Annotated in this window: 52 protein-coding genes and 1 tRNA gene (2 of these 53 cut by a window edge); 18 read left to right on the top strand and 35 right to left on the bottom strand. The window is 60.9% G+C overall.

Going from position 1 to position 57671, the window contains the following annotated elements:
• Window positions 1-1605, bottom strand: partial view of an MMPL family transporter gene (locus tag QEZ49_RS04210; protein ID WP_280384507.1) — the 5' portion only. Its footprint begins 789 nt before the window's first position; 1605 of the gene's 2394 nt are visible here — the first part of the coding sequence; it begins with the start codon at window positions 1603-1605; the stop codon falls past the left edge of the window.
• Between the two features lie 241 nt (window positions 1606-1846).
• Between QEZ49_RS04210 and QEZ49_RS04205 the strand changes: the two genes are divergently transcribed.
• A complete protein-coding gene (locus QEZ49_RS04205; protein WP_280384506.1) occupies window positions 1847-2854 on the top strand; it encodes a hypothetical protein in 1008 nt (335 codons plus the stop codon).
• A 164-nt stretch (window positions 2855-3018) separates the two neighbouring features.
• Window positions 3019-3093, top strand: a tRNA-Val gene (locus tag QEZ49_RS04200).
• A gap of 95 nt (window positions 3094-3188) precedes the next feature.
• Here the strand turns inward: QEZ49_RS04200 and QEZ49_RS04195 are convergent.
• The 18 genes from QEZ49_RS04195 to QEZ49_RS04110 all read right to left on the bottom strand — a co-directional run bounded on the left by QEZ49_RS04195 (window position 3189) and on the right by QEZ49_RS04110 (window position 20560).
• Window positions 3189-3629, bottom strand: a complete 441-nt coding sequence (locus tag QEZ49_RS04195) for a hypothetical protein (RefSeq protein WP_280384504.1) — start codon at window positions 3627-3629, stop codon at window positions 3189-3191.
• A gap of 82 nt (window positions 3630-3711) precedes the next feature.
• Window positions 3712-3915, bottom strand: a complete 204-nt coding sequence (locus QEZ49_RS04190) for a hypothetical protein (protein ID WP_280384503.1) — start codon at window positions 3913-3915, stop codon at window positions 3712-3714.
• Between the two features lie 244 nt (window positions 3916-4159).
• Entirely contained in the window at window positions 4160-5080 is a 921-nt protein-coding gene (locus QEZ49_RS04185; RefSeq protein ID WP_280384501.1) for a hypothetical protein, read from the bottom strand.
• Between the two features lie 225 nt (window positions 5081-5305).
• Complete coding sequence (locus QEZ49_RS04180; protein ID WP_280384499.1) at window positions 5306-6082, bottom strand: hypothetical protein; 777 nt, start codon at window positions 6080-6082, stop codon at window positions 5306-5308.
• 9 nt (window positions 6083-6091) lie between these two features.
• Window positions 6092-6313, bottom strand: coding sequence for a hypothetical protein (locus QEZ49_RS04175; RefSeq protein WP_280384497.1), 222 nt, complete (start codon window positions 6311-6313; stop codon window positions 6092-6094).
• Window positions 6314-6322: 9 nt separating this feature from the next.
• A complete protein-coding gene (locus QEZ49_RS04170; protein ID WP_280384495.1) occupies window positions 6323-8176 on the bottom strand; it encodes a hypothetical protein in 1854 nt (617 codons plus the stop codon).
• A 3-nt stretch (window positions 8177-8179) separates the two neighbouring features.
• Entirely contained in the window at window positions 8180-9274 is a 1095-nt protein-coding gene (locus QEZ49_RS04165) for a hypothetical protein (protein ID WP_280384493.1), read from the bottom strand.
• Between the two features lie 3 nt (window positions 9275-9277).
• Window positions 9278-10126 (bottom strand): hypothetical protein, encoded by an 849-nt coding sequence (locus tag QEZ49_RS04160; protein WP_280384491.1) that lies wholly within the window; start codon window positions 10124-10126, stop codon window positions 9278-9280.
• Window positions 10126-10392 carry a hypothetical protein gene (locus QEZ49_RS04155; RefSeq protein WP_280384489.1) on the bottom strand — a complete coding sequence of 89 codons (267 nt, stop codon included), beginning with the start codon at window positions 10390-10392 and terminating at the stop codon, window positions 10126-10128. Before QEZ49_RS04155 ends, QEZ49_RS04160 begins: the two co-directional genes overlap by 1 nt.
• Window positions 10393-10395: 3 nt before the next feature.
• A complete protein-coding gene (locus QEZ49_RS04150) occupies window positions 10396-10725 on the bottom strand; it encodes a hypothetical protein (protein ID WP_280384487.1) in 330 nt (109 codons plus the stop codon).
• A 10-nt stretch (window positions 10726-10735) separates the two neighbouring features.
• Complete coding sequence (locus QEZ49_RS04145; protein WP_280384485.1) at window positions 10736-10993, bottom strand: hypothetical protein; 258 nt, start codon at window positions 10991-10993, stop codon at window positions 10736-10738.
• A gap of 245 nt (window positions 10994-11238) precedes the next feature.
• Complete coding sequence (locus QEZ49_RS04140; protein ID WP_280384484.1) at window positions 11239-11718, bottom strand: terminase small subunit; 480 nt, start codon at window positions 11716-11718, stop codon at window positions 11239-11241.
• A 448-nt stretch (window positions 11719-12166) separates the two neighbouring features.
• A complete protein-coding gene (locus QEZ49_RS04135; RefSeq protein ID WP_280384482.1) occupies window positions 12167-12919 on the bottom strand; it encodes a hypothetical protein in 753 nt (250 codons plus the stop codon).
• Between the two features lie 230 nt (window positions 12920-13149).
• A complete protein-coding gene (locus tag QEZ49_RS04130) occupies window positions 13150-14160 on the bottom strand; it encodes a DUF3987 domain-containing protein (RefSeq protein WP_280384480.1) in 1011 nt (336 codons plus the stop codon).
• Complete coding sequence (locus QEZ49_RS04125) at window positions 14090-15118, bottom strand: DUF3987 domain-containing protein (protein ID WP_280384479.1); 1029 nt, start codon at window positions 15116-15118, stop codon at window positions 14090-14092. Before QEZ49_RS04125 ends, QEZ49_RS04130 begins: the two co-directional genes overlap by 71 nt.
• A 699-nt stretch (window positions 15119-15817) precedes the next feature.
• Entirely contained in the window at window positions 15818-17116 is a 1299-nt protein-coding gene (locus QEZ49_RS04120; RefSeq protein WP_280384476.1) for a site-specific integrase, read from the bottom strand.
• 437 nt (window positions 17117-17553) lie between these two features.
• Complete coding sequence (locus tag QEZ49_RS04115; protein ID WP_280384474.1) at window positions 17554-19050, bottom strand: globin-coupled sensor protein; 1497 nt, start codon at window positions 19048-19050, stop codon at window positions 17554-17556.
• A gap of 331 nt (window positions 19051-19381) precedes the next feature.
• Window positions 19382-20560, bottom strand: coding sequence for a type III PLP-dependent enzyme (locus tag QEZ49_RS04110; RefSeq protein ID WP_280384472.1), 1179 nt, complete (start codon window positions 20558-20560; stop codon window positions 19382-19384).
• Between the two features lie 462 nt (window positions 20561-21022).
• Between QEZ49_RS04110 and QEZ49_RS17245 the strand changes: the two genes are divergently transcribed.
• The 4 genes from QEZ49_RS17245 to QEZ49_RS04095 all read left to right on the top strand — a co-directional run bounded on the left by QEZ49_RS17245 (window position 21023) and on the right by QEZ49_RS04095 (window position 24059).
• On the top strand, window positions 21023-21760 hold the full coding sequence (locus QEZ49_RS17245; protein ID WP_348534789.1) for a thiamine pyrophosphate-binding protein: 738 nt from the start codon (window positions 21023-21025) through the stop codon (window positions 21758-21760).
• Window positions 21761-21782: 22 nt separating this feature from the next.
• Entirely contained in the window at window positions 21783-22676 is an 894-nt protein-coding gene (locus QEZ49_RS17240) for a thiamine pyrophosphate-dependent enzyme (RefSeq protein WP_348534788.1), read from the top strand.
• 163 nt (window positions 22677-22839) lie between these two features.
• Entirely contained in the window at window positions 22840-23037 is a 198-nt protein-coding gene (locus tag QEZ49_RS04100) for a hypothetical protein (protein ID WP_280384471.1), read from the top strand.
• Window positions 23038-23153: 116 nt separating this feature from the next.
• Window positions 23154-24059 carry an NAD(P)-dependent oxidoreductase gene (locus QEZ49_RS04095; protein WP_280384468.1) on the top strand — a complete coding sequence of 302 codons (906 nt, stop codon included), beginning with the start codon at window positions 23154-23156 and terminating at the stop codon, window positions 24057-24059.
• Between the two features lie 180 nt (window positions 24060-24239).
• Here QEZ49_RS04095 and QEZ49_RS04090 read toward each other — a convergent pair whose 3' ends face one another.
• Window positions 24240-24761: an Lrp/AsnC family transcriptional regulator gene (locus QEZ49_RS04090; RefSeq protein ID WP_280384466.1), complete on the bottom strand. Its 522-nt coding sequence runs from the start codon at window positions 24759-24761 to the stop codon at window positions 24240-24242.
• A gap of 356 nt (window positions 24762-25117) precedes the next feature.
• Here QEZ49_RS04090 and QEZ49_RS04085 point away from each other — a divergent pair, with 356 nt between their 5' ends.
• The 8 genes from QEZ49_RS04085 (at window position 25118) to QEZ49_RS04050 (ending at window position 35442) form a co-directional block, all read left to right on the top strand.
• Entirely contained in the window at window positions 25118-26728 is a 1611-nt protein-coding gene (locus tag QEZ49_RS04085; RefSeq protein ID WP_280384464.1) for a HAMP domain-containing sensor histidine kinase, read from the top strand.
• Between the two features lie 328 nt (window positions 26729-27056).
• Window positions 27057-28424 (top strand): hypothetical protein, encoded by a 1368-nt coding sequence (locus QEZ49_RS04080; protein ID WP_280384462.1) that lies wholly within the window; start codon window positions 27057-27059, stop codon window positions 28422-28424.
• Window positions 28425-29086: 662 nt separating this feature from the next.
• The gene (locus QEZ49_RS04075; RefSeq protein ID WP_280384460.1) at window positions 29087-30451 is read left to right on the top strand and encodes a porin; all 1365 of its coding nucleotides are present in this window, start codon (window positions 29087-29089) and stop codon (window positions 30449-30451) included.
• Between the two features lie 221 nt (window positions 30452-30672).
• Window positions 30673-31533 carry a hypothetical protein gene (locus QEZ49_RS04070; RefSeq protein ID WP_280384459.1) on the top strand — a complete coding sequence of 287 codons (861 nt, stop codon included), beginning with the start codon at window positions 30673-30675 and terminating at the stop codon, window positions 31531-31533.
• 234 nt (window positions 31534-31767) lie between these two features.
• Window positions 31768-32952, top strand: a complete 1185-nt coding sequence (locus QEZ49_RS04065) for a VWA domain-containing protein (RefSeq protein ID WP_280384457.1) — start codon at window positions 31768-31770, stop codon at window positions 32950-32952.
• Between the two features lie 216 nt (window positions 32953-33168).
• Window positions 33169-33672: a hypothetical protein gene (locus tag QEZ49_RS04060; protein ID WP_280384455.1), complete on the top strand. Its 504-nt coding sequence runs from the start codon at window positions 33169-33171 to the stop codon at window positions 33670-33672.
• Between the two features lie 57 nt (window positions 33673-33729).
• A complete protein-coding gene (locus QEZ49_RS04055) occupies window positions 33730-34089 on the top strand; it encodes an ABC transporter permease (protein WP_280384453.1) in 360 nt (119 codons plus the stop codon).
• Window positions 34090-34158: 69 nt separating this feature from the next.
• Window positions 34159-35442 carry a GNAT family N-acetyltransferase gene (locus QEZ49_RS04050; RefSeq protein WP_280384452.1) on the top strand — a complete coding sequence of 428 codons (1284 nt, stop codon included), beginning with the start codon at window positions 34159-34161 and terminating at the stop codon, window positions 35440-35442.
• A 104-nt stretch (window positions 35443-35546) separates the two neighbouring features.
• Here the strand turns inward: QEZ49_RS04050 and QEZ49_RS04045 are convergent, their stop codons facing one another.
• The 3 genes from QEZ49_RS04045 to QEZ49_RS04035 all read right to left on the bottom strand — a co-directional run bounded on the left by QEZ49_RS04045 (window position 35547) and on the right by QEZ49_RS04035 (window position 37523).
• The gene (locus QEZ49_RS04045) at window positions 35547-36596 is read right to left on the bottom strand and encodes an NAD(P)/FAD-dependent oxidoreductase (RefSeq protein ID WP_280384450.1); all 1050 of its coding nucleotides are present in this window, start codon (window positions 36594-36596) and stop codon (window positions 35547-35549) included.
• A gap of 30 nt (window positions 36597-36626) precedes the next feature.
• On the bottom strand, window positions 36627-36947 hold the full coding sequence (locus QEZ49_RS04040) for a 2Fe-2S iron-sulfur cluster-binding protein (RefSeq protein WP_068462575.1): 321 nt from the start codon (window positions 36945-36947) through the stop codon (window positions 36627-36629).
• A gap of 177 nt (window positions 36948-37124) precedes the next feature.
• Entirely contained in the window at window positions 37125-37523 is a 399-nt protein-coding gene (locus tag QEZ49_RS04035) for an Hpt domain-containing protein (RefSeq protein ID WP_280385067.1), read from the bottom strand.
• 417 nt (window positions 37524-37940) lie between these two features.
• Here QEZ49_RS04035 and QEZ49_RS04030 point away from each other — a divergent pair, with 417 nt between their 5' ends.
• The 3 genes from QEZ49_RS04030 (at window position 37941) to QEZ49_RS04020 (ending at window position 43123) form a co-directional block, all read left to right on the top strand.
• Complete coding sequence (locus QEZ49_RS04030; RefSeq protein WP_280384448.1) at window positions 37941-41189, top strand: hypothetical protein; 3249 nt, start codon at window positions 37941-37943, stop codon at window positions 41187-41189.
• A 294-nt stretch (window positions 41190-41483) separates the two neighbouring features.
• Window positions 41484-42470, top strand: a complete 987-nt coding sequence (dgcA, locus tag QEZ49_RS04025) for an N-acetyl-D-Glu racemase DgcA (RefSeq protein WP_280384446.1) — start codon at window positions 41484-41486, stop codon at window positions 42468-42470.
• A 203-nt stretch (window positions 42471-42673) separates the two neighbouring features.
• Window positions 42674-43123, top strand: coding sequence for an Imm42 family immunity protein (locus QEZ49_RS04020; RefSeq protein ID WP_280384445.1), 450 nt, complete (start codon window positions 42674-42676; stop codon window positions 43121-43123).
• A 59-nt stretch (window positions 43124-43182) separates the two neighbouring features.
• On the opposite strand, the gene QEZ49_RS04015 is transcribed toward QEZ49_RS04020, so the two are convergent.
• From QEZ49_RS04015 to QEZ49_RS03990, 6 genes are all read right to left on the bottom strand, one after another.
• Entirely contained in the window at window positions 43183-44622 is a 1440-nt protein-coding gene (locus QEZ49_RS04015) for an MFS transporter (protein WP_280384443.1), read from the bottom strand.
• A gap of 540 nt (window positions 44623-45162) precedes the next feature.
• Window positions 45163-46005, bottom strand: coding sequence for a bifunctional hydroxymethylpyrimidine kinase/phosphomethylpyrimidine kinase (thiD, locus tag QEZ49_RS04010; protein WP_280384441.1), 843 nt, complete (start codon window positions 46003-46005; stop codon window positions 45163-45165).
• A 34-nt stretch (window positions 46006-46039) separates the two neighbouring features.
• Window positions 46040-46846 (bottom strand): cytochrome c biogenesis protein CcdA, encoded by an 807-nt coding sequence (locus QEZ49_RS04005; RefSeq protein WP_280384439.1) that lies wholly within the window; start codon window positions 46844-46846, stop codon window positions 46040-46042.
• 111 nt (window positions 46847-46957) lie between these two features.
• Window positions 46958-48166: a phosphoglycerate kinase gene (locus tag QEZ49_RS04000; RefSeq protein ID WP_280384437.1), complete on the bottom strand. Its 1209-nt coding sequence runs from the start codon at window positions 48164-48166 to the stop codon at window positions 46958-46960.
• 9 nt (window positions 48167-48175) lie between these two features.
• Complete coding sequence (gene tkt, locus QEZ49_RS03995) at window positions 48176-50191, bottom strand: transketolase (protein ID WP_280384434.1); 2016 nt, start codon at window positions 50189-50191, stop codon at window positions 48176-48178.
• A 144-nt stretch (window positions 50192-50335) separates the two neighbouring features.
• A complete protein-coding gene (locus tag QEZ49_RS03990; RefSeq protein WP_280384432.1) occupies window positions 50336-51289 on the bottom strand; it encodes a PfkB family carbohydrate kinase in 954 nt (317 codons plus the stop codon).
• A 470-nt stretch (window positions 51290-51759) separates the two neighbouring features.
• Here QEZ49_RS03990 and QEZ49_RS03985 point away from each other — a divergent pair, with 470 nt between their 5' ends.
• Entirely contained in the window at window positions 51760-51999 is a 240-nt protein-coding gene (locus tag QEZ49_RS03985) for a hypothetical protein (RefSeq protein WP_280384430.1), read from the top strand.
• 127 nt (window positions 52000-52126) lie between these two features.
• On the opposite strand, the gene kdsA is transcribed toward QEZ49_RS03985, so the two are convergent.
• From kdsA to QEZ49_RS03955, 6 genes are all read right to left on the bottom strand, one after another.
• A complete protein-coding gene (gene kdsA, locus QEZ49_RS03980) occupies window positions 52127-52981 on the bottom strand; it encodes a 3-deoxy-8-phosphooctulonate synthase (RefSeq protein ID WP_280384428.1) in 855 nt (284 codons plus the stop codon).
• A gap of 130 nt (window positions 52982-53111) precedes the next feature.
• On the bottom strand, window positions 53112-53372 hold the full coding sequence (locus QEZ49_RS03975; RefSeq protein ID WP_280384427.1) for a GlsB/YeaQ/YmgE family stress response membrane protein: 261 nt from the start codon (window positions 53370-53372) through the stop codon (window positions 53112-53114).
• 415 nt (window positions 53373-53787) lie between these two features.
• Complete coding sequence (locus QEZ49_RS03970) at window positions 53788-55416, bottom strand: CTP synthase (protein ID WP_173953652.1); 1629 nt, start codon at window positions 55414-55416, stop codon at window positions 53788-53790.
• A 110-nt stretch (window positions 55417-55526) separates the two neighbouring features.
• The gene (locus tag QEZ49_RS03965; RefSeq protein ID WP_280384425.1) at window positions 55527-56060 is read right to left on the bottom strand and encodes a hypothetical protein; all 534 of its coding nucleotides are present in this window, start codon (window positions 56058-56060) and stop codon (window positions 55527-55529) included.
• Between the two features lie 159 nt (window positions 56061-56219).
• Window positions 56220-56603, bottom strand: a complete 384-nt coding sequence (gene secG / locus QEZ49_RS03960) for a preprotein translocase subunit SecG (RefSeq protein ID WP_280384423.1) — start codon at window positions 56601-56603, stop codon at window positions 56220-56222.
• Window positions 56604-56715: 112 nt separating this feature from the next.
• Window positions 56716-57671, bottom strand: the 3' portion of a protein-coding gene (locus QEZ49_RS03955) for a hypothetical protein (protein WP_280384421.1). It continues 277 nt past the right edge of the window; 956 of the gene's 1233 nt are visible here — the last part of the coding sequence; the start codon falls outside the window, past its right edge; it ends in the stop codon at window positions 56716-56718.

The raw sequence follows: 57671 nt of genomic DNA, 5'->3' as shown, positions 1-57671 counted from the left end.
CACGTTCTCGATGCTGGCATCACCCGCAGCCGCCAACCAGCGACGCAGACTTTCCAGCGACCACACGTTGCCAAGGCCGACGCGCTGCTCCACCGCGGTATGGGCCTGCGCAATCGCCTCCAGCGTCGAAGGATCGTACAGCGACTGATCCCCCGTCCAGCGGATCATGATGTGCACGGGATTGGCGCCGGTCAGCTTTTCGTCGATGCGGCCGGTCGCAGCCAGCGCCTGCTCCTTGTCGGGAACCTGATCGGCGAGGCGGTAATGCGGCTTGAGTTGTGTATAGGCGATGCCGCACAGGATCACCGTAATCACCGACGCGGCGAAGAACGCCGTGGCGTTGTTGGCCACAGTGCGCACGATGCCATCGGTGATGTGCTGCAGCTTGCCGACACCGCCGGTTTCGTCGCCGTGCGTATCGGCGACGGCGGCAACCGGCTGCTTTTCCTCGCGCACCAGCAGCGCCGCCAGCGTCGGCACCACCACCGCAACCGCCAGATAGGAAATGCACACCGCCATCAGCGCGGCGATGCCGAAGGTGCGGATCAGCGCGCTATCCGCAAACTGGAACGAAATGATCGCAAGACAGGCATTCATCGCCGTCAGCAAACACGCAGGCGCCACATCCAGCACCGCATTGCGCGCAGCCTGAAAGCGGTTCATCCCGGCCAGCACGTCACGCCGGATCGACATGACGAGGTGCATGGAGTCTGAAAAACCCGAGACCAGGATCAGCGGCGTGATGACGTTGATGAACAGGTTGAGGCGGAAGTCCATCGCCCCGATCATGCCCAGCGTCCACAGGATCGCGATGGCGGGCCCCGCTACCACAATCAACGTCAGCGACAGGCGGCGGAAGAACAGATACGCAATGCCGATGCCGACCAGAAAGCCCAGACCGTTATAGACAAAGCGGTCGCGCTCCACCGCGTTGCGGATTTCAAGTTGCATCACCGGCGCACCGGTGAGCTTGGCCGAAAGCCCCGTGCCCTCAAGCTCGCGCGAGGCGGCTTCATTGATTTCGCCAATCACGGCAGCGGAACCACGCTCCTCAACGATCTTGCGGTCGAGCGCGATGACGATCATCGCCAGCTCACCGTCGTCGGAGAGGAACTTGCCCTTCACGATGTCGTTCGATTTGAGCGCATTGACGATGCCGGCGAATGCCGCGTCATCCTCGGGCATCTCATCCGGCACCAGCGGCGGCGCATAGCCATTTGCATCCGGCTTGTCGCGCGCCGACATCATCGACACGAGACCGGAAACGCCGTCGACAAGCTGGAGCTCGGTGGTCAATCCACCAAAGGTCTCCAGCCGCTCGCGGGTCAGCAGATCCTTGCCCTCAACTACAACCAGCACGTCATATTCGCTGGAAGGGAAGCGCCGATCGATCTCCTCATAACGGCGGAATTCTTCGGTATTGGTGCGGAACAGCTCCGAAAGGGAATCATCCACCTTCAGATTCATCGCACTCCAGGCGGCCAGCGCCGTCAGCACCGCAATGAGAAACGCCGAAACATATGGCGCCTTAAGTGCGACCAGTCCGAGACGATCAATCCCGAACGAATACATAAACCGACGCGGCTCTTCCCTGTCGCTATCCATGGTTCCCCCGTCGGCGCTTGCTATCGCTCTTCTTTGGCTACGCTCAGCTGCGCCGGTGTGTTGTTCCGTCCAGGAAAGTCGGCTGGGCACCGTGCGGAATCAAGCGGCGCGGGCGGATGGTTGCATTTGCCGGATACCCTGTGAAGGCCCCAGTGCAGCCCGCACAATCCGCTTGCCGCGCCCCATTATGGCCGCAACAAACCGTTCCTTTCGCCCGAGAAATCGGGTCGGATACTCTTCCATGCTTCCAAAAGCACTGCCTTTTACGCAGCCTCTTTATCGTATTCGGCGTGCTTATCCGTGGCACGCGCGCAACGCTTTGATCGCGCTTGTGATAACGTCGAGCGCCTTTTTTGCTGCGGTTTCAGCAAACGCCACCCCGCAGCAGGCGCCAAACAGCCGTGTCGTTCTCGACCTGCCGGAAGAATATACGCCCTCGCCGCTGTTCGCTGGCTTCCAGAACGAGCGCTCCGGCGTGACCTACGTCATCCTTGAGGCGCCTGCGAAAGAGTATGACAAGATGGCGCAGGGCTTCACTGCGCAGGAGTTGCTCAAGCGCGGCATCACTGACGTCACCTCCGGCAATCTGGCTCGCAGCGGGCCTCATGTTTATATGCGCGCGCAGCAGAAGTCGGAGGCGGGCAACTATGCCAAGTTCTTCGTGCTATTCCGCACCGACGATCAGACCGTGCTCGTCTCGGTGAATGTCCCCCAGCGCTCGCTCGACAACGGCAGCATCAAGCCGAAAGAGATCGAACAGGTTCTCGCCACCGCCAAGACAACCGAAAAGCCAGCCGTCCGCGATCTTTACGCGCTCTCCTATCTGGGGCCGTTCAAGGAGGCCGGGCGCGTGGTCGGCACCAGCAAGCTTTATACGCTCGACGGTCGGCTGGAACCGGAGCGGGTTGGCGAAACCCGCACGGCCTTCATGGTGGCGCCGTCGCTCGATAAACGCGTGCTGCAGGAGCCTGCAAAGCAGTCGGTAGCACTACTGGGCAGTTTGCCGGGCTTCGCCGACTTCAAACCCGGCAAGCCCACCCCGGTTACCATCGGCGGTCTCAGCGGATTCGAACTGACCGCCTCGGCGACAGACGCTGACAACGGGCGCCCAATTCAGCTTTACCAAGCGCTGCTGCTCGGCCCCGATGGCGGCTATTATCGCCTGATTGGCATCGCCACGCCGAAGGATGCCGCTGTTGTGGATGGCGAGTTCCCCAAGATCGCGCGCTCGTTCGAGCTGCTGCCCTAACTAGGGTCACTAACCCGCGGGCGTCGTCAAATGGCGCCTAACGCGCCGGGCAACAGCCTCTTTTTTACAGAGGCTTGACAGTCGAGCCCCGTGGCTCGCATAAGAGCCGCCCGGCCGACGTTGAGTGCTTCGCGCACCGGCATCGCGATTTATCCAGCCGGGATGGGCGGTTAGCTCAGCGGTAGAGCACACGCTTCACACGCGTGGGGTCACAAGTTCAATCCTTGTACCGCCCACCATTGTTTTCAATGACTTACGGCGTTTTTCTCAAGCTTCCTGGCAGCGTTTTGTTACCTGGAAACTGATACAGGTAACAGCTGATCCTTCTGGAATGCTACCGCCGCGGCAACCGTGGCCGGTTCTCTATCCGCAGAAAATTGCAAAGGGCGATACGGGTGTTCGGGCCCAGTCCGGGGAACCTCCGAATAGTCTTTTCGAGGGCGAACCAGGTAAAACCCTTATGCCCCTCCCGCTCGGCTTCCAGAATGTCAGCCAGCTTGTAGCGAATGGAGCCACTGGGCAGCTTCGTGTAGGGGATGCCTTCTCCGGCGGCTCGCTGGTTTGCCAGCGTCTGTTCTTTGAGGCGCCACCGTGCCGACAACTCTTCGCCGGTCAAAAACACTTCATAGAGCGGATTGGCGGCAGGCCGGTCTTTCAGAAGCTGGGCCAACTTCTCCAAGGTGACCGCGGCTCCTCGCAGGGCGGCAACGACACCTTCGACTTCCGCAACCAAATCCGCCGTACTTGAAGCGGAATCCAATTCGTGATCGCGCATGGGACTCTCCCCCTGAAGCGTCCACCCCAGCCGGATGCTGAGGTAGGTTGGCGCGATGCCGTAAGGGTGAGATACCGAAAAGTCAGAGTGAAGCCAAGGCGTCAGCTTCGGCCCGCGAGAAGTAGATCGACACAGGACCAATCTGGAGACCCGTTTCGTTGTCGAGACCCGCAAACAAGCGGATAGCAAACACAGTACCCGGCAGATCACGGAGCGGTGTATCGAGGATCGAAGTGAAAGACAGGATCTCAACGTCTACAAGGCGGCACTGGAAGATTGAAGCCATGGCTCATGCTCTCTCTTGTCTGATTTAACATAACGCCATAATGCACTGTTTTTATTGATTTTTCTACAATCATGCGGTTGCGTTATTGCCCGCAATTCGTTGCGATTTCAGCAACAGCAGCCCCATCGCTCTTGCGTTGTTGACGCCGCAGCAACGCCGCTTCGATCCGTTGTTCAAATCACAACCGCAACCCGATTCGAAAATGGCGTATCGGGAGCTGAACCGCTTGCGACGTCCCAAAACGTCATGCGGTTCTCAGTTGCTGTGTCTCAAGCATACGCTGGGCTCGCAATACCGTTGACTTCGAGGTTCCCAGCGCTCGGGCAATGGTCCGCTGTGAACCTTGATGCACACCAGTCTGAAGAGCAGCCAGCACCTCAGTAAGCCCGCGCCGGGCAGCTGGTCCGCCAGGGCCGTCATTACCCGGTTCACGGGCTGTTTCGGCAGACCCCGCCGGCTGGTCCTGGACCGCAACATCCGGACTGCCGATAGTCTGTTGGCCCACCTGTTGCGTCACCGCTGGCCCAGCGCCTGATCCAGCCGGCGCCACTGATTGGACCAACACAACGGCAAATGCCGCGCCGATCTCAAGAGCCAGCACACCGACAAGCGGCAACCATTTTCCCAGCTGCTGAGCATCCCACTGGAAGCCCAGCGCAGCCGAGTAAGTTGCCAATGCATCTGCCCCTGGGTCCGCCACGATCTCTGCCGGCGCCGCCCTGCGGTCCACTTCAGCATTTCTCACTTCAGTGACCAGTGCTTCCCGGCGCGCCAGATACGCCGCCGTGGCGCTCTTGGAAGTGCCGGCCGGCTTCAGTTCGGCCAACGCGTCGACAGCCGCCATGTAACGCGCCTCGGCACGGGATACGGCTGCCGCGTCCGTGGCCCGCGCTGCAGCCAGATCTCCGCGGGCCGCCGACATATATGTCAACTCGGCTTGCAGCGAATAACCCACAGCCAACAGCCCGACCGATAACAGCGCGATGCCTGTTATGATGCGGAACCTTCGAAACGAGCCCAATGCTCCGCTCACCGCAAACGGCTTGGCCATTTCGAGGCCTAGAGCCATCGCAACCGAGAGCACACCGAGCGCGATGCCATTTCGGCTACCGGTCTGCCACGCAAACAGCGCTCCGAAACCCGCGCTGGCGACAACCAGAAGCACGGCAGCAGAGACAACGAGAAGTCGGGAAGCTGTGTCGCCGTATGAACTACGGCTGCCTAAACACTTGGATTGGTTGTGTCGGCAATTTTTATCTTGGCGTGTGTCGCTAAATGAACGAAAATTCTTCACCGGGTTAGCTCCTACCATCATAGGTGCTGATCAAGGGGCGCCGGGCGGCTGCAACCGCTTTGCGCCCCGTTTGGTCTGCAGATGCGCGGCCTTCGGTCAGAAGTGCGGCGTGTAGCCGTGCTTGTCGCGCATGTGCTTTTTCAAATCATCGTCAGATAGCTTTCCGACTCTTACGGGCTTATCCAACGGAGGCCCACTTTCGCCGCCACGGACAACCGACGCCGTGACAACCGCGCGATCTTCTGTGTCTTGCAATCCAGCGATACGCTCCCCTTCCCGCTTCGCGGCCAGATGCAGTTTCTTGAGAGCGCGGTCTACAGCTGAACGCGCGTGCCGCATTGCTTCATTACTCTCATGTCTGCCTTCCCACGCCCGAGCTAATTCTGCGTTCAGATCCAACTCGTTCTTCAGCCACGCTCGAACGTCCATGTTGACGTGTGGGAAGTCCGCCATAATCGTCTCAGCTTCCGAGAAAACGGCCTCCGCGTCGGCCTTGTCCCGAGCGCGCAACGCCGCTTCGACCTGTGCTTGATGCTGCGTCTGCATGAAAGCCGCGGCTTCGTGTGCAAATCCTTCAAGCTGACTGATACGGGCGTTTCGTTCATCGAACTCACCTCGCTCGATCATGTCTCGGAACTGTTGCTGAACTGGGTCGGCGGCACCACCACTTGCCTTGCCGGTGACTTGGCTAGCGTCAGCAGCTGATTCCGTTGACTGAGTAGGCATCGGCGCCGATGCAGCAGCACCCGCCGTTGAGCTTTCAACGGAACGATCATATTCGTTGAGCAGCGCAGCAAAGTCGTCGACGGGATTAATGGATGCTCCCGGCGCTTCAGCCGCGACGTCGCTCGACTGAGTGTTCTGATCTGTCATGCGCAATCCTCAGAATGAAGGCGTGTAACCAAAGCGCCGTCTGATCGTCTCACGCGCTTCGTTGTCACTGCCGTGTGAGACCGTTTCGCGGTCGCGCACGTCCTGATGGCGGCGCGCCTGATCTTCGGCAACCAGCTTTGCAACCTCGGCCGCATGTTCGTCGCTCATCTGTTCGATGGCCGAAGAAACGGCGTTCTTGGCAGTTGCGGATTCAGAATTATCGTCGGACATCCGTTTTCCTCATTGTGTTTCGTCTGCGTCGTCCGTCGCAGTGACCCGATCAGTCAGAAGAGCATTCACACCCGGATAGACTGGGATGCGTTCACGCTCCAAAGCGTCTCGCAGACGTCGCGATGCAGCGCCCAGCGCAAGATAGGTTTCTTCCGTTGGCGTCTTTTCAGCAGCGGCCCAACTTCTGGCGTAAGCTGCCGTCGACTTTGCCGTTGCTGGGCGGGCAAGAACGGTCGCGAGTGCACGCCCGCCAAGCATGCTGGCCAGCACCTGCATCGGGCTGGTGATAGCGGCATACCCAGCGCCGAAAATCGAACCGCTTACCGCTGTGCGGGAATGGTTGGCCAGACGGTCGAGCTGTTCGAAGCTCTTGCTGACAGTCGCAATATCGTCGAGCGCTTGCCGGTGTTCCGGGGTGAACAACAGCGCCTTGCCGTCACCACTGAGCTTCGCGTAGTCGGTGCGGAAGCGTGCCAGCGAGAAACCGTCTTTGGATCGGCCCATGTTGGCTACAACCGCACTGCCCAGTTCGCCCCAGGCGTCATCGCCCATCGTTTCGCGTGCAGCACGTAACCGCTCGATGTCAGCGCCACGCTTTGCGGCTGCCATCTGCGTCAGACGCTGAGCAACCGTTTCAGCGTTTGCCTCGCCGTCGACGTCCACGATTTTGACGAGCTTCTTGCGTTTGTCGGCAATCTGCCGGCGAAACACGTCATTGGCCTGGCTCCAAGCCGCTTTCGCTTTGTCGCCGGCTTTCGCAGCCAGGCCATCAAGATCTTCGCTAAGCGCACCGTACAGCGCCTTGAGCGCCTTTTCGTTCTGCCCAGGCTCCGGAACAATGGCGCCGGACATCCGGTCGCCAATCTCAGTTCGCAGCCGCTGGATCTGATCGAAGCTGCGTTCCCCCATAGCGGCAGCGCGTTCGATCTCTTGCACAACAGACGGTGCCTTGAGCCCTATCTCTTCAGCGTGAGAGCGGATCTGTTGCGCAACAAACGATGCACTCGTCAGCGGCCCTTTCGTGTCGCTAATCAGCGCCCGAACAGGTGCGTAAATTTCCGCTGCATCCGCTTTACTACCGGCTTCGATCCATCCCGTGATGGCGTCTTTCGCAGCATAGCCTGCCGACAACGTGCTGCTACCGCCAAGATCGTCAGCGACCTTGTTTGCCACGCCTTCGATCTGGACGAGCGCACGTTCGCTTGCCTTAACAAGCGGATCTCCGACAACCGGCACATCGCGTAGCGCGGCACCTGTCGAACGCGCAACGTAACCGCCAGCAGCAGCCCGTGGCACGTCGACACCAATTCGCTCGGCTGCCTGTAAGGCAGCTTCACGGCTTCCAACACCCGCAGCAACAGGGACGGCGCCGTGCGTCGCCGGTCCACCTGCTACCGCGGGAATCTCTTTCACAGCTGCCGGTATTACTTTTGCGGCTGCCGATGCGCCGGGCGGCAAACCGATCATCGAACCGGCAACCGTCAACGCATCCTGCGCGCGCTGACGGTTGCCGTCTTCACCGGTTGCATAGCCGCCGGCGATGCCGCGGTCATTTGCTTCCAGTGTGTCGGTAATAAACTTCGGAACTGCCAGCGAAAGCCCGCGCGCAGCAAGGTAGGCAGGTAAACGCCCCGCAGTTGGACCAGCCATTCCCGATGCTTTCACGGCTTCGTCGTGACCCCTGTCCTTCGCCGGATCGAAGCTGAAAGGCAGGAACGTTGCAGTGAAGGCTTCCGGCTCATCGCCTGTTGTTGTTGGCGGTGGCGGTAGCTCGCCGTTCAACTGTGCCAACAGTTTGGGATCTGTGACTTCAACCGGGCTGTTGAGCTGTTCCAGAAGTTCGGGATCAGTGATTTCCGCCATCGGTCACTGGCTCCCCGGAGGCGCATCAAACCATTTGCCATCGTGTTGCCAGTAGGTCTTTCCGTTGATCACCTTGGTAACAGGCGGCTTGGCCGGCTCAGGAGGCTCTGCGACGCGCAAGTCGAAAGGCACGATGTTGGTGTCAACTCGCGACGCGTCCGCATTGTATGACGTCAGCACGTTGCGAGCCGCGCGACTGTTGATATCGAGAATGCGTCGGATTGATTGCTCGTTGAGCGTGATCTTGCCGGCCGCAGCCTGCAGCGCATATTCTCGGTCAGCATCTGACAGACCTGTGCCTGCACCGAACAATTTGATGACGCGCCCAACCTCTTGGGCACGCTGCGCTGCGAACGCTTCGGTATTTGCTATGGCATCAGGAGCAAGATTGATCCCGACTTGCTGCAGCGTCTTTCCAGCCTTCAACAGCCAATCAGCGCCAGTGCCCGTAATCACACCGCTATCGAGCAGCAAAGTCGCTTGATATGTGCTTTCAAGCGACTTCGCTGCATCCTGCGCACCTTCTCGGCGCGCCATCAGATCCTTTGCAGCGCCTTCACCTAGCGTCTTCGCAAATGCAGCTTCGCCGCCAACAGTGACGTTTGTTGACGACGCGCCTGCTTTCTTCTGTTGCGTAGTGAACTCGTTGAACGACATCGCCGGACGGCCGGCTGCCTGTTCCTGCTGCTGGTAAAACAGATAGTCTTTCTGGTCGCCGGTCCCGGGCTGCACTGGCATTCCGACAATCGCCTGTATCTGTGACAGCGCGGGCGCCGGGTCCATGCCGGCGCTGGCATAGATCCCCTTCAGTTGTTCAACCATCGGTGCAACGGCCGCCGTGGTCTTGTCCGTGCCATGGCCTGCGTTCCTGAACGCTGTGGCAGTGTCGCCAATCGTTTTGAGCAAACCATCGACAACGCCTGCGGCCTGTTTCAACAGTGCGCCCCGCTGAGATGCGCCCAGCTTGCGTTCTTCAAGCGCCAGCGTTGCATTCTGATGCGCGGTCTGTTGTGCCTGTTCGTCTCGCTTTAACTTCAGGACGTTATCCGCCTGGATCGCCTGTGCGGCTCCACCGAGAGCATGCCCGTTCATAGCCATGTCTTACTTCCTGTCGAACAGATTGGTGATCTCACCGCCAACCGCGCCGGCAACGGGCTGGGCAAGTGTGCTCCAAAAGGTTCCGGTGCCTGTCGCTGATTGAGCAGCAAGGTCCGCGTTCTTGACCGATGCTGTCGTGCTCGCCGTTGTGTACTGACCTGCAAGAGACGCCACGAGCTGGGCCTGAATCTGCGCGGCCTGGTTCATGACATTGGACGCTTCAGTCGCTAATTGACCGGCGATGCCTGCTTCCAGATTGGCTTCGGTCAGATGCGTCTGGAACTGGTTCACACCGGCTTGCGTCTGTTCGGTGATCAGCGCGTGCGTTGTTTCCAGTTCCTTCATGAACAGATCCGCCGACGCCTGCGAACGCTGATTGGCGAACGTCGCGTTAGCCCGAGTGAGCGCGTCTTGAGCAAAGCTCGATCCCAGCACTCGCCGGTTCGCAAGGTTCTGGCGCAGATCGCCTATCGCGCTCTTTTGCTGGTTCTCAAGATCGCCCAGAACCTGCGTCCGCATATTGCTATAGCCAGGAGCGATCTGTGTGGCCAGCGCATTGAGGCGTTCGAGCTGAAGCCCGAACTGCCCCGCAATGTTGTTCACGATGCCGCTTCGGGTCGGGTCAGCCGTCACGCTGGCCTGCCCGTTTGCAAACGAGCCAGTGAGCCCACCACCTGAGAATCCGGCGACAGTCGGGTTCGACAGTCGATTCAACGTCGACTGCACTTCCGGCAATGCGAATGGATTCGTCGCAACTACGTTGGGTTCCGCTTTCTTCCCACCGAGTAGTTTCTGCGCCGCAGCGCTTACGCCAGCGGATGCAATCGCGCCGGCAATTGTTCCAAGGGCCATCAGTGCGGCCTCCCGTCTGGAGCCCAGTAATCAAGCGCCGCATCACAAGCGCCCTGGGCTTCGATCTTGCAGAATTGAAAATCAATTTTCGCCGCGTAAACAGAAGTGTCGCCCCGCTGTTCCAGCAAAGCAACCGACCGTTTCAGTCGATGCAAATCGCGGTACACGGCGGCGCAGAACTCGGCTGCGGACGAGCGATCAAACTTGCTAACGCGGTCGAGCAGATCTGCTTCGAATAGCGCTGCTTGCAACGTTGTGGGCGCCATCGGTCATCCCTTCGGCGCTTTCTTCCGGGGCGTCCGCTTGGACAGCCCCTGGGCTGCAAGGTCGACCAGAAACCGGGTCCATGCCTGCAGATTGGCCGTTCGGCTCGCATCCGAGGTAACACCATCAACGCCCTGATCGGCCCCCAGCGCGATCAATTCGCTGTTGCTGCACTCGCCCAGCGTTTTGCCGTTCGGCAGCACGATGCCCGCCAGATCGCCACCGATCTGATCAGCTTCACGGCGACCGCGAATATCGGCTGCCGTTGAAACCCTGGGATCACCACCTGAGAAAACGGCCGTTTCCGTCAGCCGGCTTTTGTACTTCACTGCCATCGCTTGCGCCTCATACCGTCTTGATCAGTTCGGCCACCGCGCGGCGGCCTGCTTCATCAGCTACTGCGCCAAGATGCGCGGCTACCTTTTCAGCGTTGCCGAGCCGTCCCAGCTCGTGACTTACGCCTGCGACTTTCAGCTTCTGGCCCAGTTCCACAATTTCCGGGCCGGTCAGCTCGCCCAGCACTCGGCCGCGGCCGGCAGGAACAAAGTTCAGATGCGGCGCCAGCGGCTTTGGGAAGCGGATGCCCTGAGGTGCAGTTCCCATCTCAGTTTTCTCCAAAAACGCTTTGCATCCGACGCGATCCGTCGGGGTCCACAATGTTGGGCTCGAAATAGTCTGTTGCAGGTTCAGGTCGGGCTTCGCGGCGTTCCGACAGGTCGGGCGGCTGTGCCGCTGTTTGCTGGTCTGCCGGCTTCGGATAGCCACGGCTGATGCGCGTCGCGTCTGGCGTGCGCATCGGGTGCAGGGCTAGCCGGCTTTCGATCTTCGACCAGTTGATCGAGCACATCTCAGCCAACACACGGGCGACTGTTTCGCCCTAATCCACCCGGGGGGCCGACGTTCGCCATCCGCGCGATCAAGTTCACAGGGTCGACGGGCTTCGCGGCTTCCTCCGTCTGTACCTGCCGTTTCAGTCGCACCAACGCTTCAGCAGCTTTAATGGCCGTGTTGGCGTCGCCGTTGCGGGCTTTCCTGGAAAGAAGCCTCAGAAGTTCGTCGTCAGAGCAGACTTCATCCGGAACGCCCGCGCCGCTTGCGCGGGCCCAGGCAAGATATGATCTGACCCGTTCTGAGTTGGCCGCCTTCGACGCGGTTGCAGTTGTGTGCTCGCCCGAATAACCGGCGACTATCGCCGCTTTCGTTTGGCTCATGCCAGACAGTATCGCGTCAGCAAGTTTACGCTGCTTTGCGGTCAAGCCAAGTGTTCTTGCCGCTTCATCAGGATTAAACGCCTCACCTTCATGTCTATTATCGCCAGCATCAAACATATCAACCAACACCGAATGCAACTATACTTGACTATTAACCCTTTTATGGCACGCGCTAGACGATGTTGTCAATGCAATTATTCTCTTACTATAGTATTTTCAATGATTTACCGGATTGGTTCACAGCAACACAGGCCAGTAGTCTTCGGGTTGCCCAGTGGAGTTGTGCTGAAAACTGCCAAGAAAAGGACAGTGCAGCCCCCGCGCGAGCCGCGACTCAGATGGGGCCTAGCGGCGCCAATAGTTGCTGGGGAGGGGTGCCCACCCCTTCAGGGATGGCCGCATAAAACATCGGAAAATGCTGGGTTTTTCAGGCCATTAGGCCATTCGCATAATCTATCTTATGGAAAATACAGACCCGTCAGCCGCATTCTCCATGCGATTGCGCCGGAACGACCGGGGCTGCTTTAAGATAGACTGGCGCCGATTAGAAACACACACACGGCTACTAGAGATCGAACAACGGTCTTGCAAAACCAAGCCACATAAGCAGCTCTTCTATTTGTCGCCTCAACTGCCTCAGCTTAATGAATTCAACGCGCATCTCGATGTCCGGAAACTTGGACTTGCCGTCGTTAGAGGGTTCGTCGACGAACTCAACCAGCACCGCGTCGATTGCGCTGAGAATCTTCCTCAACGCTGGTTGGATAAGCGCGCTATTCTCAAGCGAGTCATTTGCTTTTAAAGGCATAGCGTAAGCCAGAGCATCCACCGCTCTGCGAATCACCTCGTTAGCCTCCGCAGATCCATATCCAAGCAAATATAGTTCCTGGTCGCCTCTCTGAAGTAATGCCTCCAACCGAATTGCTACAATCCACTCACCAATTGAATCGATCAGTCGCGCAAGTTGCTGCTCCTTCCATTGCTGCTGGTTTTCAAACAATGTCGACTTCGCGACGTCCACGGCAGCCATGTTCTGCCTGACAAGATTTTCCGTTTCTCGAGCCTGCTTTTGTTGGGCCTCCCGACTCTCCCTCAACTCGTTGCGCTGAAGGCTAAGTTCTTCCTTTTGTAAGAACGTTGCCACCACGAGCCAAAGAAATGCGAGCGGCGCGCTTATGCCCGCGGCAAGATCTCCGGCTTCATTGGGCTGAAGGCTCCAAACATTCTTCTGAGACAGGTAGGCCACTGAAATAACCAGCCATAGTGCGGTGAGGATAATACCGAACCATAACGGCACCGGCCAAGATTTGGGGTTCATGCGAAAAATCCAAATTGATAAAAAACTAGGCGGCAAGTCCGGCTTGGAGCGGGGATCGCCGCTGGATCTCAGCCGCTCTCCTATAACCCAGTATGACCGGGTGTGGGCGACGGACGATCAAACTGTCAAAACTGTCACTTGCGTGCATGAGAGAGAATAACGCCATTTTCTCTCTCTTGCTCTTTTTCTCTCTTCCTTTCGCGCGCGCAAGTGACAGTTACGACACTGCTCTAGTTCAGCGCTTGTTTGATGACTTCCCGGCTCTCCAGAATTTTCCGCTTTACTGCCTCGCGGCGATGCCCCTCAACTCTCGCTCGCTCAGCAAAAATGGCATGCACGCCTGGGTTTACTGCCCAGCGCACCGAGCCCCGATGCGAGTAGTCCGGCTCTCCGAGCCAATTTGCTGCTTGGAGATCCGCCATAGTCAATTTTAGCGCCTTCTCATCTTTCGATAGCTTGCCATAGGCCCGGCAAACATCCCGCGCCGTAATACTCGCGAGCCCGTGCGCAAGGATATGGTCACCTACCCAACGCGCGTGATCGGCACGGGGGTTTGAGCCTCCAAAGAACTGCTGATAGATCGTTAGTGCATTGGGCAGAAAAAAGCAGAGCATCAGATCGGCCGCCCGCTTCGCAGTACCTTCGGAAACCACTGCCCCGACTCCACCGACCGCGTCGACCGTTTCGACAGCATGCAGTGTAAGCACCAATCTAGCAAAGAGACCCGGCCACTTCGAAAAATGCTGCTTCAGAGCCGCTGGCGTCGTCGGCATGCTCTTAAACGCTTCGACCAGCATGTCGACGCGCTCGCGGTGCTGATGGGCGTCCTCGTGCATTACCACGCATCCCGGCGACGACATTTCGTTGATCGCTGCCAACCTGCCAATGAGCACCCGATAAGCTTCAAGGGCGGCAGCATCCGGCAGCCGGTCTAACCGTTTTCCGGTCTGCCGGCCCTCATAGAGCAGCGCACGCTGAAGGAAGCCGTCGTCGACAAGGCCGCTAGCCATCGCTTGCAGCTTGTCCGGCTGAATGCCTCCCATGAGAGAGACACCCCAGTTTGGAACAAGCGTGTTGCCGGACGACTTTCGATCCACTCGCCTCGGGCCACCGTTATGAAGCTCTAGCATCGCAGCCCGATCCTTCTTCACGCCCTGCGCCTTGTACGCATCAAACGATCCCACGAGTCCCGACAACTCGTCGCAGAAAACGAGAAGGCCACGAGAGTTCTCGCTGAGCACGGGCACCAACGCTTCGATTGTAAACTCGTTGGCGATTGCGCGCCCGCTCGACAGGTTTAATTGGGTCGCCCCCCTTGTCTTTGTCGGCTCGATAGCGCGCCCACTCGTTAGCGAAAGATTTGCTCCATGTGGCCTGCAACTCTTCCAGAGGCTTGATCGTAGACTTCATGGCTGGCGTCTTTGTGCTGCCTGGCTCAGCGATCATGACGCTCCACAGCCTCGCGCTTTCCAGCCATGTGTGATCATGGCGAAGATGCTGGATCTGGAGATCGTCGGTTATTGCTGCAGCCGCCACAGTGAGTGCAGGAATTGCAATGGCGGCCAGCTCAAGGCCCATTCGTTCGCTTTGGTCGACGGCATACCCTCGGATAGCGAAAGGGAGCATATCAGGCGTCAGTGTAGCCGGCTTGCTCGCGGTAGCGGTTCCGAACAAATCAATCGGCTCTGACCAGTCGCCAACAACCTCGTCCGGACGACTGACCGAGTTCTGTTTGATCGAGTAGCCCAGGCGCCATGCGTTGCAGGCCATCGTGAGCAACGTCTCAAGCTCCCAGTACATCCGTTCATCGGTGCTGTGCGTTTCAAATTGTTCCCACTGTGCGCGCAGCCCTACCTCTCCTCCTGCGTCCAAGAAGAGGACACGGTCTTGCGCCGTGTATTTAGTCCACGCGCTTAACGCGTCAGCGCATGCATGGCCCCACCAGTGGAGCACTCTCCCGACCAGCAAGTAGGTGCGCTCTGCGACGCCAAAACAGCCGTAAGGATCTCCGAAACTAGGTGGCAGCTCAGTCAGCGCAGCAGCGATAGAATCCCACGACAGCGGCATCCCCGGCCACCCGTCCTCGGAATAAGCGTCGAGAAATTCGCTAATACCCTCAATCGTAGTCGGCGCAGCACTGTAGTCGAGCGCAACGGAGCCGGCATCAAAGCGCGCTCGGGCTTGATGCACGCCCGTCATGCCGCCACCTCTGAGGTGACCATTTCAGGCGTGAAAGCAGTCAACAAAACAAAAACAAGTGCCGTACAAAACCGACAACAAAAGGAACCGTTCTGCATAAACGAAAAGCCTCATAATTCGTGCACATAAGCCAACATTGGCCTTTGCTGCTCGAACCTGAGGCGTTGAGATCATCGCAAATAGGGCTTGCGGAACAGAAAGCGAGCCTTTATACAATGCGACACCGGACCTACGGTAATCCAACTGCATTTCTCATTTCGACATCGAACAGTTCAGCAGCCAACAGTTCGAGCAAACAAAGGCCTGCCGTCGACGAAACGGCAGGCCTTTTGCATTTACGGCATTCACTCAATGTTCGCAAGATGATTCACAAGCACTAATCATTTCGGACGTTTTCTTTATTATTATAACTCTGCCGAACAGACACCCTTAGAACAATAAATGAAATTCGTTTTTGGCCGGTTTTACAGGTGAAACAGATGAGCGACCACAGCATTGGCGATCCGAGAAAAACCTTCCGACCAGCTCCCTCGGGATCACTTGAGCCGAAGGCAACACGCCGCGCCCGTCTTCGAGCAGAAAGGGATGCGATTGTGAGCCAAGCGCCAGCGAAGGACAGCTCGACGGCCGAAGATCAGAGACGGATCGGGGCGATTGATGCCGAGCTGAAGCAGTTAGGCGACTGACGATAGCCGCCGGTCACACAAACGGGAGGTACGCAATGTGCGCATCCCAAGCCACCAACGCAGCGCGCTTCTCCGGCAAATAGGAATGACGGTTGTATACACGCGCAACACCTTTGAGCGCGCCGCGGTGCCCCAGCACAAGCTCGGCAATGTGCGGATCGACACCGATTGCCGCCATGCCTGACGTCGCGGTGCGCCGCAAGTCATGTAACGTCCAACCTGGCATTGTGATGTCGGGACGCTCCTTCGCTGTGATTGCTGCAATGGCAGCATCCAGGGCGGCCTTCGCTTTACTGTAGCCCTTGATTGGGCCGCTCCCCGTCGTGGTCAGCAACCAATCTGCGTCAGCCGATGCACTGAGCCGTTGGATAATCTCCGCTGCGGAACCAACCAGCGGAACTGCATGCTCCTGTTTGGTTTTCGAGCGCTCTGCGGGGATCACCCACGTGTTGCCGTGTATCTCGGACTTACGAATGCCGGCGACTTCATCCCGGCGCTGCGCTGTCAGCAGCAACAGCCTGAAAAAGGACTGCCACGGGTCATCCATGGCGTCCGTCGCCGACCAAACCCAGCGCATTTCCTCAGCAGACAGAACCCGGTCACGGGAGCTTTCCGGAGCCGGCGGCTTGATCCCAGCCGCAGGGCTGAACGGTAAGATGTCTCGACTTACAGCCCAGTTGAAAAATGTCTTGAGCAACGTCAGTCGTCTGTTGGCGGCAATGGGCGATATGTCGTCGCTCAGCGCGTCTAGCGCGTCGATTACGTCCTTTTTGGTTATGTCGCGCGCTGGCTTGGTTGCCCAGCGCTGAGCAAAACCATCAGCAACCAGAAGCCGAACAGCCGGGTCTATGTCATCGGGCTTTTCGGGGTTGAGCCGCAGCCCCAACAGACGCAGTTGATCGTCCCACGATCTGTTGCGGCCTTCGGCGTAACGGATGATGAACTGCCGGGCTGCATCAGGGAACAAGTCAGTGCGCGCCTGCCGGCGTGCCTCCAGCTTTTCAGCTTGCGGGTCACGCCCCTCGGCCACTGCACGCAAGGCGCGGGTCGCAAGATCACGCGCAGTAGCAAGATCAATGGCAGGCCATGAGCCGAGCGTCAGTTTGCGGGTCTTACCGTTGTGGCGATAGCGAACAGCCCATGACTTATGACCGCTGGACTGGACGATCAGGTAGAGACTCTTGCGGAGGGGGTCTGCAATTTCGACCGCTGAAGGGTTTCCCTCAGCATCAATAGGCGGAAGTGGCAGGGACTCGATGGCGGCCTTGGTGAGACGCTCAATCCGGTGCGATTTTCGACTTCTCAGATCCACGTGTGCTCTATTTCCCAAAATCCCAGGTAACGCCTAGGTAACATTCTCAGCCTGCTTTGGGAACAACAGCTACTTCTAGCGTTTTGAGCACTCTCGGCGTTATTTTCTTTTATTTTCGTCGCTTATGCCTGTTGTTTGTGATTTTACGTGATGTCAAATTTAGCGGAGCACAAAATTCACACGCGTGGGGTCACAAGTTCAATCCTTGTACCGCCCACCATGTTTCTCTTTGCGCGCCGATGGCGCTCTGCAAGAACGCGGCACTGGCCGCGGGTCGCCTTGCTCCCGGCCCTCCGGGCATCTCGCTCACCCGCAGCCGACGGCACGCTCAGGCTTTCTCCATAACGTCATCCCATCCCGACAGCGGTGGGGATCCACGCCAGCTTCCCTATGCTCTTTGGCCAGAAGAGTACGGGCGAGGCCGGTCTGCCCGTCAATCAAGCGCGGCGACGCGTGTTAGCCCGCGCTTCCTCAAGTCGGAAGCCGTCGAGCAGCATGTTCAGCTCCATCGCCTTCTCCGCCAGCGAATGACTGGCCGCCGTCGCCTCTTCCGCCATTGACGCATTCTGCTGCGTCACCCGGTCGATGTCGCCCACCGCGCCGTTCACTTCCTGCAACGCCTGCACCTGCTGGGCCGCGCCGTTGGCGATGTCCGCCACCACGCCGTTGATGTCAGCCACCTGCGCCACGATGCGCTCGAACGACTGCCCCGTCTGCGCAACCAGATCGACGCCGTCCTTCACCTGCGTGGTAGAAGTGGAGATGAGAGACTTGATCTCCTTCGCGGCATCCGCCGACCGCTGCGCAAGCGCGCGCACTTCGGAAGCCACAACGGCAAAGCCACGCCCGGCCTCGCCCGCACGCGCGGCTTCAACGCCCGCGTTCAGAGCCAGCAGGTTGGTCTGGAATGCAATCTCGTCAATGACGCCGATGATGCGCGAAATCTGCTCCGACGATTTGTCGATCGAGCCCATGGCATCGATGGCTGCGCGCGCGACCGTGCCGCCCTGCTCCGCATCGCGCTTGGCCGTCGCCACGACATCGCGCGCATGCGAGGCGCCCTCGGCGGCGCTTTTCACCGTCGTGGTGATCTGCTCCAGCGCCGCTGCCGTTTCCTCAAGGCTCGCCGCCTGCCGCTCGGTACGCTGCGAAAGATCCTCAGCCGCTTCCGAAATCTCGCGCGTACCCGATGAGATCACCTCGGCGTTCTGACGAACAGTCGTCATCGCGTTGCGCAGCTTGGTGACGGTCGCGCCGAAGTCGGCTTTCAGCTTGTCGAATTCCGGCGCCAGTTGCTGATCGATCGAAGCGCACAGATCGCCACCGGCAAGCCGCTCCAGCGCGCTGGTCAGTGCGTTCAGTGCTGCGGTCTGGTTGCGATCGGCTTCCTGCTTGGCTGCTTCCGCCTGGCGGCGCTGCTCATCAAGGGCGTCCAGATACGTCGAGATGGCGAGATCCATATCGAGCATCACAGCCTTCATCAGCGCCGAAACAGCCGAAGCCATCCCCTCCGATTTCTGCCCGCGCGCAAGTTGCATCAGCGTCGGCCAGCGTTCGGCGATCACGGAATGAATCAGCTTCTCGGTGATGAGCGCATAGCCGCCAATATACCAGCGCGGCTCAAGCCCGAGCCGCGCATGCGTACGCCCGATGGTGCGCACCCGCTCGGCATACTCGGCACCGAATTCAGCCGACGCCACTTCTTCCCAATGCGCAATCTGTCGGTTCTTCGCCGATTCCATCTGCCGGGGATCGCGGAACATCCGGCCCGTTTCAGGCGCAGCAGCAGCCTTCGCATAAAATGCATCGAGCGCGGGGCCAATGAACGACGCAATGGAAGGCTTCAGCGCACGCAATGCGGCCTGAGCCTCGCCATCAAAGCCCATGAAGTCCAGCCGGTCCTGCAGCCCGCCACTCGTCCCTGCATTCGCCATGGATATTGCCCCTGTCCGGCCCATTCGGCCTGTTGTCGCGTCGCTCGCGTGCCCTTGCGGGGCAAAAAATCAGCACGCGCCGTGCGCTGACGCATTCCTTGTCGCGCACGGGAGCCTAAGCTTAAGTAAAGTTACCAGGACAGCGGATGCATGACTTTGCCACGCCACCAAAGTCTCAACCGACCGACGTCAGACAATGCAAATCTGAGTTGCAGCGCATGACTATAGCGTTCGCATTGGACGCGCTTGCTGATTTACATCGGATGCCGATACAGCAACGGCGCGAGTTGCCTCGCGCCGTTGCTTCGATATCGATGGCTTGTATCAGCGGTTACCGGCTGCGGGCCGCCGGCATCTCGGCGGCATCCGCGCCATACATGCTGAGCATCGGCGGATCGAGCAGGATCACCTCGTCGTATTCGCCATAGCCGTTGAAGCGGCCGGCGATTGCGCGCGCATAGGCACCCATGTTGCCGATCTCGAAATAATCACCTTCGGCAATCGCGGCCGGCAGCAAGAACGGCCCCTTCATGTGATCGATGGAATCACACGTCGGCCCCCACAGCTCAAACGGCACCAGCGGCTCAGACGGATCAACGGTGCGCCCCAGCAGCTTCGTCGGGAAGATGAAGCCAAGGTGCGCCGCGTCGAACAGCATCCCGTAGGAGCCGTCGTTGATGTAGAGGTTGTTGCCGCGCCGTGCGTCGACGCGCACGATCAGGCTCTCGGCCTCGGCCACCAGCGCCCGGCCCGGCTCACACGCCAGCTTGATGTTGTCCTTCACCGGCAGTTGCTCAATGCCGGCGATGATCACCTTCATGAAATCCTGCAAGGGTGCCGGATCGCTGTCGGGATAGCGGGACGGAAAGCCGCCGCCGATATCCAGACGATCGATCATCACGCCGGACTGCACGATCAGGCGATGCACGTCGCCCAGCGCCGTCGAATAGGCATCGGGTGTCCCTGTCTGCGAACCGACGTGGAATGTCACGCCCAGTTCCAGCGCCACCTGACGCGCCTTCACCAGCAGGTCGGCGGCCGGCTGACCGTAGATGCCGAACTTGTGCTCAAGCGGAATGCGGCTGTTGATGGCGGACACAGCAAGGCGCACCCACAGGATCAGGTCCTTGGCGTTCCCGGTGCAATCCATGATCTTGCGTAGCTCATCTTCGCTATCGAGCGAGAACGAGCGCACGCCCATGTCATAGGCGCGGCGGATCGCGTGACGCGATTTCACCGGATGCATGAAGTGCAGATGCGCGTCGGGGATCGTCGCCGCGTCTTCGATCTCGGGCAGCGAAGCTACGTCGAAATGGCGGATGCCAGCCCCATAAAGCGCGCCGATGAGAAACACTGAGCTGTTCGCCTTGTAGGCGTAGGCAACGTCGCCGGGAAAATTCTCAAGAAACCAACGCGCAGCACGCCCAGCGGCATGGGGCCGCAGGCCACGCACCGGCCGCTCGGGCCGGCACTTCTCAATCAGCGCAGATGCCGAAGAGAGTTTCTCCATCGCATAGGACCTCCACCGCCCGCGGCACACGCGGGTCTGAGCCAAAAGCAGAAGACCGCACAACCGTAAAAGAGCGCTGCATTTAGGGTCGGTCCACCCCCCTGTAAAGATGTTTCTTGTGACAAACACGCGAAACAACGGCGCGTTTCAGGGCTCGCCCGCTGCATTTTGCTCCTCAACCATCAATTTTGCATGTGGGGCCCGGCGTTGGCGCGCGGCAGGTGCTCTCCGCCAAATGACGGTCCAGATGCGCCATCATGGGCGTGTGGCCAGCAACCGGATGGCAATATACGGTGCGGTACGCTCTCATCTGCAACCGTCGTTCCTCAAGCCCTCGCAATAGGATGGCTTCCGGGGCTACAATCGTAACCGAACCATAGCTTAAGGCTGTCCGCAAAGCCCCGACCTGCCTACAACGGCCTTGAACATGAAGGGCGGCAAGGCCGCAAAGATGCGAGCGTAATGCGTACCGGGGGCAAGATCCTAGTCGACCAGTTGGTGCTTGAAGGCTGCCGCGCGGTTTATACCGTGCCCGGCGAAAGCTTTCTTGCGGCCCTCGACGCCATGTTCGATGTCGGCACCATCCGCGCTATCGTCTGCCGTCACGAAGGCGGCGCGGCGATGATGGCGGAAGCGGCTGGCAAGCTCACCGGCAACCCCGGCGTCGCCTTCGTCACGCGCGCACCCGGCGCCACCAATGCTTCCAGCGGTGTTTATGTCGCCCACCATGACGCAACGCCGATGGTGTTGCTTGTCGGACTGATCGAGCGTGGACACGAGGGCCGTGGCGCGTTCCAGGAAATAGATCTGAAGGCGATGTTCGGTGGCATAGCGAACTGGGTCGGCATCGCCCGCGAACCCGAACGCATTGCCGAGATGCTGGCCACAGCGTTTAACGCCGCCCGCAGCGGCCGCCCCGGCCCCGCGGTGCTCGGTCTGCCCGAAGACATCCTCACCGCCGTGGTCGAAGCCGAGGACGCTGGACCGCCGCCATCGCGCCTTCCCGCTCCCTCCGCCGCCGACATGACCAAGCTCAAGGCCAAGCTTTCCGACGCCGAGCGTCCACTGGTGCTGCTCGGCGGAGCGGGCTGGAATGAAGCTGCGGCTGCCAATATCGAAAAGTTCGCCGAGACGTTCGAAATTCCCGTGGCCAGCGCATTCCGGCGTCAGGACCATATGGACAACCGCCACCCCTGCTGATGTCGGGCACGCGGGCATCGACATGGACCCCAAGCTGATGGCGGCGCTGCGCGGCAGCGACCTGCTGCTCGTGATCGGCGAAGGCCTGTCCGAAATCACCACCGGCGCATACACGCACGTGAAAACACCGCGCCCGAACCAATATCTCGTGCACGCCCATCCATCGCCGGAAGCCATCGGCCGCGTGTTCCGCGCCGACCTGCCCATCATCTCCGCCGCAGAACCGTTCACCCGCGCGCTGGCGCGCATGAAGCCGCCGCCCAAACGGCGCTGGAATCGGCTGCGGAAGGATCTGCGCGCTTCCTATGAGCGGTCGCTGAAGCCGCTGGCCACCACGGGCACCGTGCGCATGGAGGAGGTTGTCGCCTCCATGTCCCGCGAGCTGCCTGACAACGCTATCATCACCAACGGTGCGGGCAACTACGCCAGCTTCGTGCACCGCTACTTCCAATATAAGCAGTGGCCCTCCCAACTGGCGCCGACATCCGGCTCGATGGGCTACGGTCTGCCGGCCGCCATCGCCGCCAAGATTGAATTTCCGGACCGTCCCGTGATCGCGTTCGCGGGCGACGGCTGCCTGCTGATGACCGGTCAGGAACTGGCGACGGCGGTGCAGTACGGCCTACCCATCATTATTATCGTCGCCAACAACGGCATGTACGGCACCATCCGCATGCATCAGGAACGGCGCTATCCGGGCCGCGTGGTGGGCACCACCCTCGTCAATCCTGACTTTGTCGCCTTTGCGCGCAGCTTTGGCGCCCATGGCGAGCGGGTGGACGTCACCGAGGCATTCCTGCCCGCATTCCGCCGCGCCCTCGAAGCCTCAGGCCCGGTCCTCATTGAGCTACGGCTTGATCCCGAGGCGATCAGCGTGAAGCAGACGCTGTCGCAGATCCGCGGCGACAAAGATTAATAATCGCGCACGATCCGCGGCGAGAAAACGATAGTAAATCATTTATTAATGCTACCCGCAGACCGTTAGCCATTTGGCGACTATACGGTTCGACTAACGGATTATTATAGGTTACATAATCCTCAACCTGATTGAACACACACCTCTTCGGAGGATTTCGAAGATGGACTTACAAAACGCAAGATCAAGCTACGGCACCAAATGGGTTTGGGCACGCACCGGTGCACTCATTCTGTTTCTGGTCACCGCCATTCTGCTGATCGCATCTCTTTCCAACAGCCGCAGCTACGCTTCCGATGGCGTGCTGCTGAAGGCTGGTAACAGCTACAGCGTCTTCAAATCTCTGATCAAGACGAGCTGAGTTCGCGCAAGTTTCACTACACTCTACCCAGTAAAGACAGCACTCTTAGCCCCGGATCCACTTGGACCCGGGGCTTTTTTCTTCTCGCCGTCAGTGATAAGCGCTCGCGGTCCACAATGGAGAGTCACGCGATGGCAAAGGTTGCTTGGATCGGTTTGGGAGTCATGGGCTTCCCGATGGCGGGCTATCTGCTCACCAAAGGCGGACACGACGTCACCGTTTACAACCGCAACGGCGCGAAGGCTGAAGCGTGGACGGCAAAATACGGCGGGCGCAGTGCACCGACCCCAGCCGAGGCGGCGCTCGCCGCGGAGTATGTCTTCTGCTGCGTCGGCAATGACGACGATCTGCGCGCCGTCACCACCGGACCGGAGGGCGCGTTTCGCGGCATGGGTGCCGGCGCGGTCTTCATCGACCACACGACGGCATCGGCCCATGCCGCCCGTGAGTTGTTCGCAACCGCTTCCGATCGTGGCATCGCTTTCCTCGACGCCCCCGTATCCGGTGGCCAGTCGGGCGCTGAAAACGGTGCGCTGACGGTGATGGTCGGCGGTGAAGAAGAAGCATTCGCGCGCGCAAAGCCGCTGATCGACTGCTACGCCCGCGCCGTAAACCACATCGGCCCTTCCGGGTCGGGCCAGCTTGCCAAGATGGTTAATCAGATCGCCATTGCCGGCCTGTTGCAGGGCCTATCTGAGGCCATCGCCTTTGCCGAAACCGCCGGCCTCAACCTGGATGTCGTGATGGAAACGATCTCCAAGGGCGCCGCCCAGTCATGGCAGATGGATAATCGCTGGCGCACCATGCATGAAGGCAAGTTCGATTTCGGCTTTGCCGTCGACTGGATGCGCAAGGATCTTGGCATTTGCCCAGACGAAGCCAAGCGCAACGGCGCGCAGCTTCCCGTCACGACACTGGTTGATAGCTATTACGGCCTAGTACAAAACAACGGCGGCGGCCGCTGGGATACATCCAGCCTCATCACGCTGTTGAAGCCGCACACGCCAAAGAGCGACGCTTAAAGCAGCGCACCACATTTGTGCCCGGCATACAAAGTGCCGGTCATGCACCGCACCACGTATCGCAAGACGATATTGTGCGCACGGGCAGGCAATTTCTGCCTACCCGGCGCCCGAGCCTCATGGGCGTTTTCAAGCCGAACCGGATATCGCGGCGGCAATGCAAAAGCGCCGCCTGATCGCTCAACGCTTGCGGCGCTTGTCGTCCTGCACTGGCGCTGCTGCGGTTTCAGTCGTCATCTGACGCGCAAACTGCAGTGGCAGCGCGGTGGTGTATTTGATCTGCTCCATCGCGAACGCCGATGAAACCTTGGCAACTTCGATACGCGCGATCAGGCGCTTGTAGAAGGCGTCATAAGCCGCAATGTCCGGAACGACCACGCGCAGCAGGTAATCTACGTCGCCGGACATGCGATAGAATTCGACCACTTCGGGAAAGTCGGCCACCGCACCGTGAAAGCGCTCCAGCCAGGCATGGCTGTGCTGGTCGGTTTTGATCGAGACAATGACCGTCACCCCGGCGTTGACCTTTTCCGGATCCAGCACCGCCACGCGCCGCTGGATGACGCCCTGCTCCTCCAGCTTCTGGATACGCCGCCAGCAAGGTGTGGTCGAAAGTCCAACCTCCTTGCCGATATCGGCGACCGGCCGCGTGCAGTCCTCCTGCAGGATCCGCAAAATCTTCACGTCCATTTCGTCGAGCATGGCCAGCCGCGTTGAAAATATATTTCCGCCAGATTGCGTTCAGGGGCAACAGAACGCCATTCCAGCCCCGAAGCGCAGCCCGTTTTGTAATATAATTCCAAAATTTTGGGAAGTGACAGCAACGGCCCACCATATCCATTACTTGACCAAAACAGAATTTCCCTGGCACCGCCTTCCGTTTTGAGGCAAAACTTAAGCAAATCAGTAACAGCAAAAAAACGTTTCTAAACGGTTGGTTAGTAATTCACGTCGAGATTTCATGGTAACATTGACCGCGAAAAATAGCGGTTCATTTCACCATCGTTGCCTGAGCGTCTGCTCCGGCACCAGTCACCAAATTCTCGAGCATAAACCCAATGTCGACGAGCAGCATTCCCGAGGAGGTCGTAAGGCGCCACAGTCGGCGCGAAGCGCGCGCGCGCGCTTTCAACGACCTGCAGGCGACTCGCGCCCGTCTGGCTGCCGGCACGTCGCTGAAGCCGGAATTTGAATACGAACTGCTGACGATGTTCGCGCGGAATGAACTGGGCGCCTCGGTGACGATGCCGGCGCTTTACGCGCTGTTCGCCATCGCCTGCATGTTCTGGGCCCCGCCAGCCGAAGCGATCATCTGGCTCATCACCGTCATCACCGCCAAGGTTGTGCTGCTCGACCAGTGCCGCCGCTTTCTGACGATCCCGCAGTCCAAGGTGAATGTACGCCTTTGGCGGCGGCGCCTGATCATGCTTGAACTGCTGAGCGGCGTGGCCCTCGCCTGCTTCGCGCTCGTCGGCGTGCGCGAGACGCTGCAGGCGCCGACGGAGATGGTGTTCTCGTCGCACGTCTTCATCTTCGCCACGCTCATCGTCGTGTTGGCCATACGCACGATGTTCGCCGCGACCATTCCAGCGATTCTGTATGCGGGCACGATCCCGATGACGATCGCGGTGGTTTGCCGGCTGCTTCTGCTCGGCAACGTATTTTATCTAGCCCTCGCCACGATGGCGATCGGCATCCACCTTTACTTCCTGTTCCTCTCACGCGGCATGCGCGCCACCACGCTGTCGATGCTGGAATACCGCACCGAGAAAGACGCGCTGATTGCCGAGCTTGAGGAGCAGAAGTCGGTTTCCGATGAAGCGCGTCGTCGCGCCGAAGCCGCCAACATGGCCAAGTCACGCTTCCTGGCAACCATGAGCCGCGAACTGCGCACGCCGCTGAATGCCATCCTGGGCTTCTCGGAGGTGATGAAGGAAGAGATGTTCGGCCCGATGAATAACCCGCAGTATCGTGAGTATGCGGGCAACATCCATGAAAGCGGCACGCATCTTTTGCATCTCATCAATGAGATCCTTGATCTGACACGCATTGAATCGGGCCGCTATGAGTTGCATGAGGCGCCGCTGCGCCTGGCTGACATCACCGACGAATGCCACCGCCTGCTCAAGCTGCGCGCCGACGGCAAGGGCATTGAGGTGATAGAGGAAACCGATCCCGACCTGCCGCTTGTGTGGGCTGATCTGAAGGCGTTGCGCCAAGTCTGCCTCAACCCGATGTCGAACGCGCTCAAGTTCACGCCCAAGGGCGGGCGCATCGTTCTCAGTGTCGGGGCAATGCCCGACGGCGGGCAGTTCATGTCGGTGCGCGACAACGGCCCCGGTATTCCGGCCGACGAAATTCCCAAAGTGCTGCAGGCCTTCGGACAGGGCACGCTGGCCCATCAGACGGCGGAAGGCGGCGCCGGACTGGGGCTGGCCATTGTCCAGAACCTGATGGAGCTGCACGGCGGCGCGCTCAACCCGCAATCGGAACTGCGCAAGGGCACCGATGCGACGGTGATCCTGCCGGGATACCGCGTGCTGCAGGCCATGGCACCGTTGCAGCCCCTCGGACAGGAGACCCATCGCCTGAAGGGCATCGCCCGCTCGCGTCCGGCGCGCCTGCGGCCTGGACACCCCGGCGCGGGTGGCACCGCGGCGGCCGGCTGATCCCCCGTTGAGACCCGGACGCCTCCCGGCATGCATGCGCCAGTAGGCGTCCAGCCGCGACATTCCAGCTCAAAACCACGCTCATTTCGCTGCCACAGGCCCTTGAATCTCCCACCCGCCACAGCGTTTTCGTCATGAACTGTCACAATGCCGTTTCCGGTTTATTTTGACAGCGCGCTCCCATACCTCTGCCCGTAGCGAAGCTCTCCGACGTGTACCGGCGGAGGCTAAGCGGTGTGGGTCGCGTAGGTGCCCGTTGACTTGAGTACGTGTGCAGTTGCGTCGATCGAAGGCCCTTTTTTGGCGTTACCTTCGTGGGAGTTTGCGTATGTTCGGGGGAGTAGGTAAGGCGGGATGGGCTTCCATCCTCGTCGCTGGCGGATTGGTCCTGGGGGCCAGCGTTTCCGCCCAGGCAGCGGATTTGGGCGGCGATTGCTGCGCGGATCTGGAAGAGCGGGTTGCCGAGCTTGAGGCAACGACGGCTCGCAAGGGCAACCGCAAGGTTTCTCTGTCGGTTTACGGTAAGATCAACCAGGGCGTGATGTTCTGGGACGACGGCAGCGAGAGCAATGCCTATGTCGTCACCAACGACGCCTCGCGTTCGCGCTTCGGCTTGAAGGGCGGCGCAAAGATCAACAGCGATCTTTCTGCAAATTTCCGCCTTGAGATTGGCGTTCGCTCGGCCAACTCGAAGCGCAACAATCAATACGACTCTATCAATGCCGACGAGTCGGGCTTCGACATCCGCCACGCTTGGTGGAACATCAAGAGCAAGACGTTCGGTACCATCCAGGTAGGCCATACGCCGACGGCTTCTCAGGAAATCACTGAAATCAACCTCGCTGGCACCAGCGATGTCGGCAAGTTCTCGGACGTTGAAGACAGCGGCGGCGGCTTCTTCCTCGCTGCAACCGGCCGGGCTGCTATGAACGGTGGCCTGCAGTGGCGCCGCCTGATTGCCCGCACCGGCGCTCAGCCGGGTGAAGGCGATCGTCGCGAAGCCGTTCTGTATGAATCGCCGGAATTTGCTGGCTTCACGGCCAGCGCTGCCTGGGGCGGCGACGACTTCTGGGACGTCGGCCTGCGCTTCGAGCGCGAATTCAACCACATCAAGGTTGAAGCCGGCATCGCCTACTCATCCATCAACGATGGCATCGACGACAGCGCAACCCATGGCTGCCCTGCACGTAACACCACCAGCCACGATGCCAAGTGCCAGATGATCGGCGGCTCGATCAGCATCATGGACACCAAGTCCGGCCTCTACGGTAACTTCGGCGCCGGTCAGATGTGGGACGACAGCACGACCTCTGCCGCTCACTTCGCCGGCACGGGCGTTGACGACACCTACACCTTCTGGGCAACCGAAGTCGGTATCCAGCGCAAGTGGAACGAACTCGGCAAGACCACGCTGTTCGGCCAGTACTACAACTACACCGGCGGCGGCATCACCCAGAACGTCAGCGCAGCAGATCCGATCAACCTGGCTGGCGGTCAAGCTCAGATCTTCAGCAGCGAAGTCAACATGTGGGGCGTCGGCGTCATGCAGAAGATCGACGCTGCCGACATGAAGCTCTACGCCATGTACCGCAACTACGAGTTCGATCTTGAACTCGCACGCAACGGTGTCGTGTCGCAGTCTGCTCCGCTGGAAGACTTCCAGGTCCTGATGACCGGCGCTGTGATCAACTTCTGATCCGGCACCCACAGCAATCCTCTAAAGGAGCAATCCTGCAGAGGACCTCACAAACCTCGCTTACGGAAGCCGCCCCTCACCGGGCGGCTTCTTTGCTTTTCGGCCGGTCTGTCATCGATCCCACATGTGAATTCGCGATCTGCACGCCTTCACCCGCCACGTCGCAGACGATTCAAGCGGCTTCAGCGCGAACAATGGGCAATCGCGTTCATCGACACGATTTCCACAGCGCTTTCCACATTGCAAAGAAGAGCCCCAGCAACGGCCAAAGTTGGAGTACAGTATCCCCACAGTGCCGAAGCCTTCGCCGGCGTCGCCTGGTAATGCCGAATGGGTCGCGTATCGCCCCATCCTTATGTTTCCAGCGTATTTTTGGATCGACGGGAGCGCGCAAGCGCTTCACTTCCTGGCGGGTGTGTCCCCGCATAAGTGCCAGGATGCACCACCCTTTCGTGGCCTCCCAGCCACACCCGTGGGTTCGTCACCACGAAAACGGCACTGCCTAATTGTTGCACTCCGGCGAATCACAGCAGTGTCCGGCTTGGCACGCAGCGATCCTTTGAGGGGTACGCACTGCGCATTGCTAGGGCGGTTTTTCTTGTCTCGCGTTCGTAACACTACAGCGTCCGCCATCAGCTGAGACGAAGACGGGAGACTAATAGATGAATAAATACAGCCTTAGCGCCCTGGTGGCAGCTGGCATGCTGGTAGGTGGTCTGTCCACCGGCAGCGCGTCCGCAGCTGACCTCGGCGGCAACTGCTGCGCTGATCTCGAAGAGCGCATCGCAGAACTGGAAGCCACCACGGCTCGCAAGGGCAACCGCAAGGTTTCTCTGACGGTATCCGGTTGGGTCGGTCAGCAGGTCATGTGGTGGGACGACGGCGTTGAGAGCAACGCTTACGTCACGGGTCTCGGCTCCACGCTGAACTCGCACTTCAAGTTCACCGGTCAGGCCCAGATCTCTCCGGGCTGGTCGGCTGGCTACGTGATCCACGTTGAAGCCAACGACTCTGACTCGCTGACGATCGACCAGATCTCGCAGCACAATCCTTCTGCTCTCGGTGCCAACGGCGCCTACGCAGTACAGCTGCTGCAGTCCTACTGGTTCATCAAGAGCGATCGCCTTGGTAAGGTTGGCGTCGGTCTGCAGTCATCCGCTTCGGATAACGCTGCAATCCTCGTTGACGGTTCGGGCTCGCTCGTTCCTGCCAACTGGGTGATGTTCGACTACAACAACTTCATCATCCGCGACAAGGCAACGGGCAACTTCTCGGCCCTGCGTTGGGGTGGCACGGCTGGCAGCTGCTTCGACGGCGGCGGCACGGGCGGCGACTGCTTCGGCGCTCCGCGTGACTCGGTCCGTTACGACTCGCCGACCTTCGGTGGCTTCTCGGTGTCGGCTTCTTGGGGTGAAGACGATTTCTGGGACGTGTCTGGTCGTTACTCGGGTGAATTCAACGGCTTCAAGCTTGCAGCCGCTGTTGCTTACTCGCAGTTCTCGCAGGACTTCTTCGCTCAGAACCTGAACGACAACCGCTGGGTCGATTACTTCCAGCTCGGCGCTTATGTTGAGCACGTTCCGACCGGCCTCTGGCTGTACGGCGCCTACGGTCACGTTGACCCGAACGGTGTAACGCTCGACACGCTTGACGTGAACGGTGCAATCGTTGCTGGCGGCAATGCTCGCTCGGCTGGCGACACCTACTACATCAAGGGCGGTCTGCGCGAGCGTTGGACTCCGCTTGGTCACACGGTGCTCTACGGCGAGTACGAGAAGTTCTCTCGTGCTAACCCGGATGCTCTGGTCAACCTTGGTCTGCAGGCCAGCAGCCACCTCTGGGGTCTGGGCGTTGTGCAGGAAATCGACGCAGCTGCAATGTCGCTGTGGATCTCCTACCGTCACGTCAGCGCTGACGTCTCCGGCGTTGGCTGCACCAACGGCGCAGCAGCTGGTGCAGGTCTCTCGGCCGGTTGCGGCACCGACGACTTCCAGTACGTGAAGGCCGGCGCTCTGATCAACTTCTGATCGCCGTACTTCTATCTCTCTCTCGAACTGCCCCAGGGAAACCTGGGGCAGTTTTTTTATGTTCGATCACCGCCAATTGCGTTTGGCTGTACACGTGGAAAAGCCCGCCGCGCGGCCATTGCACGATGCGAATCGCATAGCTTTGCCCTGCGGCAACGGCCGCTTGCCAATTCATGAGCAATCAGGCGGCTGTGTTGGTTCAACGTTCCATCGCAACACGATTGAAACGCTTTTCTACCGCGCGCACGAGCAGCAGCGTGTTTGCGGCGGCGTTCGTAGCCGTCTGTGTTGGCGGCTGCGCCTACAGCGGCGGCAAGACCATCGACGCGCACTTCTCGCGCTACAAGGCACGGCTGCCGGAGGGCAATCGCGTGTTCGTATGCAGCGCCTATGGCTGCCGCACGCAGACGCCGTTCCGTTTTGAACCCGCTGACATCGAAGAAGTGCGTACCGTCATGGCCAAGGGCGCCGCTTCACCTGCTGCTGAACGTGAGGCCGCACGTAAAGCCATCGCGATGATGGGCGCACGCGCAGACAAGGCCGTTGGCACCGACAAGGACCGGCCCGGCGATGACATGCTCGGCAACGGCGATCCCGGCCAGATGGATTGCGTGGACGTCGCCACCAATCTTACCAGCTACATGATGGTGATGGAGCGCCACAAACTGTTCAAGCATCACACCGTTGGCCCGATGTTCATCAAGGAAGATCTGCGGCGTGGCTTCGACGGCTGGACGCATTACGCCGGCACGATGATCGAGAATGGTTCAGGACAGAAATTTGCGGTCGATGGCTGGCTGCTTGCGAGCGGCAAGCCGCCTGAGATCGTCGAAGTTGAGCGTTGGTACATCGACAACGACGACCTGCTGTTTGGCGCCAAGGCCACCACCTCATCGCTGAAGCCGCAGCCCGCTGACAATACCAAGCAGGGCGATCCGATCGTCACCGGCAGCATCGACAAGAAGGCCACAAAAGCGAAAGAACCGATCGCCGAAGCCGGCAACGCTAAGCCCAAGACCAAGGCTTCATCGACCACACCGACAGCCGCCGCAAAAGCTACCTCCGCGACCAGTTCGCAATAGCCATGTCGCCCCATGTCCGGTTAACGCTGCGTAGCGTAGCGTAGCGTCGCCACACACCGGCGGCCGCCGCCGGTACCCACGCAAACTCAGCGTGCCCGCGCCATAAAGTGGTGTGGCTCAGCTTTGCGGCTACAGGGCCACTAGCTCACCCGGCGCCGCATCCATATGCTGTTGCTATTGACGCCCCTGTGCATCGGCCCTGGCCCTGTGCAGCCGCCTGCGGATTAGGATCACATGTTCCTCACCTTCTTCCATGCCCTGAAGAAAGCCGGCCTGCCGGTCAGCCTGCGCGAATATCTGGCGCTGCTGGAGGGATTGGAGGCCGGCGTCATCGACCGTCAGGTCGAGGAGTTCTACTACCTGTCGCGCGCCTGTCTGGTGAAGGACGAGCGCAACCTTGACCGTTTCGACCGCGTGTTCGGCACCGTGTTCAAGGGCATCACATCGGTTGCTGAAGGCACCGAAGAAATCACCGCCGAAATCCCTGAGGAATGGCTGCGGCTGATCTCCGAATTGCATCTATCGGAAGACGATAAAAAGCGCATCGAAGAACTCGGTGGCTGGGAAAAGATCATGGAGACGCTGAAGCAGCGTCTTGAGGAACAGAAGGAACGCCACTCCGGCGGCAACAAGTGGATCGGCACCGGTGGTACCTCGCCCTACGGCGCCTATGGCTACAACCCGGCAGGCGTGCGCATCGGGCAGAAGGAAAGCCGCCATCGCCGCGCGATCAAGGTCTGGGACAAGCGCGAGTTCCGCGACCTCGATGACAACGTCGAGATCGGCACCCGCAACATCAAGGTTGCGTTGCGTCGCCTGCGAGCGTTCGCCCGCACTGGCGCCAGCGAAGAGCTTGATCTAGCCGGCACCATCCGCGGCACCGCCGAGAAGGGCTTCCTCGATATCCGCATGCTGCCGCAACGGCACAACGCGGTGAAGGTGCTGATGTTCTTCGACGTCGGCGGCTCGATGGACTGGCACATCAAGGGCATTGAGGAGCTGTTTTCCGCCGCGCGCAGCGAATTCAAGCACCTCGAATACTACTACTTCCACAACTGCCTTTATGAGGAGGTCTGGAAGGACAACCGCCGCCGCCACGCAGAGCGCATTTCCACCCTTGAGGTGCTCAATACCTACCCGCCCGACTACAAGGTTGTATTTGTCGGCGACGCCTCGATGAGCCCCTACGAGATTTCGCACGCGGGCGGCTCCGTGGAGCATATGAACCCCGAACCCGGCGCCCTGTGGCTGAAGCGCGTATCGGAAACCTGGCGCCACTGTGTCTGGCTGAACCCGCTGCCGGAAAGCCAGTGGCCCTATACTCAATCAATCGCCATGATTCAGCGCTTAATGGACGGACGCATGTATCCGCTGACGCTGGAAGGGCTGGATCGCGCCACGGGCGAGCTTATGCGCTGACAACGCCATCGGCCCCCATATCCTTCGGGGGCGGAATCGGTCGATCAGTTGCGAACACTTGCTGTGTTTCGAGTTGCGCAGGCCCTCGAATAGCCGTGGTGGTCGGCGATTGACGGAGCCACATTTGATATTAAGGTTCGCGCTAAAAGCACGTACCGATCGGGCCAGAGCAAAGAAGACATGGGCCGAAGCGGGAAAGACAGGGGGGCCAAGCCAATGAAAGCCGCATGCCCGGCGTTCGCGCTGCTGATCGCGACGGCCCTCGGCGGCTGTTCGGGTGGCTCCGGCCTCTCCACCAGCTCCCTGCTGGGCGGCGACGAAAAGCCAGCCGGCCCCGTCAACGATGCGCCGGCCCGCGCCTTCCAGGTCGGCACGGTTTCCGCCCGCGCGGTGAAATGCGGCTTCCACTTCGATCCCGCCAAGCTCAAAATCACCTACCTCGATTACGAGCGCAACATTCCCGGCCAGGATATGGCCAAGATCGAGCGCATCTACGACGTTTCCTATAACGGCGTCGCCAAGGCGGTTGCAGGCGAAGGTGAATACTGCACCGACGGCAAGACGCGGCTGATCAAGGCCGATCTCAGCCGGCATCTCGTCGGCGACTACACGCCCCGCCCGCAGGTCAAGGAAAAGGAAGACGACGGCCTGTTCTCGTTCGGTAATTACGAGGGCGAAGGCATGAAGACCAAGCTTCCGATGGATAATCGGGACGACTGATCCGCGCCTGCCTGGCCTGGCGCTCAGTCGCCCTCCCTCCCATGACAGGCGCCCCGCGTGCAGCAGCTCCTCTGGATCGAGACGCTTCTGAAATTCATTCCGGGGCTGCTGCTCGTCATTGCTCCGTTAACCACGCTGCGCGTTCTTGGCCTGCCCCGACCCGACGCAGGGTTCTGGCCGCGCCTGTGCGGTGCGCTGTTGCTCGGGCTGGCCGGCGCCACCTTCATTGAGGGCACATCAAAAGGGCACGGCCTTGGTTTGGCTGGCGTTATTGTGGTTAATCTGACGGGCGCAGCGGTGCTGGCTTCGCTGCTCATCCTTGACGCTGGCCCCAAATCCCGCCGCGGCGCCGTCGCGGTATGGCTGACGGTGTGCGCCCTCGTCCTCCTCAGCATTACCGAAATCGCAACATTATAAGGTTCTTGATGCCCTTTCATGGTGCGGCGTCGGCATTGTCGACGCTGCCCTCCTGCATGGGAAGGGTTCATGGGTCCGACGCTATCTGCCGCTGTCCAATACGCCAGTGCCGACGGGTCTGTAGCTGAGTCGCAGACGGATAAGGCCGCCTCACACCTGCGCCCGGTCCCACAAGCCTGCACCTTCAAGCTGGTTTCGACGCGCGCTGAATTTGACGCGCTGAAGGACGACTGGAACCGCCTGTTCGATCGCGCTTCTTCCAGCGCGCAACTGTTTCAATCGTTCGGCTGGTGCTGGCACTGGTGCAATAATTTTCTCTCCGATGGAGACGCCGGCGCGCAGCTTGCTGTGCTTGTCGGACGGCGCAACGGCGAGCTTGTAACGGTATGGCCGCTGGTCACTGAACGGCATGGCGGGCTGACCCATCTTGTCTGGCTGGGTGCACCGGTCAGCCAGTATGGCGACATCCTGCTGGACGATCTGCCCGATGCTGCAGCCATTCTGCAGGCGGGCTGGAAGCACCTGACGCAAGCGCTCAAGCCGGATCTTGTCTGGTTGTCGAAGGTCCGCGCCGACGCGGCCATTACACCACTGCTCCGCGCGCGGAATTTCATGGTGACGCGTCGCGAGCAGGCTCCCTACATGGATTTTGCGAGCGCTGCTGATTACGAAGACTACATGCAGCGCCACTCGGGCCGTGCGCGCAAGAAACACCGCGCCGTTGCGCGCAAGTTGGCCGCCATGGGCACCGTGGAATTTGTCCGCGAGCGTGACAACCCTCGCGCTGGCCGGCTTGCGCTAAGCGCCATCGACGAGAAAATTTCACAACTGCTGGAACGCGGCATCGTATCGCCGGCGCTCAGTGATCCGCGCACGCAGAAGTTTTTTGCTGAGGCAGCGTCGGACAGTACCAATCCCGCCGGCATTTGCGTTTACGCGCTTGAGATCAACGGCGATCAGGCGGCGATCGACGTTCTCGTCAAGCACAAGGAGCGCGCCGCAACGCACATTTTCGCGTACAATCAAAAATATGCGAAAGACCGCGTCGGCGCCCATCTTATGGAGCTCACCATCGAACAAACGATGGCTGCTGGCTTCCGTTACTTCGACATGCTCGCACCCGCCGACGACTACAAAATGCGCTGGTCGGATGGCACCGTTGATGTGATCGACTGGGCGATGCCGATGACGGTGAAGGGTTCGCTATATGCGCGCGTCTATCTGCGAGCGCTGCGCCCAGTATTGAAGCGCGTGCGCGACTGGCTGCCACCATCAATCGCGAAGGTGCTTTCCGCTGCCTACGAGCGCACGCATCGCTTGTGCTTGATGTTGGGGTTCACTTTGCCGTTCTGATCGGCCCTGAATTTCGCACTCGCCAATAACAAAACGGGCGCGCTGCTGTTGCAGGGCGCCCGTTTTGATTTGAATAGCGGCGAAAGCGATTGCGCTTTGCTTACTCAGCTCACGCCAAGCTTCTTCTGCAGATTGGAAGACGAAGTCGTGTACTGGAACAGCAGCTTCTTTTCCGGGTGCACGTACTTGTGCGCCTGCTGCGCCATCAGCGCCACCTCGTGGAAGCCAGACAGAATGAGCTTCAGCTTGCCCGGATAGGTGTTGATGTCACCGACCGCGAAAATGCCCTGCTCGCTGGTCTCGAACTTTTCCGTGTCGACAGGAATGAGATTTTCCGTGAGGTGCAGGCCCCAATCGGCGACGGGGCCGAGCTTCATCGTCAGACCGAAGAACGGCAGCATCGCATCAACGTCGATGCGCTCCTCGCCTTCCTTGCTCTTCACCGTTGCGGCCTTGAGCTGATTGCCCTCGCCTTCAATCGATGAGACCTGACCGATCATCAGCCGCACATCACCGGTTTCAACGAGCTGGCGCATCTTCTCAACCGAATGCGGCGCGGCCCGGAAATCGTCGCGGCGGTGCAATAGCGTCACGCTCTTGGCTACAGGCTGCAACGCCAGCGTCCAGTCGAGCGCGGAATCGCCACCGCCTACGATCAGCACGTTCTTGTCGCGCATCGCTTCGATGCGGCGCACGGAGTAGAATACCGAATGGCCTTCGAAGTTCTCGATCCCCGGCAGCGGTGGCCGCTTGGGCGTGAACGAACCGCCGCCCGCTGCAATCACCACCACCTTGGTGATGAACTCCGTGCCGGCATCGGTGATGAGGCTGAAGCGGCCGTCGGGCAAACGCTTCAGAGCGTCCACGCGCTCGTTCAGGTGCAGTTCGGCACCGAACGGCTTGATCTGTTCCAGCAGGCGATCGGTCAGCTCCTGACCGGTCACTGTCGGCAGGGCCGGAATGTCATAGATCGGCTTTTCCGGATAAAGCTCGGCGCACTGACCGCCCGGCTTGTCGAGAATGTCGATGATGTGCGCCTTGATATCTACAAGGCCGAGCTCGAATACGGCGAACAGCCCCACGGGGCCAGCGCCGATAATGACGGCATCCGTTTCGATAGGCGCGGCGGCGGCCGGGCTGGCTTCCGAACTCATCGGGTAGACCTTTCCGAGGTTAGGCTGATTTTAGAACTGCTTCGCCGGAACGTGCACGACGAGACCGTCTAGCTCCGGGGTCAATTTGATCTGGCAGCTGAGACGGCTCGAATCCCGCACATCGAATGCGAAGTCGAGCATGTCCTCTTCCATAGGATTTGGGGTGCCGGTTTTGTCCTGCCAGGGCTCATCCACGTAGACGTGACAGGTGGCACAGGCACACGCACCGCCGCACTCGGCATCAATGCCGGGAACATCGTGAATCTTGGCGGCTTCCATCAGCGTTATGCCGACGTCGCTATCGACCGCCTGCTGGCTACCATCGGGCTGAATAAAGGTGATCTTGGGCATCGCGCGGGGCAGGGCTTTCCAGATAAGGGGTGCCGGCAAAAAGCGGCAGCTCCGATCAGATGGCCGACGTTACAGCCGACCCCGCACCAATAGTCGCCGCGGCGCCCAAGTTCAAGCTCACGGCCCTTTACAATAAGGTATGGGAATACTGGCCAATGGCCCGCCATCGGTCATCTGTCAGGCCCCGCCGGAGACCGATCCAATGTATTTGCGGGTTACTTTGGACACCTGTTCAATCTTGGAAACGAAGACGGCCCGTTCCAGCACGTTGCTGAACTGCGTCAGATTCTCCGCCTCTTCTGCCGCGTTGGCCAGCGACCATGCGCCAACAGCGCGCGCCGAGCCCTTCAGGGTGTGCGCCGCAATGTTCCAGTCCTTGATCGACGTGGCGTCCTTGAGCGCCCGGATCGTCACCGGAAGCTGGTCGGAGAACAGCGCCAGGATTTCAGCCTCCAGCGCGGCATCCCCATGCGTAAAGCGGCGCAGGTGACCGAGATCCACCGGTTGATCTGCATCAGCCGCGCTCAGTGCCGCCGCCGGCGTTTCAGCGGGTATACCGATGCGAGGTGAAGGCATGTCGGTCACTGGCACGTACTCATGAAGCTGGATTTTAACTCTGGTTCGCCGGGCAAAAACATCACACCCGCGCCACGTTCCAGCCCGACCGGAGGTTTCCCACAGCCCAGGGGGCCTGACCGGCATTCTCACACACAGGTTATAAATGGCCGTAAATTGCGCTGCCCCAAGTTGAGCTTTAACCTCGTCACGACTCGCACGCTATGACGTCAAAGGCTTGGGGCTCAGTACCTTTCTTTCGCCCCAAACTCCGGCCAAGCGTTGGGGAATGGGTGGGTTCTCGTTTCCGGTAGCCATGTTGTTCGTCTGCCTGTTAGGCGGGCGCAATGTGCAATCGGCTTCCGTCTGAGAGCTTACCGTCCAACCGCGTGCTTCCGAAGACTATGGATGAGGAGCGCGTCAAGCATGGACGGGCTGATGGCGCAAAAAGAAACGACGCTCGACGAGCCAGAGGGTGCGGCGCACCCGGAATCGGCTTCGTCCAGCGCTCCGTCAGCCGCAGGAAACATGCCCCCACCGATTCCATCTGCCGCATCAGCCGATACCGCGCCCTCGGGTGCAGCGTCGGCGCCCCCTGCTCTGCCAGCCGCAAGCTTCATCCCGCCAGCGCCTACGCCCCCGCTGCCGACGTTATCGGAACGTGTCGCCGCCGCTTTCGAAGCCGCGCGTGAGCATGACGAGCAGGAAGCGAACTACGACACCGGCGAAGCGGGCGGGCCGCCGCCACTGGGCGGCAATATGTTTGGACATCAGGCAACGCAATCGGACGCCACCGACATCGATGGCGACTTTGCAGATGACGGCGTTGACGACGGCACCAATACGGTCAACGCGCCCCACCAGCGTCGCCGCACCGCGCGGCGTCGGCCTGCCGGCCCGGCACGCAATCACATCGCTGCCAACGATGAAGGCCCCAGCATTGGCGGCCTCATTTTTGCGTTGCAGCAGAAACCATCGAATGCGCCATTCCGCTACGCCGGCATCGCCAGCGTCGTCTGGGCTGTGCTCGGCGTCGGCTTCACGCTGCTTTCGATCGCCTCTGCAGGCCCGGACGTAACTTGGCTGCAGCTTGCCACCCAGCCGACCACGCTGCTGGCGCTGGCCGCCATCTTCGTGCCGATCGCGCTGCTCTGGCTGATGGCCCTGCTCGCCTGGCGTACCGAAGAACTGCGCCTGCGCTCATCGACCATGGCGGAAGTTGCTATCCGCCTTGCCGAACCGGACCGTATGGCGGAGCAGAACGCCGCCACCATCGGTCAGGCCGTGCGCCGTCAGGTCGGCTTCATGAACGACGCCGTCTCCCGCGCGCTCGGCCGCGCCGGTGAACTTGAAGCGATGGTTCACAACGAAGTCTCGGTGCTTGAGCGTTCCTACGAAGAAAACGAGCGCAAGATCCGCGGCCTCATTGCGGAGCTTTCGGGCGAACGGCACGCGCTGGTCAACACCTCTGATCGCGTCAGTGAAAGCCTGCTGCGCCTTGGCAGCGAGATCCCCACGCTGATCGAAAAGCTGTCCGAACAGCAAATCAAACTTGCCAGCGTCATCGAAGGCGCGGGCGAAAACCTGACAATGCTCGAGTCTTCGCTGGCCACCAGTGTCGGCAATCTCGAACATGCCGTAGGCGGCCGCACCGAGCAGCTTCAGGTCGCGCTGGAAAGCTATACGACCGCGCTCGCGGACGCATTCGGCAACCGCACCGAACAGCTTCAGTCGACGTTCGACAACCAGCTCAAGCTGCTCGACCAGTCGCTTGGCGGACGCGCAGAGCAGATCCACTCGACATTTGTCACCCAGATCGAGTTCCTCGATGGCTCGCTCGAGACGCGCTCGGAAAACATCCAGCGGACGCTGGATGCGCAGGTGCAGCAGCTCGACGCGCACGGCCACCGTATCCAGACCACGTTCGACAGCCAGCTTCAGCTGCTCGACCATTCACTCGGCAACCGCACCGAAAACCTGCAAACGGTGTTCGAGGAATACGCCCGCGCGCTCGATGCTGCACTGGCCAACCGCGCTCAGGCACTCGACTACCAGCTTGTTGAACGCACCCGTTCGCTTGATGAAGCGTTCGGCGAGCGGCTGCGCATATTCGACGAGTCGATCATGCGCTCCACGCAGGCGATCGACAGCGCCGTCGTTGACAAGACGCAGGCTCTCACCAGCGCGCTCGATCAGCACGCGGTCAGCTTCCGCGAGAGCATCGGCAAGCAGGCCGCCGATCTCGACGAAGCGCTCATGCATGGCATCAACTCGGTGCGCCGCGCATCGGAAAATATCACGCGCCAGTCGCTCAAGGCGATGGAAGGTCTCGCTGGCCAGACCGATCTGCTGAAGAACATTTCCGAAAATCTGCTCAATCAGATCAGCGGTGTCACTGGCCGGTTCGAGAACCAGGGCCAGCAGATCATGAAAGCGGCCAACGCGCTCGAAACGGTCAACTACAAGATCGACAAGACGCTGCAGAACCGCCACGCAGAGCTGAACACCACTCTCGACCGACTTGCGGGCAAAGCGGACGAATTCTCGAACTTCGTCGGCGATTACTCTTCGACCATGGTCGGTTCGCTGTCCGAAGCCGATTTGCGCGCCCGCGCCGAACTGGAGCGGATGCGCGAAGCAGCCAACCAGGAGAGCGAGCGTACCCTGGAAGATTTGCGCAATCGCCTCGACACGGTTTCCAGCACCGTCACCAGCGAGCTTGGTTCGCTCACCGACCGCTTTGCTTCCACGTCCGAGGAAATGCGCCAGCACGCTGCCCGCACCGCCTCGGAAATCGCCGCCGAGCAGGCACGCCTGCGCAGCGAGATGGAGCGTTTGCCGGTTACCGCGCACGAAAGCTCCGAGGGTATGCGCCGGGCGTTGCAGGATCAGATCAAGGCCCTGGATCAGCTTTCGCAGCTCGCCTCACGCTCCACGTTGCAGCGGGACATCACACCGCCGCCGCCCAGCGCCCATATCGATACCAGCGGCGCCGCGCATCAGCATCAGCCGAGCCACCAGAACCGCGCGCCGCAGCCACAACAGCCGATGTCCCATCCGGCTGGCCCCGCCACACACACGCGTCCGCATCAGGCATCCGCACAGCCGCCAGCCGGTGGACCGGCACAATCCCGTCAACACCAGCCGCAACCGCAGCGGCCCGCCAGCTCCGCCCACTCGATCACCTCCCTGTCGTCAACGATCGCGCAGGAACTCGGCAACCGGCAGCGTCAGCGCGCGACATCATCGGGCGACGGGCGTGAAGCCTGGTCGCTCGGCGATCTGCTGGCCCGCGCCTCGCTTGACGATGAACCGCATGGCGGACACGGCGGCCATGGATATCCAATGCAGGCGCCGTTCAGCCTCGATCTGGAGGCAATGGCGCGGGCGCTTGATCCGGCAACCGCCACCGCCATCTGGTCGCGCCTCCGGGCCGGTCAGCGCGGCGTGATGGTGCGCAGCATCTACTCCAACGAAGGCCGCGCGCTGTTCGATGACGTCATGCACCGCTGCCGCAACGATCACGAGTTGGCCAACACTGTCAGCCGCTACCTGACCGACTTCGAGCGCATCATCGCCGATTCAGATGGGCGCGATCCCAGCGGGCGCATGTCTCACAGCCAGCTCGTGTCGGAAACCGGCCGCGTATACCTGTTCCTGGCCCACGCCTCCGGTCGTCTCGGCTAGAGTGCTTCCGGAAAAGTGGGAACCGGTTTTCCGATAAGAAGCACGAAAAAGGCAGACGGCTGGCAGGCTGTCGAAATTGGTTTCGAGGGGTCTCCGACGCGGCCTGTGGCCGAGCAAAATCCGGTCGAACGCGTTTGGACACACTCAGTTCGATCGGAAACCGAATTTTAGAGGTCCTTTTGCGACCTTCGTTCGAATTCAACAGCCTGCTAATTCGATTAACCGGGCGGCCCCGGTGCCCGTGCTATCAGTCCGTCCGGTGCGTTTTAACGGCGGCTGAGGGCTTCGAATTCGATGGCTAAGGAATTACCGGCACAGATCGTCGATGTCCGCGCGGAAGCCTGGCCGCTGGCCCGGCCCTTTGTCATCGCGCGCGGCGCCAAAACTGAAGCGTATGTGGTTGTCGCCGAGGTTGCCGCCGATGGCGTGACCGGCCGCGGCGAGGCAGTGCCCTACGCGCGTTATGGCGAAACCGTCGACGATGCCGTTGCCGCAATCAAAGCGTTGCGGGGGCCGCTCACCCGGACAAGCCTCGCCAACGCCTTGCCGCCGGGCGCTGCCCGCAACGCCGTCGATTGCGCGCTGTGGGATCTCGCCGCCAAACGCGCCGGACAACGCGCGTGGGATCTTGCCGACGTCGGCGCCATCGCCCCTTGCCTCACCTGCTACACCATCAGCCTTGGCTCACCCGAACAGATGGCCGCCGATGCCGCCGCCGTTCCGCACCTGAAGCTGCTTAAGCTGAAGCTCGGTGGCGACGGCGATGACGCGCGCATGCGGGCGGTACGCAACGCCCGCCCCGACGCCCGCATCGTTGCCGACGCGAATGAAGCCTGGGGCGTTGAGCAACTGGCGCCGTTTCTTGCTGCCGCTGCGTCTGCGGGCATGGAACTGATCGAACAGCCCCTGCCCGCCGACACCGACGACGCTCTCGCCAGCATCGATCATCCCGTTCCGATCTGCGCCGATGAAAGCGCCCACACCAGCGCCAACCTGTTCAGCCTCATCGGCCGCTACGACGCGGTGAACATCAAGCTCGACAAAACGGGCGGGCTTACAGAAGCGCTGGCCATGGCACAGGCCGCCAAGGCTGCAGGCTTCCGCATCATGGTGGGCTCAATGGTGGCGACTTCGCTGGCGGCTGCGCCGGCACTGCTGCTGTCGGGGCTGGCCGACTGGGTCGATCTCGACGGCCCGCTGCTGCTGGCGCGCGATCGCGTGCCCCCGCTCACCATCGTCGATGGCGTCATCAGCCCACCCGCACCGGAGCTGTGGGGCTAGGCCCTGGGATCGCGCGCGCGATCCCACAAGATCGCATCAATCACGGCGATGCGACGCAATACGAAAAACAAAGCCGCACTTCAGTGCGGCTCGGAAAATCCATGCAGCCCAATAAAACTGCAAAGGGTGAGAATGACTGTTCTGGGCGAAAAAGATAGATTCGCGATTGAATTTCAGCTTGATGAGGGGATGGCCGAGAATGGATGTTCGGAAAATTCTGTTATTGGTGTGGTGGTTTGCGCGTCGGCAATTATGAGCTTGGCACATCGCTTAGAGACGTGTTGTTCGAACTAGATAGAATATCGATTTATCATAACAGTCGAGCTTCAACGCGTTTTGCGTCTATGCCGACAAAAGACCTATTTCAGCAATTAGACTCCGCGTTATTCTCATTTTCTGCTGAAACGCTGCAGGGGCTTCCGGATAAAGAACAGTGGGCTCGTCACAATATGTGCCCGTCCGTAGATATATTTGACGGATGGAAGATTTTTTTATGCGACACTAATGATGAGGCAGGTCGCCTCATTTTTTCTAAGGACCCATTCGACGGTGTGACAGAGCTATGTTTAGCCAAGCATGAGGTCGATTTGATTTTGGCCCAGACGCGCGTCGAATTGGATGCGACTTATAAAAGCAAAATGAGACAGCAATAAAATCAGGAAGTTTTCGAATAGTGTGGCGCTCGCTGCCGATTGAAATTTCTGCGTTTCAATCAAACGCGGCCACGATCCGCTCCATCATCCCACAGCGGATGACCATTCCAGCCGCGCAGCAGTAACAGCGCCGCGATCAAGCCAAAGGCGGCCACGACGGCCGGAATGACAAACACCTGGCCGCCCAGCTGCGTATAAAGCGCGCCGGAAACTAGGCCCACCGTGCCCACCATCAGGCCCGCAGCCATGGTCGAATAAAATGCCTGCGCGCTGCCCATGCCCTTGTGCGGCACGGCGCGAGCAATGAACAGGATCGCGCCCAGATGCGATGCGCCATAAGTCAGCGCGTGTAATGCCTGCAGCGGCACGAGAATGGCCAGCGGCGGATCGAACGCCATCGCAGTCCATCGCACCACGGCTGCAGCGGCGCCGGTCACGATCAGCCCCGCCGAACCGATGCGACGGACAAACGGCGCGGAATAGGCGAACAGCAGCACCTCCGCGGAAACCGCTATCGCCCACAGCGCGCCCACCCACGCCGCCGGCATACCCTGTGATTGCCAGTAGAGCGCCCCGAACGTGTAAAAAGTTGCATGAGCGCCGTGGATGCAGCCAATTGCGATCAGGAACAGAACAAACAGGCGCGATTTAAGCAGCCGTGCCGGTGCGGTTTGGCGCCAGTCCCGCGCGGTTGCGCCGTGGCCCTCGCCTGCCGTTGCGCATACCGCTGAGGCTGTATGGGTCGCCTGTTCCGTTTGCGCCTGTTCTGTTGGCGAAGGAGTTGATCTCGCCACTACAGGCTGCACCGGGCTGGCCGGCGTTCTGGGCAGCATCAGCGCCGCTGCAATCGTTACCGTCGAGGCGACGATCATCAGCCACAGCGCAACGTCTCCGCCCCACGCTTCAATGGCGATGCCACCGCCAAAGTTCGCGACGATGAACGTCACCGAGCCCCACAGGCGCATGCGCCCGTAGTCCAGCTTTTCAGCGCGCACAGCCCGCACCGCCACCGTTTCCACCAGCGGCATGATGGTGCCGTTGGCGAGCAGAAAGGCGACGCCGATGATCAGTATCGGCCCGTAGCCGGATGCGACCGTCAGCACAAGCAGCATCGACAGCGCGAGCGATGCCAGCACGGTGATGACCAACCGGTAGTTGCCAAGCCGATCCGCCAGCAGCCCGACACCGGGCGTCACCAGCAGCCGGATGAACAGCGGGGCCGAAACGACCGTTGAAATCTGCAGGGGGTCCAGCCCGCGCGCGTCGAGCCAGACCGGAAAATAGGGCACGACCACGCCATAGGCGAGGAACAGCGCACCGAACATCGCCGAGATACGCAGCGAAAGCGCCATTGCGCCGGACATCTGTGGCTGCATCTCGGTCTGCGACGCAACCGCCGCTGCCGCTACGGATTCCGGCCTGTCTGCTGCGATCCGGACCGCACCGGCATCCGGCTTCGACACGGAGCGCGCGCGATCATCGCCACTGGACGCTGTCATCGCGCCTGCCCCATGCTTCCCCGCACCGTCCGCTGCTGGCCTTTGCGCTGTTGCTGCGGCCTAAGATCATCGCTATGCGCTGCGCCGCTCAATGGCGCCAGCCCCTATTATAAGGCGGGCGAGCGCGCATCAGCGGCCGCTCAATCAACGACGTCTGACCGATTGGACGAACTGGGCGAGGCGTGCGCAGCTACGTAACGCGCAGGGGGCAAGTAGCGCCTGCCTGGCACACACTCACAGGCCTGGCTCAGCCGCGACCGGCCAACTACAGCGAGCTGCGATCACCAACTCAGCGCAATGAAAGTCAGGCTATCGCTGAAAAAAGAAACCGGTCCGGACGGTCCGGACCGGTTCTTCAGCCAAGTCGGGCGGCGCCCCTAATCGCGCACCCGACGCTCCCCCAGGAGCTTGAAAACGACGCCGCAGCATCGCGTTGAGGCAATTTGTTACAGAAGCTCGGCCAGCCTGCAAGAGGGGTTGGAGTCATTCAAAAGCCATCGGTGCACGGATGCCACAGGCTCTATCAGTGCATAGCTCGGCTCAATCACAGCCGTTTTGGAGGCATGACTTCGGCAGCGCATGCAGATGATCCACTGGCCCGGAGCCCGCACCAATCCGCTGATTAACCGCAGAAACAAGCCCTGCATGCACGAATTTCTTGGCAGCGCGAACCGCTTTTTCCAGCGTATCGCCCATCGCCAGTCGCGCTGCGATGGCCGCCGAAAGCGTGCATCCGGTGCCATGGGTGTTGCGCGTGTCGATGCGCGGCAGCGACAGTCGTAACACTGCGCCATCGTGTGTGATGAGAATGTCCACAGCGTCCGCGCCCTCGCCGTGCCCGCCCTTCATCAGCACCGCTTTCGGGCCAAACGCCAGCAGCGCGCGGCCCTGCGATTCCATTTGAGCTTCGTCGCATGCCAACGACTGCCCGAGCAGATACGCGGCTTCAGCGAGGTTCGGCGTGATCACCGTCGCCAGCGGCAGCAGCAGGTCGCACATCGCTTCAACAGCGTCCTCGCGCAGCAGCACATCGCCGCTCGTCGCCACCATCACCGGATCGACCACCAGCGCGCCCAGCTTATGCCGCTTCACGCCATCGGCCACCGCGCGCACCACAGCGCCGTCGTTCAACATTCCAGTCTTGGTTGCGCCAACCCGCAGGTCATCCGCAACGGCATCAATCTGCGCAGTGATGAAGCTGTCCGGCACCGCGTGGATCGCGCTGACACCGCGCGTATTCTGCGCCGTCAGCGCCGTGATGACGCTCGCGCCGTAAACGCCCAGCGCCGTGAACGTCTTCAGATCTGCCTGAATGCCGGCGCCGCCGGAACTGTCGGAACCCGCAATCGTCAACGCTATCGGTATCGGTGTTTCGCCCGTCATCGTTCCGGCCACCATGACAACAGCAACGGCATCGCTACGGCTGCCGCGTGCCGCGCTGAATGATTTCCGAACCCAGGTCGTCCGGTGTCACCCACGCTTCAATCTGCGCCAGCGCCGGGAAGTGCTCCAGCATCCAGCTTCCAAACCAGTTGATCGATCCGGTCAGGAACAGGATGCCGGTCAGCACCAGGAACGCGCCCATCGCCTTTTCCACCTTGTCGAGGTGACGGCGGAAACGCGTCATGAAGCTGAGGAACGGCTGCAGCGCTACCGCGGCCAGTACGAACGGAATGCCTAAGCCCAGCGAATAGACAAACAGCAGCTTCACGCCCGTTGTCAGGCTGCCTTCGTTGGCCGCCACCGCCAGCACCGTTGCCAGGATCGGCCCGATGCAAGGTGTCCAGCCGAACGCAAACGCCAGCCCAATGACATACGAGCCGATGTAGCTGACGCCATGGTGCTGCGTGTGATGATAGCGCTTCTCGGCGTAAAGCAGGTTGACGCGGAAGACGCCGAGGAAATGCAGACCGAACAGGATGATGACAAGGCCCGCAGCAATCTCCAGCTCGCGCTTGTAAGTCTGGATCAGCTGTCCCGCCAGCGAAGCACCCGCACCCAGCGCCACGAACACCGTCGTGAAGCCCAGCACGAACAGGATCGCGGCCAGGATCACGCGCCGCCCCACGTCCTTCGGCACGCCACCTTCGGCCGTGAACTCGTCAATCGTCGTGCCGCCCAGATAGCTGAGATAGGGCGGCACCAGCGGCAGCACGCACGGCGACAGGAAGCTCACCAGCCCGGCAAGTCCAACGCCGATATAGATCTGCAGATCAGCAAACATCGATACGCGCCACCCTCTGCTATCCGGCGGGCACTAGAGCACTCCCTTACCAAGGGAGGGGCCGAGAGCACCCGCCACCGACGCCGTTGCGCCTTTAGTCCGCGTCGGCCCTCAGGCCTGCGCCCGCACCAGCGCTGCCACGCCCGGCAGTTCGCGCCCTTCCAGCCATTCCAGGAACGCGCCGCCCGCCGTCGAAACGTAGGTGAAGTCCGGCGTCGCGCCGGCAGCATTGAGCGCCGCCACCGTGTCGCCGCCGCCGGCCACCGTCACCAGCTTGCCTTCGCGCGTCAGCCGCGCTGCCTCGCGGGCCAGCCCAAATGTGCCTTCACCGAACGGCGAAATCTCGAACGCACCCATCGGACCATTCCACAGCAGCGTCCGGCATTCCTTCAGCACGGCGCAGTTGTGTTCGATCGAGCGCGGACCAACGTCGAGGATCATTGCATCGCTCGGCACCGCAAGAATCGGCACCACAGCGTTGGCAACGCCCGACTTGAACTCGCGCGCGATCACCACATCTTCCGGCAGCACCACGGCGCAATTGTGCGCCTTGGCGGCGGCCATGATCTCGCGCGCCGTTTCCAGCAGATCCGGCTCGGCCAGCGAGCGACCGACATCGACGCCGTGCGACATCAGGAAGGTGTTGGCCATGCCGCCACCGATGATGAGCTTGTCGACCTTGCCAATCAGGTGTTTCAGGATCGGGATCTTGCTCGAAACCTTCGCGCCACCAACAAGCGCTGCAACCGGACGCTGGGGATTTTCCAGCACCGCCCGCAGTGCGTTGATCTCTTCGATCATCAGCGGCCCGGCATAGGCTGGCAGCACGCGCGCCAGACCTTCGGTTGAAGCATGCGCACGGTGTGCCGCCGAGAACGCGTCGTTGACATAGAGATCGCCCGAACGCGCCAGCGCGGCGATGAACGCCTCGTCGTTCTTTTCCTCGCCTGCATGGAAGCGCAGGTTTTCCAGCACCGCGATTGCGCCCGGCTGCAACGCTGCCACGGCACTCTCGGCCTCATCGCCGATGCAGGCGGGGACGAACGTCACCGGCTTGCCCAGCAGTTCGCCCAGCTTGGCCGCGACGGGCGCAAGGCTCATCTCCGGATTGGGCGCACCCTTCGGCCGGCCGAAATGCGAGATCACCACCACGCGCGCACCGCGCTGGCTGAGATCCTTCAGGCCGTCCAGAATGCGCTCAAGCCGCGTGGCGTCGCTCACTTTGCCGTCCGCCACCGGAACGTTCAGGTCAGCGCGCACCAACACGCGCTTACCGGCAACGTCTACGTCCGCAATCGATTTGAGATTTGTGACCTGCATCGAAGCTGCTCACTTTTTGACAATTGCGCGCGCGGCATCGGCCACTGCTTCAGCGGTGATGCCAAACTTCTTGTAGAGCTGTCCGGCCGGAGCCGAAGCACCGAAGTCCGACATGCCGATGAAGCGGCCATTCTCGCCGATCCATTCGTGCCAGCCCGCGGCGACGCCCGCTTCCACCGCAACGCGCGGCGCGGTGCCCAGCACCTTGGCGCGATAGTCGGCATCCTGTTCGCGGAACAGCTCCATCGACGGCATTGAGACAACCGCAGCGCGGATGCCATCCTTGGCCAGCGCATCGGCGGCTGCAACGGCCAGAGAAAGCTCCGAACCGGTGCCGATCAGCGTCACGTCACGCTCGTCTTCGGCTTCACGCAGCACGTAGGCGCCGCGCTCCGACAGGTTCTCCGGCGATGCATTCGGGCGCAGATTTTCAACCGCCTGACGCGACAGCGCGAGGATCGACGGGCGGTCGGCAGTCTTGAGTGCGATCTCCCAGCACTCCGCCGTTTCCTGCGCATCGGCCGGACGCATCACCATCAGATGCGGAATGGAACGCAGCGCAGCGACATGCTCAACCGGCTGATGGGTCGGGCCATCTTCACCCAGGCCGATCGAGTCGTGCGTCATCACGTAGATCACGCGCTGGCGCATCAGCGCCGACAGGCGGATCGACGGGCGGCAGTAGTCGGTGAATACGAGGAACGTGCCGCCGTACGGAATGAAGTTGCCCGACAGCGCCAGACCGTTCATCGCGGCGGCCATGCCGTGCTCGCGCACGCCGTAATGGATGTAATTGCCGCTGAAGTCGCCCGGCGCAATCGGCGTGTGATGCTTCGTACGCGTACCGTTTGACGGCGAAAGGTCGGCCGAGCCGCCAATCAGTTCCGGCAGAGCGGGCGTCACATGCTCAAGCACCTGCTGCGACCACACGCGGGTGGCGCGCTTGGTCTCGTCGGCGGCGAATGCCTGCTTGGCGGCGGCGATGGCCTTCGCAACGTCGTCCTTGCGGCTGGCACCCGCTGGCGCAGACAAAGCGACAGCGGCTTCAGCACCGGCGGCGTCGAGGCGCTTCTGCCAGTCGGCATGCGCCTTCGCGCCCTTGGAGCCGACAGCGCGCCATGCCTTCAGCACATTGTCAGGAATGACGAATGGCGGCGCGGACCAACCGAGCTTCTCACGCGTGCCCTTGATTTCCTCATCGCCCAGCGGCTCGCCGTGTGTCGATGACTTGCCGGCCTTCGTCGGCGCGCCATAACCGATGGTGGTCTTGCACGCGATCAGCCACGGCTTGGAAGAGTCAGCCTTCGCCTTCGCCAGCGCATCGGCGATCGCCTTCGGATCGTGTCCGTCGATCGCCAGCGTGTTCCAGCCCGATGCCTTGAAGCGCGCGATCTGGTCGTCGCTCACCGACAGGCTCGTCGGGCCATCGATGGAAATGTTGTTGTCGTCGAACAGCACGATCAGCTTGCCGAGCCCGAGATGCCCCGCCAGCGAAATAGCTTCGTGGCTGATGCCTTCCATCAGGCAGCCGTCGCCCGCGATCACATAGGTGTAGTGATCAACAAGGTCGTTACCGAGGCGCGCATTCTGCATCCGCTCCGCCAGCGCCATACCGACAGCGTTCGCGATGCCCTGCCCGAGCGGGCCGGTGGTGGTCTCGATGCCCGGCGCATGACCGTATTCGGGATGCCCCGCCGTCTTGGAATCGAGCTGGCGGAAATTCTTCAGGTCGTCGATCTCGATGCCGGGATAGCCGGTGAGATAAAGCAGCGAATAGAGCAGCATCGAACCGTGACCGGCCGACAGCACGAAGCGGTCGCGGTTGGCCCAGTTCGGATCGGCAGCATCAAACGAAAGCGCATCGCGGAACAGCACCGTCGCCACGTCCGCCATGCCCATCGGCATGCCCGGATGGCCCGACTTTGCCGCCTGCACCGCATCCATGGCCAAAGCCCGGATGGCATTGGCCATGTCGTTGTGGCTGGCAGCAGCCGCACCGCTGGTCGTTTCGCGCGCCTCGCTCATAGGTCTTTCCCTGCTTCAATGTCTGGGTGCCCGCCACGCACGCTCGCACGCCCGGGGTGCCTTTGATCAGGCACGTTTAGCGATGCAGCCGCCCCCGTCCATGCCCCGGGGGCGAAAGGGAAAGGCGGTCGCACCTCAATCCCTTCAATTCGCACGTGCGTGCAGAAATTCATCAAGTTCGGCCCGGGTCGGCAGGCCCGCGCGGGCCCCAAGGCGCCTGCATTTGAGGGCCGCAACGGCCGAGGCGACGCGCGCGCATTCCGTCAGGTTGGCTCCGGAAGCCCCCGCCCCAGCGGCTGGCGCCCCGGAAGCTAACGCCCATGCGAAGGCGCCATGAAATGCGTCGCCCGCCCCGGTTGTATCGACGGCGTCCAGCGCAAAAGCCGCCTGTTCCCCGGCTTGGCCATCGGCGGTGAGCCATACATAGCCACCGGCGCCGCGCGTCACACCCGCATAGCGGACGCCGTGCTCCAGCACCTTGGCCAGTTGGCTGCGATTGTGCGCTGCGCCATCATCGGCGCCAGCGAAGGCATCGAGCGCGGGTGCGGAAAAGATCGCGTAATCGGTCAGCGGCAGAAATTCTTCCATCAGGCCGCTGCTGCCGAGGTCAGCATCGATCAGCGTCGGCACTCCCTGCGCGCGCGCCTGCTTGAACGCCGCCAGCGTTCCTTCAAGCCAGCGCAGGTCGCTCATCACCACGCCCACCTCCGCCGCCGTGATGCGTTGCAGCGGCAGCCAGTCGGCATCGAGCGGCATAGCGTGATCGCGCTCACCGACAATCATGCGCTCGCCCGTCTGGTCGACGATCACCGCCGATGTCGACGAGCGCGCATGCGGGAAGGTCCGCACGTGGGCGATGTCGACACCATCGCCCGCCAGAAATTTCAGGATGCGTTCGCCTGCACTGTCACCGCCGACGCGGCTCCACAGTTCCACATCGCCACCCAGCCGCGCAATCGCAGCCGACGCATTGGCGGCCATGCCACCGCCGCTCTCGATGTGCTCCAGCGACCGCACCTTCATCGGCTGCGGTGGAAAGGATTCGATGCGGTAGACGTAATCGAGCGCGGCGTGGCCGACGCAAATAATTTTTTTCACCGGCTACTTGTCCTCGCTGCACCCGCAATCGCCGATTGATGACGCAACAACGTCGTTAACATTGCGTGCAACCATTGTTGCCAAAGCGTTTAAAAAACCGCGCGCCACGCGAATCACTCGACGTTGATATTCCGCTTCAGGAACACCGCACCATCCCACCGTTATCCAATCCATTTTTTGAATCGCGAAACCGCACGAACAGCAGCGCTGGCTGCGACAGCAAAGCCGTGGATGATTTGCAAGTCTCGTTCTTGCGTCAGGAATCTGCCATCATTGATTCGTCGGCGCGATTAGTCTGATGGTGACGGAGCAACCACCAGAACGGCGCGTTCAACCGACGCGTTAGCTTAACGTCGCGTTAGGAGCTCTTTCCATACGGTGAACGCATCCGCCGTTAGCCCACTCTCCCCAAGAGCTTGGAAGGCGGTGCGTTTCATGTGCAGGCAGCATTCTCGATAGGGGGTCGCGCGATGTTTTTCGATACCGTCTTGCGGACAGCAGGTGTCATCACCAGCCTTTATGCAGTCGCTTACTTTGTAACCACCATGAGCATCGCAGCTCTGAACGGTGTCTCTTACAGTTCCGGTCCGATGTGCGGCGATGGCGGATGCGTCACGCTTGCTGCGCGCCAGTATCAGGAAGCCCGCTACTCCCTGGTTGCCGATGAGCGCCCGCTGTGGACCGCCGCTTCGCTTTTGAACTTCAACTGAGCCCGTTGAAGCCCACGGAATACGCCACGTCCCGTCTTTGAAATTCTGAAGGAGCGCCAGCAACCGCCGGCGCTCCTTTTTTATTGCAACCACGACGCTGATCGGCACGCATGCCGACGCGGTACCATCAGGCTTTGGGCTGCTTCACCAGCGCATCAATTGCCATCAGCTCCGCCATCAGCGAACCGAAATCCTTCAACGGCACCATGTTCGGACCATCTGACGGCGCGTTGTCCGGATCAGGGTGCGTCTCGATGAAAAGACCTGCAACGCCGACTGCAACGGCTGCGCGCGCCAGCACCGGAACGAACCGGCGCTCGCCACCTGAACTGGTGCCCTGACCGCCCGGCTGCTGCACCGAATGGGTTGCATCGAAAATCACCGGACAGCCCGTCTCGGCCATGATTGGCAGCCCGCGGAAATCCGTAACCAGCGTGTTGTAGCCAAACGATGCGCCCCGCTCCGTCAGCAGCACATTGGCGTTACCGGAGCCGACAATCTTCGCCACAACGTTGCGCATGTCCCAGGGCGCGAGAAACTGCCCCTTCTTCACTTTCACCACTTTGCCGGTCTGCGCCGCGGCGATCAGCAGATCGGTCTGCCGGCATAGAAACGCCGGGATCTGCAGCACATCGACAAACGGCGCAACGCGCGCACACTGCTCGGCGTCGTGCACATCGGTCACGATCGGCAGCCCCAGTGTTTCGCGAATTTCGGCAAACACCGGCATCGCTGCATCAATGCCGATGCCGCGCTTGCCGCTGAGCGAGGTGCGGTTAGCCTTGTCAAACGATGACTTGTAAACCAGCCCCAGGCCCAAACCCGCTGCGATCTCCTTCAGCGCCGACGCCACTTCGAGCGCGTGGGCCCGGCTCTCCATCTGGCATGGGCCAGCAAACACCATCAGCGGCGCATCATTGGCAACTGTTACGCCGCCGATATTGATCTGCGGATTTGGCTTCAAAGTTTCATGTTGGGTCATGGAGCGCTCTATAGCATGGCGACGGCACCAGCGTCGTGCATCGATAAGTAGCGCACAAGAACCCATCGCATACGCAAATGGCCGCGCCGGGAACTCCGGACGCGGCCATCGCAAAATTTCCTACGCGGTATCAGGCGACCTTTCTGACCAGGCCGATCAGCAACAGCAACACGATAGCGCCGATGGTCGCTGAAACGATCGAACCCAGGAGGCCACCAAGGCCGAAACCGAGCTGCGGCAGCAGCCACGCGCCGATATAAGCACCGATGACGCCCACCACGATGTTGCCGATGACGCCAAAACCATAGCCTTTCACCAGCGTGCCAGCGAGCCAGCCAGCGATAGCGCCGATGATGAGAAGGATGAGCAGGGCTTGCAGATCTAGTGGCATGTGAGACTCCCCTGAGCGCGAGCGATTTTTCTCGCCGCAACGGTTGCGGCCTCGTTCAAGGACGTTCGTCTCCAACGTCTACTCGGGCTTCGGTGACGACGTCCCGCAACACATTTATGCGCGATTCGGGGTGCGAGGCCTTGCACTCTTCATCATTGCGCTGCATCGCCATGAAAACGCAGGCGAATTTTATGCTGGAAATTCCGCCATCGGACATTCTCAACCGTTCAGCACAGATTTCACTTCGCCAAACGGTACCGACACCAGCACCGACGAACGATTTTCCAAGCCTATAATTCCGCAAATGGAGATTTGTTCCGGGGCATCGCTCAACCGGGCCGGAAAACAAAAACGCCCCGGACACAACATCCGGAGCGCTTTTGAAATTTGATCTTCGGCGAAACTGCACGCGAAGCTAGACCAACCGGCTTTGCTCCACCGCCGCCGTAATGAACGAGCGGAACAACGGATGCGGCTCGAACGGACGGCTCTTGAGTTCGGGGTGATACTGAACGCCGATGAACCAGGGATGGTCCGGATATTCGACCGTCTCCGGCAGCAGGCCATCGGGCGAAAGCCCGGCAAAGCGCAAGCCCGCGGCTTCCAGACGCTCGCGATAACCGGTGTTCACCTCGTAACGGTGGCGATGGCGTTCGGAGATATCGGTTGTGCCGTAAATCTCCGCGATGCGGCTGCCCGCAGTCAGCTTGGCCGGATAGGCGCCCAGACGCATCGTGCCACCGAGGTCGCCCGCTGCATTGCGCTTTTCCAGCTCGTTGCCACGTGCCCACTCGGTCATCAGGCCAATCACTGGCTCGTCCGTGGGGCCAAACTCGGTTGAACCCGCACCTTCGATACCAACGAGATTACGCGCCGCTTCCAGACACGCCATCTGCATACCGAAGCAGATGCCGAAATACGGAACGCCACGCTCGCGCGCGAATTTGGCAGCAAGAATTTTGCCTTCCGATCCGCGCTCACCGAAGCCACCCGGCACCAGGATGCCGTTGACGCCCTCAAGATAGGGTGCCGGATCCTCGCGCTCGAAAATCTCGCTCTCGATCCACTCGATCTTTACGCGCACGCTGTTGGCGATGCCGCCATGCACCAGCGCTTCGATGAGGGATTTATAAGCGTCCTTCAGCTCGGTGTATTTGCCGACCACAGCGATGGTGACATCGCCTTCCGGTGTTTCGATGCCACGGGTGATCTGCAGCCAGCGGGAAAGATCCGGCTTCGGCGCGCCCAACAGATTGAAGGCCCGCAGCACCTGATCGTCCAGCCCCTCGCGGTGGTAGGCCAGCGGAACCTCGTAGATCGAGGAAACGTCCAGCGCCTGGATGACCGCCTCTTCGCGCACGTTGCAGAATTGCGCGATCTTGCGGCGCTCCGACGGGGGCACCGGCCGATCCGAACGGCACAGCAGAATGTTCGGCTGAATACCGATCGAGCGCAGCTCCTTCACCGAATGCTGCGTCGGCTTGGTTTTCAGTTCGCCCGCTGACGGGATGTACGGCATCAGCGTCAGGTGGATGTAGATCGACGCCAGCGGCGGCAGCTCGTTGCCGAGCTGACGGATCGCCTCGAAGAACGGCAGGCCTTCGATATCGCCCACCGTGCCGCCGATTTCGACGAGCACGAAGTCGATGCCTTCGTTGCCGCTCAGCACAAATTCCTTGATGGCGTCGGTGACGTGCGGAATCACCTGCACGGTTCCACCGAGGTAACCACCGCGCCGCTCTTTGGCGAGGATGTCCTGGTAGATTCGTCCAGTCGTGATGTTATCCGACCGGCGTGCTGGGACGCCGGTGAAGCGCTCGTAGTGTCCGAGGTCGAGATCCGTCTCAGCGCCGTCATCCGTCACGAACACTTCGCCGTGCTGGTATGGGGACATCGTCCCTGGATCGACGTTGAGATAAGGATCAAGCTTGCGAAGCCGGACCGTGTATCCGCGCGCCTGTAAGAGCGCGCCGAGGGCGGCGGATGCGAGGCCTTTTCCGAGGGAGGACACCACGCCGCCGGTAATGAAGATGTACCGCTGCATGGGCTTCGAGGCTTACACGAAGGGGGCTGAGATAAGAAGCGACATAATCGCCTCATCCCCGGCCCTTTCATTGAAATTGGTTGATTGCAGGTTGCCGTGCCGAAAATGCTTCAGATCGTCTGGGCACATGCCGCACGCACCTCCTGCTCGGCGGCGATCTTCGCCTCGGAAGGAATCATCTCGTTGTTCAGCTCCGCATTGAGGCCCTCGAAGCTTTCCTTCGCGCTGACATAGGTGTCGTCGGTCGGCGCCTTGGCATAGAGCACATCCAGCTGCACCGTCTGGCGGGCCGTCGCGGGCTGCGTGCCACCACGGTAGATTTCCTTGCCCTTGGTGCATTTGACGCCATAGGAGACAGACGCAACCTTGTAGAACGGCATGCGCTGCTCAACGGCGATCTGCGCCGCACGCGCACGGGCGATCTTTTCGATGCGCGCCTTCGGCGTTGCCTCGGTACCCATGGCGTTCACCGTGTACTGAGTGTCGCTGACCTTAGCTTCGGAATAGCCCGACGGCGACATCACGTTCGATGCGCTGAGCGACGCAACCGGCCGCAGATCCAAGTCTGTGCCGGCGCATCCACCAAGCAGCACAGTGCCCAGCAGCAGCGGCATCACCAGCCGAACCGTTTTTGAAGTTTCCATCTGGCCCCCGGATTCGCAGAAGAATCGCTATGGGCAAGTCTAGCGTCCGGGCGCAGGCCAAAAAGCACGACGGGCAATCCCATCAACAGGATTGCCCGCCAGAATGCGCACAAAATTCAGGCGTTAGCGCTGAGGCTGCTGCCGATAGACAAGAACCGCTTAGCGGCTCTGCGGCACACCCTGCTGCAGCTTGTCGAGCACACCACCACGATCGCCCGTTGCCGGCGCATCGCCTGCAGGAGCCGCACCCTCAGGTGCCGTGGTGGCAGGCGCCGAGCCAGCCGGCAAATTATCGAAGATGGAGCGCGAAGGCGCGCTCTGCTGAGCCAGCAACGTCAGCAGGATGCTGGTGACGAAAAACGCCGCCGCCAGCGCAGCTGTGGTGCGCGTCAGAAGGTTCGCGGTGCCGCGACCGGTGAGGAAGCCACCACCACCGCCGCCACCGCCCATGCCGAGCGCGCCGCCCTCAGAGCGCTGCAGCAGCACCACCACCACAAGGGCGGAGGCGATCATCAGGTGCAGAACGAGGAGTGCGGTGGCCATTGGCGATCTCTATAGCTTTCGCGACGGGCTCGATAGCGAGCCCAATTGAATGATTTGGCGGCCTTCTATCGCAGATGAGCCGCCGGGGCTAGTGGGGCGCCGCGGGAATTCCCTAAAAGCGCATGCCCGGCAAGGCATATGGGGTCACTTCATCGGGAGGCACATAGCCCCGTCCGGCGCTGCGGCGGCGTGGCTGCTTTGCCTTGGCCGCGCTCTGTGAGGCTTCGGACTGCGAATCCGGAGCAGGTACGGCGGCGGCAGCGGATCGGGCCGCAGCAGCCGGTTTTGTTACCGGCAGTTCGATCGCATCGTGGCCCGATTGTACGGCCGATAGAGCAGCCCCCTGCTCAACCGCTGCGCTTTCTTGCTGATTTTTCTGTGGCTTAGAAAATGTGCCAGGGCGCACCGGGCTGGCTTTTGATGCGCTTCCATCGCTACCAATGGCACCTACATTGCCGTCCACCAGCGATGGCACCTCGATGAACGGATCATCCGCCACCACCAGCCGGGCCATTTGCGCGGGCTTTACCGCCGGAACCTTAACGGCCGCAGGCTTGAACCCCCGTACCGGGCGCGCTTCGATGGCCTTTGAAGCAGCCTCTGGACGTGGCCCGGCGTCAGCATCAATAGTGTTTATGGTCAGAGGCTTATCGCCATCCCGCGTGGCCACCTTCTTGGCGCGGTCAGCCGCCAGGGATTCAGGCGGCAGAGTGCTTTTCTTCGCCTTACCGCGCTTGTTCCCCTCAGCTTCAGGAGCAGAAACGAGGGGCGCCAGTTCCGGAGCATGCGCTGGCACCTTGATAGCCGGGTCCGTGGCTGCCGACAGTGCGGCAGGCACCTGGGGCTGGGCCGCGGGTTCCTGCCCCGCCGATTTCTGGTCCCTCTGGTCCGGTGCGGCCATTGCAGGCTGAGCGGTGGCGGGCTGCGGAGCGATCAGATTATCCGTCGCCGTGTTCTCGGCACCGATGTTCGGCGGGCTTAGAGGCTTTTCGGATGGCTGCGCGATCCGGGGCCGAATGCTGGCCGGAGCCCGCTGCGGTAATGGAATAGCGGTCTGCTCGGGCCGCG

The sequence above is a fragment of the Hyphomicrobium sp. D-2 genome, from assembly GCF_029872155.1.
GTDB lineage: Bacteria > Pseudomonadota > Alphaproteobacteria > Rhizobiales > Hyphomicrobiaceae > Hyphomicrobium_A.
The sequence above is the reverse complement of the archived record's forward strand: the minus strand, read 5'-3'. Positions and strand labels throughout refer to the sequence as shown.

Coding starts and splice junctions, on each gene's coding strand:
- QEZ49_RS04205 (WP_280384506.1), top strand. CDS start 1,847: ATGCTTCCAAAAGCACTGCCTTTTACGCAGCCTCTTTATCGTATTCGG.
- QEZ49_RS04195 (WP_280384504.1), bottom strand. CDS start 3,629: ATGCGCGATCACGAATTGGATTCCGCTTCAAGTACGGCGGATTTGGTT.
- QEZ49_RS04190 (WP_280384503.1), bottom strand. CDS start 3,915: ATGGCTTCAATCTTCCAGTGCCGCCTTGTAGACGTTGAGATCCTGTCT.
- QEZ49_RS04180 (WP_280384499.1), bottom strand. CDS start 6,082: ATGACAGATCAGAACACTCAGTCGAGCGACGTCGCGGCTGAAGCGCCG.
- QEZ49_RS04175 (WP_280384497.1), bottom strand. CDS start 6,313: ATGTCCGACGATAATTCTGAATCCGCAACTGCCAAGAACGCCGTTTCT.
- QEZ49_RS04170 (WP_280384495.1), bottom strand. CDS start 8,176: ATGGCGGAAATCACTGATCCCGAACTTCTGGAACAGCTCAACAGCCCG.
- QEZ49_RS04165 (WP_280384493.1), bottom strand. CDS start 9,274: ATGGCTATGAACGGGCATGCTCTCGGTGGAGCCGCACAGGCGATCCAG.
- QEZ49_RS04160 (WP_280384491.1), bottom strand. CDS start 10,126: ATGGCCCTTGGAACAATTGCCGGCGCGATTGCATCCGCTGGCGTAAGC.
- QEZ49_RS04155 (WP_280384489.1), bottom strand. CDS start 10,392: ATGGCGCCCACAACGTTGCAAGCAGCGCTATTCGAAGCAGATCTGCTC.
- QEZ49_RS04150 (WP_280384487.1), bottom strand. CDS start 10,725: ATGGCAGTGAAGTACAAAAGCCGGCTGACGGAAACGGCCGTTTTCTCA.
- QEZ49_RS04145 (WP_280384485.1), bottom strand. CDS start 10,993: ATGGGAACTGCACCTCAGGGCATCCGCTTCCCAAAGCCGCTGGCGCCG.
- QEZ49_RS04140 (WP_280384484.1), bottom strand. CDS start 11,718: ATGTTTGATGCTGGCGATAATAGACATGAAGGTGAGGCGTTTAATCCT.
- QEZ49_RS04135 (WP_280384482.1), bottom strand. CDS start 12,919: ATGAACCCCAAATCTTGGCCGGTGCCGTTATGGTTCGGTATTATCCTC.
- QEZ49_RS04125 (WP_280384479.1), bottom strand. CDS start 15,118: ATGACGGGCGTGCATCAAGCCCGAGCGCGCTTTGATGCCGGCTCCGTT.
- QEZ49_RS04115 (WP_280384474.1), bottom strand. CDS start 19,050: ATGGCGAATGCAGGGACGAGTGGCGGGCTGCAGGACCGGCTGGACTTC.
- QEZ49_RS04110 (WP_280384472.1), bottom strand. CDS start 20,560: ATGGAGAAACTCTCTTCGGCATCTGCGCTGATTGAGAAGTGCCGGCCC.
- QEZ49_RS17245 (WP_348534789.1), top strand. CDS start 21,023: ATGCGTACCGGGGGCAAGATCCTAGTCGACCAGTTGGTGCTTGAAGGC.
- QEZ49_RS17240 (WP_348534788.1), top strand. CDS start 21,783: ATGGACCCCAAGCTGATGGCGGCGCTGCGCGGCAGCGACCTGCTGCTC.
- QEZ49_RS04100 (WP_280384471.1), top strand. CDS start 22,840: ATGGACTTACAAAACGCAAGATCAAGCTACGGCACCAAATGGGTTTGG.
- QEZ49_RS04095 (WP_280384468.1), top strand. CDS start 23,154: ATGGAGAGTCACGCGATGGCAAAGGTTGCTTGGATCGGTTTGGGAGTC.
- QEZ49_RS04090 (WP_280384466.1), bottom strand. CDS start 24,761: ATGCTCGACGAAATGGACGTGAAGATTTTGCGGATCCTGCAGGAGGAC.
- QEZ49_RS04085 (WP_280384464.1), top strand. CDS start 25,118: ATGTCGACGAGCAGCATTCCCGAGGAGGTCGTAAGGCGCCACAGTCGG.
- QEZ49_RS04080 (WP_280384462.1), top strand. CDS start 27,057: ATGTTCGGGGGAGTAGGTAAGGCGGGATGGGCTTCCATCCTCGTCGCT.
- QEZ49_RS04075 (WP_280384460.1), top strand. CDS start 29,087: ATGAATAAATACAGCCTTAGCGCCCTGGTGGCAGCTGGCATGCTGGTA.
- QEZ49_RS04065 (WP_280384457.1), top strand. CDS start 31,768: ATGTTCCTCACCTTCTTCCATGCCCTGAAGAAAGCCGGCCTGCCGGTC.
- QEZ49_RS04060 (WP_280384455.1), top strand. CDS start 33,169: ATGAAAGCCGCATGCCCGGCGTTCGCGCTGCTGATCGCGACGGCCCTC.
- QEZ49_RS04050 (WP_280384452.1), top strand. CDS start 34,159: ATGGGTCCGACGCTATCTGCCGCTGTCCAATACGCCAGTGCCGACGGG.
- QEZ49_RS04045 (WP_280384450.1), bottom strand. CDS start 36,596: ATGAGTTCGGAAGCCAGCCCGGCCGCCGCCGCGCCTATCGAAACGGAT.
- QEZ49_RS04040 (WP_068462575.1), bottom strand. CDS start 36,947: ATGCCCAAGATCACCTTTATTCAGCCCGATGGTAGCCAGCAGGCGGTC.
- QEZ49_RS04035 (WP_280385067.1), bottom strand. CDS start 37,523: ATGCCTTCACCTCGCATCGGTATACCCGCTGAAACGCCGGCGGCGGCA.
- QEZ49_RS04030 (WP_280384448.1), top strand. CDS start 37,941: ATGGCGCAAAAAGAAACGACGCTCGACGAGCCAGAGGGTGCGGCGCAC.
- dgcA (WP_280384446.1), top strand. CDS start 41,484: ATGGCTAAGGAATTACCGGCACAGATCGTCGATGTCCGCGCGGAAGCC.
- QEZ49_RS04020 (WP_280384445.1), top strand. CDS start 42,674: ATGTTCGGAAAATTCTGTTATTGGTGTGGTGGTTTGCGCGTCGGCAAT.
- QEZ49_RS04015 (WP_280384443.1), bottom strand. CDS start 44,622: ATGACAGCGTCCAGTGGCGATGATCGCGCGCGCTCCGTGTCGAAGCCG.
- thiD (WP_280384441.1), bottom strand. CDS start 46,005: ATGACGGGCGAAACACCGATACCGATAGCGTTGACGATTGCGGGTTCC.
- QEZ49_RS04005 (WP_280384439.1), bottom strand. CDS start 46,846: ATGTTTGCTGATCTGCAGATCTATATCGGCGTTGGACTTGCCGGGCTG.
- QEZ49_RS04000 (WP_280384437.1), bottom strand. CDS start 48,166: ATGCAGGTCACAAATCTCAAATCGATTGCGGACGTAGACGTTGCCGGT.
- tkt (WP_280384434.1), bottom strand. CDS start 50,191: ATGAGCGAGGCGCGCGAAACGACCAGCGGTGCGGCTGCTGCCAGCCAC.
- QEZ49_RS03985 (WP_280384430.1), top strand. CDS start 51,760: ATGTTTTTCGATACCGTCTTGCGGACAGCAGGTGTCATCACCAGCCTT.
- kdsA (WP_280384428.1), bottom strand. CDS start 52,981: ATGACCCAACATGAAACTTTGAAGCCAAATCCGCAGATCAATATCGGC.
- QEZ49_RS03975 (WP_280384427.1), bottom strand. CDS start 53,372: ATGCCACTAGATCTGCAAGCCCTGCTCATCCTTCTCATCATCGGCGCT.
- QEZ49_RS03970 (WP_173953652.1), bottom strand. CDS start 55,416: ATGCAGCGGTACATCTTCATTACCGGCGGCGTGGTGTCCTCCCTCGGA.
- QEZ49_RS03965 (WP_280384425.1), bottom strand. CDS start 56,060: ATGGAAACTTCAAAAACGGTTCGGCTGGTGATGCCGCTGCTGCTGGGC.
- secG (WP_280384423.1), bottom strand. CDS start 56,603: ATGGCCACCGCACTCCTCGTTCTGCACCTGATGATCGCCTCCGCCCTT.